The organism is Pseudomonas sp. B8(2017) (assembly GCF_002113575.1).
Lineage (GTDB): Bacteria > Pseudomonadota > Gammaproteobacteria > Pseudomonadales > Pseudomonadaceae > Aquipseudomonas > Aquipseudomonas putida_Z.
Genome location: NZ_NEIO01000007.1, coordinates 1 through 57,225, shown reverse-complemented (window position 1 = coordinate 57,225; position 57,225 = coordinate 1). Strand labels below are relative to the sequence as shown.

General features: G+C 64.3%; 47 protein-coding genes (1 of these 47 only partly in view). 22 read left to right on the top strand and 25 right to left on the bottom strand.

Going from position 1 to position 57,225, the window contains the following annotated elements; all coding sequences use genetic code 11:
• A protein-coding gene (metE, locus tag CAG22_RS12910) for a 5-methyltetrahydropteroyltriglutamate--homocysteine S-methyltransferase (protein WP_085593018.1) crosses the window boundary here: on the bottom strand, positions 1 to 2,054 show its 5' portion. The gene continues 238 nt to the left of window position 1, outside the view; the window shows 2,054 of its 2,292 coding nt (coding positions 1-2,054); it begins with the start codon at positions 2,052 to 2,054; its stop codon lies beyond the left edge, outside the window.
• Between the two features lie 335 nt (positions 2,055 to 2,389).
• On the opposite strand from metE, the gene CAG22_RS12905 reads away from it, so the two are divergent.
• Entirely contained in the window at positions 2,390 to 3,877 is a 1,488-nt protein-coding gene (locus CAG22_RS12905; RefSeq protein WP_085705576.1) for a methylenetetrahydrofolate reductase C-terminal domain-containing protein, read from the top strand.
• Here CAG22_RS12905 and yjiA read toward each other — a convergent pair.
• The 3 genes from yjiA to CAG22_RS12890 all read right to left on the bottom strand — a co-directional run bounded on the left by yjiA (position 3,837) and on the right by CAG22_RS12890 (position 7,238).
• Entirely contained in the window at positions 3,837 to 4,814 is a 978-nt protein-coding gene (gene yjiA, locus CAG22_RS12900; RefSeq protein WP_015271793.1) for a GTPase, read from the bottom strand. The two genes, CAG22_RS12905 and yjiA, sit on opposite strands and share 41 nt — an antisense overlap.
• A 146-nt stretch (positions 4,815 to 4,960) precedes the next feature.
• Positions 4,961 to 5,158 carry a YbdD/YjiX family protein gene (locus CAG22_RS12895; RefSeq protein WP_013974210.1) on the bottom strand — a complete coding sequence of 66 codons (198 nt, stop codon included), beginning with the start codon at positions 5,156 to 5,158 and terminating at the stop codon, positions 4,961 to 4,963.
• Positions 5,159 to 5,171: 13 nt separating this feature from the next.
• A complete protein-coding gene (locus tag CAG22_RS12890; RefSeq protein ID WP_024087740.1) occupies positions 5,172 to 7,238 on the bottom strand; it encodes a carbon starvation CstA family protein in 2,067 nt (688 codons plus the stop codon).
• 178 nt (positions 7,239 to 7,416) lie between these two features.
• On the opposite strand from CAG22_RS12890, the gene CAG22_RS12885 reads away from it, so the two are divergent.
• Both CAG22_RS12885 and CAG22_RS12880 read left to right on the top strand, forming a co-directional pair.
• Positions 7,417 to 7,779 carry a PilZ domain-containing protein gene (locus CAG22_RS12885; RefSeq protein WP_085593014.1) on the top strand — a complete coding sequence of 121 codons (363 nt, stop codon included), beginning with the start codon at positions 7,417 to 7,419 and terminating at the stop codon, positions 7,777 to 7,779.
• Positions 7,780 to 8,042: 263 nt separating this feature from the next.
• Complete coding sequence (locus CAG22_RS12880) at positions 8,043 to 9,560, top strand: nucleobase:cation symporter-2 family protein (RefSeq protein WP_085593012.1); 1,518 nt, start codon at positions 8,043 to 8,045, stop codon at positions 9,558 to 9,560.
• A gap of 176 nt (positions 9,561 to 9,736) precedes the next feature.
• Here the strand turns inward: CAG22_RS12880 and radA are convergent, their stop codons facing one another.
• A complete protein-coding gene (gene radA, locus CAG22_RS12870; protein ID WP_003251626.1) occupies positions 9,737 to 11,107 on the bottom strand; it encodes a DNA repair protein RadA in 1,371 nt (456 codons plus the stop codon).
• A 177-nt stretch (positions 11,108 to 11,284) separates the two neighbouring features.
• Here radA and mscL point away from each other — a divergent pair, with 177 nt between their 5' ends.
• Positions 11,285 to 11,704 (top strand): large-conductance mechanosensitive channel protein MscL, encoded by a 420-nt coding sequence (gene mscL / locus CAG22_RS12865; RefSeq protein ID WP_013974214.1) that lies wholly within the window; start codon positions 11,285 to 11,287, stop codon positions 11,702 to 11,704.
• Positions 11,705 to 11,836: 132 nt separating this feature from the next.
• Here mscL and CAG22_RS12860 read toward each other — a convergent pair whose 3' ends face one another.
• Positions 11,837 to 12,613: a ferredoxin--NADP reductase gene (locus CAG22_RS12860; protein ID WP_085705575.1), complete on the bottom strand. Its 777-nt coding sequence runs from the start codon at positions 12,611 to 12,613 to the stop codon at positions 11,837 to 11,839.
• A gap of 212 nt (positions 12,614 to 12,825) precedes the next feature.
• Between CAG22_RS12860 and CAG22_RS12855 the strand changes: the two genes are divergently transcribed.
• Together CAG22_RS12855 and CAG22_RS12850 are read left to right on the top strand one after the other, a co-directional pair.
• Positions 12,826 to 13,533, top strand: a complete 708-nt coding sequence (locus CAG22_RS12855) for an autoinducer binding domain-containing protein (protein WP_085692223.1) — start codon at positions 12,826 to 12,828, stop codon at positions 13,531 to 13,533.
• 96 nt (positions 13,534 to 13,629) lie between these two features.
• Positions 13,630 to 14,754: a methyltransferase gene (locus CAG22_RS12850; protein ID WP_085593008.1), complete on the top strand. Its 1,125-nt coding sequence runs from the start codon at positions 13,630 to 13,632 to the stop codon at positions 14,752 to 14,754.
• 132 nt (positions 14,755 to 14,886) lie between these two features.
• Here CAG22_RS12850 and CAG22_RS12845 read toward each other — a convergent pair whose 3' ends face one another.
• Genes CAG22_RS12845 through CAG22_RS12835 form a run of 3 tightly spaced genes read right to left on the bottom strand, consistent with a single transcriptional unit; the run spans position 14,887 to position 17,499 of the window.
• Positions 14,887 to 15,042, bottom strand: a complete 156-nt coding sequence (locus CAG22_RS12845; protein ID WP_008094148.1) for a DUF2474 domain-containing protein — start codon at positions 15,040 to 15,042, stop codon at positions 14,887 to 14,889.
• Between the two features lie 9 nt (positions 15,043 to 15,051).
• Positions 15,052 to 16,059, bottom strand: coding sequence for a cytochrome d ubiquinol oxidase subunit II (gene cydB / locus CAG22_RS12840; RefSeq protein WP_085692224.1), 1,008 nt, complete (start codon positions 16,057 to 16,059; stop codon positions 15,052 to 15,054).
• 3 nt (positions 16,060 to 16,062) lie between these two features.
• Positions 16,063 to 17,499, bottom strand: coding sequence for a cytochrome ubiquinol oxidase subunit I (locus CAG22_RS12835; protein ID WP_075046379.1), 1,437 nt, complete (start codon positions 17,497 to 17,499; stop codon positions 16,063 to 16,065).
• A 344-nt stretch (positions 17,500 to 17,843) separates the two neighbouring features.
• Between CAG22_RS12835 and CAG22_RS12830 the strand changes: the two genes are divergently transcribed.
• The 3 genes from CAG22_RS12830 (at position 17,844) to trmA (ending at position 21,723) form a co-directional block, all read left to right on the top strand.
• Positions 17,844 to 19,064, top strand: a complete 1,221-nt coding sequence (locus CAG22_RS12830) for an MFS transporter (protein WP_025340646.1) — start codon at positions 17,844 to 17,846, stop codon at positions 19,062 to 19,064.
• A 281-nt stretch (positions 19,065 to 19,345) separates the two neighbouring features.
• Positions 19,346 to 20,641 carry an NCS2 family permease gene (locus CAG22_RS12825; RefSeq protein ID WP_015271803.1) on the top strand — a complete coding sequence of 432 codons (1,296 nt, stop codon included), beginning with the start codon at positions 19,346 to 19,348 and terminating at the stop codon, positions 20,639 to 20,641.
• Positions 20,638 to 21,723 (top strand): tRNA (uridine(54)-C5)-methyltransferase TrmA, encoded by a 1,086-nt coding sequence (gene trmA / locus CAG22_RS12820; protein ID WP_085593003.1) that lies wholly within the window; start codon positions 20,638 to 20,640, stop codon positions 21,721 to 21,723. The genes CAG22_RS12825 and trmA overlap by 4 nt, the downstream gene beginning before the upstream one ends.
• Positions 21,724 to 21,863: 140 nt before the next feature.
• Here the strand turns inward: trmA and pcaG are convergent, their stop codons facing one another.
• A complete protein-coding gene (gene pcaG, locus CAG22_RS12815) occupies positions 21,864 to 22,469 on the bottom strand; it encodes a protocatechuate 3,4-dioxygenase subunit alpha (protein ID WP_015271805.1) in 606 nt (201 codons plus the stop codon).
• A 10-nt stretch (positions 22,470 to 22,479) separates the two neighbouring features.
• Positions 22,480 to 23,199, bottom strand: coding sequence for a protocatechuate 3,4-dioxygenase subunit beta (gene pcaH / locus CAG22_RS12810; RefSeq protein ID WP_003251597.1), 720 nt, complete (start codon positions 23,197 to 23,199; stop codon positions 22,480 to 22,482).
• A 226-nt stretch (positions 23,200 to 23,425) separates the two neighbouring features.
• On the opposite strand from pcaH, the gene CAG22_RS12805 reads away from it, so the two are divergent.
• Positions 23,426 to 24,310, top strand: a complete 885-nt coding sequence (locus CAG22_RS12805) for a neutral zinc metallopeptidase (RefSeq protein ID WP_075046381.1) — start codon at positions 23,426 to 23,428, stop codon at positions 24,308 to 24,310.
• A 303-nt stretch (positions 24,311 to 24,613) separates the two neighbouring features.
• On the top strand, positions 24,614 to 26,533 hold the full coding sequence (locus CAG22_RS12800) for a methyl-accepting chemotaxis protein (RefSeq protein ID WP_085593001.1): 1,920 nt from the start codon (positions 24,614 to 24,616) through the stop codon (positions 26,531 to 26,533).
• A 133-nt stretch (positions 26,534 to 26,666) separates the two neighbouring features.
• Here CAG22_RS12800 and ggt read toward each other — a convergent pair whose 3' ends face one another.
• The 3 genes from ggt to CAG22_RS12785 form a co-directional block, all read right to left on the bottom strand.
• Positions 26,667 to 28,334 carry a gamma-glutamyltransferase gene (ggt, locus tag CAG22_RS12795; RefSeq protein ID WP_085705574.1) on the bottom strand — a complete coding sequence of 556 codons (1,668 nt, stop codon included), beginning with the start codon at positions 28,332 to 28,334 and terminating at the stop codon, positions 26,667 to 26,669.
• 117 nt (positions 28,335 to 28,451) lie between these two features.
• A complete protein-coding gene (locus CAG22_RS12790; protein ID WP_085705573.1) occupies positions 28,452 to 29,348 on the bottom strand; it encodes a LysR family transcriptional regulator in 897 nt (298 codons plus the stop codon).
• A 121-nt stretch (positions 29,349 to 29,469) separates the two neighbouring features.
• Positions 29,470 to 30,060: an NAD(P)H-dependent oxidoreductase gene (locus CAG22_RS12785; RefSeq protein WP_085592995.1), complete on the bottom strand. Its 591-nt coding sequence runs from the start codon at positions 30,058 to 30,060 to the stop codon at positions 29,470 to 29,472.
• Between the two features lie 154 nt (positions 30,061 to 30,214).
• On the opposite strand from CAG22_RS12785, the gene CAG22_RS12780 reads away from it, so the two are divergent.
• Positions 30,215 to 30,529 (top strand): putative quinol monooxygenase, encoded by a 315-nt coding sequence (locus CAG22_RS12780; protein ID WP_003258316.1) that lies wholly within the window; start codon positions 30,215 to 30,217, stop codon positions 30,527 to 30,529.
• Here CAG22_RS12780 and CAG22_RS12775 read toward each other — a convergent pair.
• Positions 30,519 to 31,283, bottom strand: a complete 765-nt coding sequence (locus CAG22_RS12775) for a sulfite exporter TauE/SafE family protein (RefSeq protein ID WP_085692231.1) — start codon at positions 31,281 to 31,283, stop codon at positions 30,519 to 30,521. The genes CAG22_RS12780 and CAG22_RS12775 overlap by 11 nt on opposite strands.
• 77 nt (positions 31,284 to 31,360) lie before the next feature.
• Between CAG22_RS12775 and CAG22_RS12770 the strand changes: the two genes are divergently transcribed.
• The 7 genes from CAG22_RS12770 (at position 31,361) to CAG22_RS12735 (ending at position 38,359) form a co-directional block, all read left to right on the top strand.
• Entirely contained in the window at positions 31,361 to 32,242 is an 882-nt protein-coding gene (locus CAG22_RS12770; protein WP_085692232.1) for a LysR substrate-binding domain-containing protein, read from the top strand.
• A gap of 281 nt (positions 32,243 to 32,523) precedes the next feature.
• Positions 32,524 to 33,129 carry a CDP-alcohol phosphatidyltransferase family protein gene (locus CAG22_RS12760; protein ID WP_085592989.1) on the top strand — a complete coding sequence of 202 codons (606 nt, stop codon included), beginning with the start codon at positions 32,524 to 32,526 and terminating at the stop codon, positions 33,127 to 33,129.
• A gap of 30 nt (positions 33,130 to 33,159) precedes the next feature.
• Entirely contained in the window at positions 33,160 to 34,914 is a 1,755-nt protein-coding gene (locus CAG22_RS12755) for a bifunctional alpha/beta hydrolase/class I SAM-dependent methyltransferase (RefSeq protein WP_085705572.1), read from the top strand.
• The gene (locus CAG22_RS12750; RefSeq protein WP_085705571.1) at positions 34,915 to 36,363 is read left to right on the top strand and encodes a phosphatase PAP2/dual specificity phosphatase family protein; all 1,449 of its coding nucleotides are present in this window, start codon (positions 34,915 to 34,917) and stop codon (positions 36,361 to 36,363) included.
• On the top strand, positions 36,360 to 36,791 hold the full coding sequence (locus CAG22_RS12745; RefSeq protein ID WP_085705570.1) for a hypothetical protein: 432 nt from the start codon (positions 36,360 to 36,362) through the stop codon (positions 36,789 to 36,791). The genes CAG22_RS12750 and CAG22_RS12745 overlap by 4 nt, the downstream gene beginning before the upstream one ends.
• A 10-nt stretch (positions 36,792 to 36,801) precedes the next feature.
• On the top strand, positions 36,802 to 37,425 hold the full coding sequence (locus tag CAG22_RS12740; protein ID WP_085705569.1) for a lysophospholipid acyltransferase family protein: 624 nt from the start codon (positions 36,802 to 36,804) through the stop codon (positions 37,423 to 37,425).
• 1 nt (position 37,426) lies between these two features.
• Positions 37,427 to 38,359, top strand: coding sequence for a phosphatidate cytidylyltransferase (locus tag CAG22_RS12735; RefSeq protein WP_015271818.1), 933 nt, complete (start codon positions 37,427 to 37,429; stop codon positions 38,357 to 38,359).
• Positions 38,360 to 38,482: 123 nt separating this feature from the next.
• On the opposite strand, the gene CAG22_RS12730 is transcribed toward CAG22_RS12735, so the two are convergent.
• Positions 38,483 to 38,758 (bottom strand): metal/formaldehyde-sensitive transcriptional repressor, encoded by a 276-nt coding sequence (locus CAG22_RS12730; protein ID WP_003258414.1) that lies wholly within the window; start codon positions 38,756 to 38,758, stop codon positions 38,483 to 38,485.
• A gap of 70 nt (positions 38,759 to 38,828) precedes the next feature.
• Here CAG22_RS12730 and dmeF point away from each other — a divergent pair, with 70 nt between their 5' ends.
• Together dmeF and CAG22_RS12720 are read left to right on the top strand one after the other, a co-directional pair.
• Entirely contained in the window at positions 38,829 to 39,770 is a 942-nt protein-coding gene (dmeF, locus tag CAG22_RS12725) for a CDF family Co(II)/Ni(II) efflux transporter DmeF (protein WP_085592979.1), read from the top strand.
• Positions 39,771 to 39,866: 96 nt separating this feature from the next.
• Positions 39,867 to 40,211, top strand: a complete 345-nt coding sequence (locus CAG22_RS12720) for a cupin domain-containing protein (RefSeq protein ID WP_003258412.1) — start codon at positions 39,867 to 39,869, stop codon at positions 40,209 to 40,211.
• Between the two features lie 150 nt (positions 40,212 to 40,361).
• Here the strand turns inward: CAG22_RS12720 and CAG22_RS12715 are convergent, their stop codons facing one another.
• The 3 genes from CAG22_RS12715 to CAG22_RS12705 form a co-directional block, all read right to left on the bottom strand.
• The gene (locus CAG22_RS12715; protein ID WP_085592977.1) at positions 40,362 to 41,084 is read right to left on the bottom strand and encodes a CatB-related O-acetyltransferase; all 723 of its coding nucleotides are present in this window, start codon (positions 41,082 to 41,084) and stop codon (positions 40,362 to 40,364) included.
• A gap of 215 nt (positions 41,085 to 41,299) precedes the next feature.
• Positions 41,300 to 42,187 carry a 3-hydroxyisobutyrate dehydrogenase gene (mmsB, locus tag CAG22_RS12710; protein WP_025340663.1) on the bottom strand — a complete coding sequence of 296 codons (888 nt, stop codon included), beginning with the start codon at positions 42,185 to 42,187 and terminating at the stop codon, positions 41,300 to 41,302.
• Positions 42,188 to 42,197: 10 nt separating this feature from the next.
• Positions 42,198 to 43,724, bottom strand: coding sequence for a CoA-acylating methylmalonate-semialdehyde dehydrogenase (locus tag CAG22_RS12705; RefSeq protein WP_085592975.1), 1,527 nt, complete (start codon positions 43,722 to 43,724; stop codon positions 42,198 to 42,200).
• 132 nt (positions 43,725 to 43,856) lie between these two features.
• Between CAG22_RS12705 and CAG22_RS12700 the strand changes: the two genes are divergently transcribed.
• A complete protein-coding gene (locus CAG22_RS12700; protein ID WP_025340665.1) occupies positions 43,857 to 44,807 on the top strand; it encodes a LysR family transcriptional regulator in 951 nt (316 codons plus the stop codon).
• Between the two features lie 280 nt (positions 44,808 to 45,087).
• Here the strand turns inward: CAG22_RS12700 and CAG22_RS12690 are convergent, their stop codons facing one another.
• From CAG22_RS12690 to recC, 6 genes are all read right to left on the bottom strand, one after another.
• Positions 45,088 to 45,579: an OmpA family protein gene (locus CAG22_RS12690; protein WP_075046399.1), complete on the bottom strand. Its 492-nt coding sequence runs from the start codon at positions 45,577 to 45,579 to the stop codon at positions 45,088 to 45,090.
• Positions 45,580 to 45,583: 4 nt separating this feature from the next.
• Positions 45,584 to 46,855, bottom strand: a complete 1,272-nt coding sequence (locus tag CAG22_RS12685; RefSeq protein ID WP_085692237.1) for a diguanylate cyclase domain-containing protein — start codon at positions 46,853 to 46,855, stop codon at positions 45,584 to 45,586.
• A complete protein-coding gene (locus tag CAG22_RS12680) occupies positions 46,852 to 47,418 on the bottom strand; it encodes a YfiR family protein (RefSeq protein WP_085705568.1) in 567 nt (188 codons plus the stop codon). The genes CAG22_RS12685 and CAG22_RS12680 overlap by 4 nt, the downstream gene beginning before the upstream one ends.
• 199 nt (positions 47,419 to 47,617) lie before the next feature.
• Entirely contained in the window at positions 47,618 to 49,693 is a 2,076-nt protein-coding gene (recD, locus tag CAG22_RS12675) for an exodeoxyribonuclease V subunit alpha (protein ID WP_085692239.1), read from the bottom strand.
• Positions 49,690 to 53,367, bottom strand: coding sequence for an exodeoxyribonuclease V subunit beta (recB, locus tag CAG22_RS12670; RefSeq protein ID WP_085705567.1), 3,678 nt, complete (start codon positions 53,365 to 53,367; stop codon positions 49,690 to 49,692). Before recB ends, recD begins: the two co-directional genes overlap by 4 nt.
• On the bottom strand, positions 53,364 to 56,846 hold the full coding sequence (gene recC / locus CAG22_RS12665) for an exodeoxyribonuclease V subunit gamma (protein ID WP_085692241.1): 3,483 nt from the start codon (positions 56,844 to 56,846) through the stop codon (positions 53,364 to 53,366). The genes recB and recC overlap by 4 nt, the downstream gene beginning before the upstream one ends.
• Between the last annotated feature and the right edge of the window lie 379 nt (positions 56,847 to 57,225).

The window sequence follows — 57,225 nt, the reverse complement described above, 5'->3', positions numbered from 1 at the left end:
GCCGCCAGCAGCTCCATGTCGGACCGCGAGGTCTCGATGGTGATCACGTCGGCATCCATCGCCGCGATCGACTCGATCACGTCGTTGAACTCGCTGTAGCACATGTGGGTGTGGATCTGGGTTTCGTCACGCACCCCCGAGGCACACAGCCGGAAGGCCTCGGTGGCCCACTCCAGGTAATGGGCCCAGGCGCCGTGGCGCAGCGGCAGGCCTTCACGGAAGGCCGCTTCGTCGATCTGCACGATCCTGATACCCGCCGCTTCCAGGTCGACCACTTCGTCGCGGATCGCCAGCGCCAGTTGGCGCGCCTGCACTTCGCGGCTCACGTCTTCACGCGGGAACGACCACATCAGCATGGTCACCGGGCCGGTCAGCATGCCCTTCATCACCTTGCTGGTCAGGCCCTGAGCGTACTTTATCCATTCCACGGTCATGGCCTTCGGCCGGCTCAGGTCGCCAACGATCACCGCAGGCTTCACGCAGCGCGAACCATAGCTCTGCACCCAGCCGAAGCGGGTGAACACATAGCCATCGATCTGCTCGGCGAAGTACTCGACCATGTCGTTGCGCTCGGCCTCGCCGTGCACCAGCACATCCAGGCCCAGGTCCTCCTGGATTTTCACCGCATGGCGGATCTCGCTGTGCATGGCCTCGACGTAATCGGCCTCGGTCAGCTTGCCCTGCCTGTAGGCCTGGCGTGCCAGGCGAATCGCCGAGGTCTGCGGGAACGAACCGATGGTGGTGGTCGGGAACGCCGGCAGGTCGAGCCCCGCACGCTGCTTGGCGATACGTTGGGCAAACGCCGACTGACGCTGGCTGTCAGCGGGCTCGATGGCCGCCAGGCGGGCCTGCACGGCCGGCTTGTGAATACGCGGCGAAGCGGCGCGGCTGGCCTGCACGGCCTGGCTCTGGGCCAATGCGGCGGCCACGTCGTCGGCTTGTGGGGCATTGATGGCCTTGGCCAGCAGCGCCACTTCCTGGCACTTCTGCACGGCGAAGGCCAGCCAGCTGTGCAGTTCGGCATCGAGCTGGTCTTCACGGTCCAGGTCCACCGGGCTGTGCAGCAGCGAGCAGGACGGCGCCACCCACAGCCGCTCACCCAGGCGCTCATGGGCATGGCGCAGTACCTCCAGCGCCTTTTCCAGGTCGCAGCGCCAGACGTTGCGGCCGTTGACCAGGCCCAGCGACAGCACCTTGTAGGCCGGCAGGCGGTCGAGGATGGTCGGGTACTGCTCGGGCGCACGTACCAGGTCGATGTGCAGGCCATCGACCGGCAGGTTGGCGGCCAGGCCCAGGTTGTCTTCCAGGCCGCCGAAGTAGGTGGCGATCAGCTTCTTCAGTGGCGCCCGCTGAAGGATGTTGTAGACCCGCTCGTAGGCATTCTTCCAGTCCTGAGGCAGGTCCAGGGCCAGGATCGGCTCGTCGATCTGCACCCATTCCACGCCTTGGGCAGCCAGGCGGTTGAGGATCTGGTCATACAGCGGCAGCAGGCGGTCGAGCAGCTCCAGCTTGTCGAAATCGCCACCCTTGGCCTTGCCCAGCCACAGGTAGGTCAGCGGGCCGATGACCACCGGCTTGACCGCGTGGCCCAGGGCCTGGGCTTCTGCCACTTCTTCGAACAGCTGCTCCCAGCTGAGGGCGAACTGCTGGTCGGCGGTGAATTCGGGGACCAGGTAGTGGTAGTTGGTGTCGAACCACTTGGTCATTTCCTGAGCGTGCGCGCCGCCGCAGCAGCTGTCACCCACAGCGCCACGGGCCATGGCGAACAGGGTCTGCAGGGTGGGCCTGGCAGTGTCGTGGCTGCGAAAGCGCTGCGGGATCACGCCGAAGGTCAGCGAGTGGGTCAGCACCTGGTCGTACCAGGCGAAGTCGCCGACCGGCAGCAGTTCGATGCCGGCGTCTTTCTGCACCTGCCAGTGGCGGGCACGCAGCTCGCGGCCGACGGCGCGCAGGCCGGCTTCGTCGAGTTCACCCTTCCAGAAGGCTTCCTGGGCCTTTTTCAGCTCGCGGTCGCGGCCGATACGTGGAAAGCCCAGGTTGTGTGCCAGTGCCATGTCTTGTCCCTCAGCATGCATAAATGAATGAGGGGGATTTTCCGGGCGCTGGCATCTTGAGACAAACTCATTAAATTTAAGATGAACTCAAGGTTTTCTCATGTTCGTGAATTTGTTCTGTCTGTATTGGCCCCTTCGCGGGCATGCCCGCTCCCACAGGATTCCCACATGCTTCAAGGTTCATGCATTACCTGTGGGAGCGGGCGCGCCCGCGAAGAGGCCGGCACAGGCAAACCCGGATGTCTCATTCAGAGCACCACCCTGCGCATCCGGACATGACCCCACCCGCCTTCTGCCGCACAATGCCACCCTGACCAAACCAGGTACCCGGCCCCATGAGCCTGCTGAAAACCGCGCTGCGCGAAAACACCTTCGTCTGCGTCATGGAGTTCGTTCCCAAGCCCTCCGCCGAACGCTTCGCCGCCATGGACGCGATCCTGGCCCGTGCGCACCTGTGCGGCTGGCCGATGACCGTGGCCATCGGCGACCGCGTCGGCAGCCCGCTGGACATGTCGCCACTGGACGCCCTCGCCTCGTTCAGCAACCGGGTACCCGCCCTGCCGCACTTCTCCGGCAAGGACCGCGAACGCCACCACCTGCTCGCCCAACTGCAACGCATGGATGCCGCCGGCCTCGACCAGCTGTTGCTGCTCACCGGCGACCGCCTGGCGGGCCACCAGCCCGGCCAGCGCCCGGTACGCTACCTGGAATCGGTCGCAGCCCTGCAGATCGCCCGCCATGCCTGCCCGCACTGGCTGCTTGGCGCGGCGCTCAACCCGTTCAAGTACTGCGAGGAAGAAGGCGGCGCCCAATACTTCAAGGCCGAGAAAAAACTGGCGGCGGGCGCCGACTTCCTCACCCTGCAACTGGGTTTCGATGCCGGCAAACACCAGGAAGCCATGCACTGGATGAGCCGCCAGGTCGCGCCCAGGCCGATGCTGGCCTGCCTGATGAGCCTCACCCACGGGCGTGCGACGATGCTCGAGCACGTGGCCGGCGTGACCGTCACGCCGTCCATGCGCGACATGCTGGAAGCGGAAGCGGCGCAGTCCAAGGCCTTTGCCCAGGCACGCAGCGTCGACCGCCTGGCCTTGCAGATCATCGGCGTGAAGCTGATGGGCTACGCCGGCGTGCATCTGTCGGGGGTTCACGAACTCAAGCAACTGCTGGCCCTGGAGGCACGCATCGAGCACTGGCAGGCGCAAATCCACACACTGGAACAATGGGCGCCGGCCTGGCAGGCCAGCTGGCAGATGCCCGGCCTGCCGGCAGTCAGCTTCCATCCGCCGCAGGCAAGCTGGCGCCAGGGCGAGTCACGGGTCGATGCCTCGTTCAAGGAGAAAGCACGCTATCACCTGATGCACGGCATGCATTCGCTGCTGTTCAGCCGCCGCAATAGCCTGAGCAAGGCATTTGGCTGGGCCGTGCGCCAACCGATGTGGGCTACCCGCCTTGGCGCGCAGGTGCTGCACAAGGTGGAGCACGCGGTGAAGCACCCGCTGGTAGGCTGCGACACCTGCGGCCGCTGCCGCCTGGAAGACACCCTGTACATCTGCCCGGAAACCTGCCCCAAGGGCCTGGCCAACGGCCCCTGCGGCGGCACCGCGCTGAACCGCTGCGAGTTCGGCGACCGTGAGTGCATCCACAGCGTCAAGTACCGCACCGCCAAGGCGGTGCGGCAGACGGCGCTGCTGACCGAGCGCCTGATCCCGTGCATCGAGCTCGAGACACGCCACCGCAGCTCATGGCCGCAGTGGTTCCAGGCCCAGACGCCGCGTCAGCTCAGCCCGCAGCCAGCGCCTCGAACCCAGCCCGAATCGTAGCTTCGGGCAGTTCGTCTGCAATGAACACCATCACGCTCTCGCGGGTTTCCCCCTCGGCCCATTCGGCGTCCCAGTCGAAGCCATAGAGCTTGAGCACACCCTGGAACACCAGCTTGCGCGCTTCACCGGCAATGTTCAGCACGCCCTTGTAGCGCAGCAGCTGCTTGCCGTGGGTTTCCAGCAGTTCGTTCATGAAATCGCTGAGGCGGTCGATATCCAGCGCGCTTTCCGTGCGCAGCACCAAGGTGGAGATCCGGTCCGGGGTAGCGGGCTTGAGCAGCGGGCGTAGCGCTGGCTTCAGGTTCGCGCCCAGATCGGGGTTGAGGTTGAAACCACGCACATCCAGCAGCTCGGCCAGGTCGATGCGACCATGCTCGACCACGCGGATCGCCGCCCGGCCATTGATGCGGGCCAGGCGCTCGCGCAGGGCCTCGACCGCAGCGGGCTCGACCAGGTCGGTCTTGCTCAGCAGCAGGCGATCGGCAAAGCCGACCTGGGCCTGTGCGATGGTCTGGGTCAGGTGCAGCTCGGCGTGGGCGGCATCGACCAGGGTGATGATGCCGTCAAGGATGTAGCGCTCACGCAGCTCTTCGTCGATGAAGAAGGTTTGGGCCACCGGCGCCGGGTCGGCCAGGCCGGTGCATTCGATTACCAGGCGGTCGAAGGCGATCTCGCCGGCATCCAGGCGTTCGAGCAGCAGGTACAAGGCGCGGGTCAGGTCGCCGTGGATGCTGCAGCACACGCAGCCATTGGCCAGGGTCATCACCTGCACCGGCTCGTCGCCCAGCAGCTGGCTGTCGATGCCGGCCTCGCTGAATTCGTTTTCGATCACGGCGATTTTCAGGCCGTGCTCGGCCTTGAGCATGTGCTTGAGCAAGGTGGTCTTGCCGGCACCGAGGAAGCCAGTGAGTACGGTTACGGGAATAGGCGTCTGCACGCAGAACATCTCCTGTGCGGAAAAAACACTGGCCTCATCGCCGGCAAGCCAGCTCCCACAGGTACCGCACAGACCTTGAGGCCTGTGGAGTACCTGTGGGAGCCGGCTTGCCGGCGATGAGGCCGGGACAGGTTAACGCTTGTGGCTCAACAGCACTTGGGCCCGGACTTGCCGCCATAACGCGCTTCCTGGCGTTCGCGGAAGAACTCCTCGTACGTCATGACCGGCTTGTCCGGGTGCTTGGTCTGCATGTGCTCGACGTAGTTGTCGTAGTCGGGCATGCCGACCATCAGGCGGGCTGCCTGCCCCAGGTACTTACCCAGTCGACCCAGGTCGTTGAACATCGCAGCAGTCCTCTCAAGCGTCAGGCAGGGCCTGGAACGGGGTTTCCTTGTCGGTACGCTCCTTGCGGCCGAGGGCGGCGAAACCGACCTTGACAGCGAAGAACAGCACGCTGAACACCACCACCAGGAACAGCACGGTCAGGCCGGCGTTGGTGTAGGCGTTGAAGATCACGTGCTGCATCTGCCCGATGTCCTTGGCCGGGGCCAGTACCTGGCCGGCGTCCAGCGCGGTGCTGTACTTCTTGGCCAGGGCAAGGAAGCCGACTGCCGGGTTCGGGTCGAACAGCTTGATCAGGCCTGCGGTGGTGGTGCAGATCAGCAGCCACACGGCCGGCAGCAGGGTGACCCAGACGTAGCGCTGGCGCTTCATCTTGATCAGTACCACGGTGCCGAGCATCAGGGCGATACCGGCCAGCATCTGGTTGGAGATACCGAACAGCGGCCACAGGGTGTTGATGCCACCCAGCGGGTCGATCACGCCCTGGTACAGCAGGTAGCCCCACAGGGCCACGCAGCCGGCAGTACCGATCAGGTTGGCAGTCCACGATTCGGTGCGCTTGAGCGCTGGCACGAAGCTGCCCAGCAGGTCCTGCAGCATGAAGCGCCCGGCACGGGTGCCGGCGTCTACCGCGGTGAGGATGAACAGCGCCTCGAACAGGATCGCGAAGTGGTACCAGAAGGCCATGGTGTTTTCACCCGGCAGCACCTGGTGCAGGATCTGCGCGATACCCACGGCCAGGGTCGGCGCACCACCGGCACGGGCCAGCACGGTGTGCTCGCCAATGTCGCGGGCGGTGGCCTCGAGCTGCTCAGGGGTGATCAGGAAGCCCCAGCTGCTCACCGTTTGCGCAACCGACGCCACGTCGGCACCGACCACTGCGGCCGGGCTGTTCATGGCGAAGTACACGCCTGGCTCGATCACCGAGGCGGCGACCATTGCCATGATGGCAACGAACGATTCCATCAGCATGCCGCCGTAGCCGATGTAGCGGGCGTTGGTTTCGTTGTCCAGCAGCTTCGGCGTGGTCCCCGAGGAGATCAACGCGTGGAAGCCGGACACCGCGCCACAGGCAATGGTGATGAACAGGAACGGGAACAGGGTGCCCTTCCACACCGGGCCGGTGCCGTCGGTGAACTGGGTCAGTGCCGGCATCTTCAGCTCGGGCGCGATGATCAGGATACCGATGGCCAGGCCGACGATGGTGCCGATCTTGAGGAAGGTCGACAGGTAGTCACGTGGCGCCAGTACCAGCCATACCGGCAGTACCGCAGCGACGAAGCCATAGCCCACCAGCATCCAGGTGATCTGCACGCCGGTGAAGGTGAACGCCGGACCCCAGGTCGGGTCTGCGGCAATCTGGCCCCCCAGCCAGATCGAAGCCAGCAGCAGCACCACGCCGATGACCGAGATCTCACCGATATGGCCCGGACGGATGTAGCGCATATAGATGCCCATGAACATCGCGATCGGGATGGTCGCCATCACCGTGAACATGCCCCACGGGCTTTCAGCCAGGGCCTTGACCACGATCAGCGCCAGCACCGCGAGGATGATGATCATGATCAGGAAGCAGCCGAACAGGGCGATGGTGCCCGGGATGCGGCCCATCTCCTCGCGCACCATGTCGCCCAGCGAACGGCCGTTGCGGCGGGTGGACAGGAACAGAACCATGAAGTCCTGCACCGCACCGGCCAGCACCACGCCGGCGATCAGCCACAGCGTACCGGGCAGGTAGCCCATCTGCGCGGCGAGTACCGGGCCGACCAAGGGCCCTGCACCAGCGATGGCGGCGAAGTGGTGACCGAAGAGGATGTGTTTGTTGGTCGGGACGTAGTCCAGGCCGTCGTTGTTGAGCACCGCCGGGGTGGCACGGCGTGGGTCGAGTTGCATCACCTTGGTGGCGATGAACAGGCTGTAGTAGCGATAGGCGACCAGGTAGATGGCCACTGCCGCGACCACGATCCACAAGGCATTGATCGCCTCGCCGCGACGCAGGGCAACCACACCCAGCGCACAGGCTCCTATGACTGCCAGCGCCAGCCACGGAATGTGGCGTAGCAGGCTATTATTGTTGTTCATGGTTTGCTTCCAGCTGGTGGATTGGAAAAGACCGCCCATCGAGTCTAGGGCGAGTCATCGCGCATTGCCACACTTGCTTTGGTCTAGAGCCTCTGCGGCCAGATTGCGGTACCTGATGTACATACCACTCTAACTATAGTCAGGATGTCACCTGAGGACCTATGCGAGGATCTACCCCATGAGCGATCACGACGAACGCCGCCGTTTCCAGCGCATCGACTTCGACGCCCCAACCGAACTGCGCCAGGGCGTGCAACGCTGGCCTGCCAAGCTGCTGGACCTTTCACTCAAAGGTTTGCTGATCGAACGCCCGGCAAACTGGGATGCCGACCTGACCCAGGATTTCGATGCCATCATTCACCTGGCCCCCGATGCACGGGTACAGATGCAGGTTGAACTGCGCCATGAGGAACCAGACCGCCTGGGTTTCATCTGCCTGTACATCGACGTCGAGTCGATGACTCATCTGCACCGTCTTGTGGAATTGAACGTGGCCGACAGCACCGAAATGATGCGTGAGCTGCGCGAACTCATCGAATAATGAAATCTCTTAGCTAGCTAATGGCTTCCCCACCTTGTGTTTCCTGTCTACCCAGACAGCTTTAAGCCTGGGTAGCAGCGTTTTGTACACACCCCTCTAGCACAGCCTCTGACGAGTTGGTACGCCTTCTGCATTGGGTTCTCGCACACCTTGCGGGCGCTCTTGTGCGCGCTCCGATCAAAATATTGTATACAATTCTTGTGGCAATCATTTGTAGGAAGTGTCTACAGTAGCACCACAACAATAAACAGAGAGCCTGCTCCATGACTACGTCCCCTAGCACGTCTCCCGCCAAGCGCCCCGAGGATGAAAACCTCGGCCTTGGTGCCAACCTGGCCTATGGTCTGCAGCATGTGCTGACCATGTACGGGGGGATCGTCGCGGTACCCCTGATCCTGGGGCAGGCCGCGGGCCTGAACGGTGCCGAAATCGGCATGCTGATCGCCGCTTCGTTGTTTGCCGGTGGCCTGGCCACCCTGCTGCAAACCCTCGGCCTGCCGTTCTTCGGCTGCCAATTGCCGCTGGTGCAGGGCGTGTCGTTCGCCGGTGTGGCAACCATGGGTGCAATCCTCAGCAGCGAGGGCGGCGGTGGCCTGCCAGGCGTGCTCGGCGCGGTCATGGCGGCGTCGCTGATCGGCTTTCTGATCACCCCGGTGTTCTCGCGCATCACCAAGTTCTTCCCGCCGCTGGTGACCGGCATCGTTATCACCACCATCGGCCTGACCCTGATGCCCGTGGCCGCTCGCTGGGTAATGGGTGGCAACAGCGCCTCGCCGGAATTCGGCAGCGTGGCCAACATCGGCCTGGCAGCCCTGACCTTCGCCATCGTGCTGCTGCTGAGCAAGCTGGGCAGCGCGGCGATCTCGCGCCTGTCGATCCTGCTGGCCATGGTGGTCGGTACCCTGATCGCCTGGGCGCTGGGCATGGCCGACTTCAGCAAGGTCACCGAAGGCCCGATGTTCGCCTTCCCCACACCGTTCCATTTCGGCATGCCGGAATTCCACATCGCCGCGATCCTGTCGATGTGCATCGTGATCATGGTGACCCTGGTGGAAACCTCGGCCGACATCCTCGCCGTGGGTGAGATCATCGACACCAAGGTCGACTCCAAGCGCCTGGGCAACGGCCTGCGCGCCGACATGGCCTCGAGCATCCTGGCGCCGATCTTCGGCTCGTTCACCCAGAGCGCGTTCGCCCAGAACGTGGGCCTGGTAGCCGTGACCGGGGTCAAGAGCCGCTACGTGGTGGCCACCGGTGGCGTGATCCTGGTGGTGCTCGGCCTGCTGCCGATCATGGGCCGGGTGATTGCCGCAGTCCCTACTCCGGTACTGGGTGGCGCGGGCATCGTGCTGTTCGGCACCGTGGCGGCCAGCGGTATCCGCACCCTGTCCAAGGTCAGCTACAAGAACAACGTCAACCTGATCATCGTCGCTGCCTCGCTGGGCTTCGGCATGATCCCGATTGCCGCACCGACCTTCTACCACCACTTCCCGAACTGGTTCGAGACCATCTTCCACTCGGGCATCAGCTCGGCGGCGATCATGGCCATCCTGCTGAACCTGATCTTCAACCACTTCACCGCCGGCAACTCGGACCAGCAGTCGGTGTTTGCCGCCGCGTACGAGCGCACCATCCAGTACTCGGACATTTCAGCGCTGCGTGATGGCGACTACTTCAAGGATGGCAAGCTGTTCGATGCCGAGGGTAATGAAGTGCCGATGCTGGAACTGGACGAGCATGGCAATGAAACGGTCAGGCGCAGTGCGGTTGCCGAGCATTGACTGCTGACTGAGCGGTGAGGTGGGGGGCCGACGCGCATCGTCGGCCCCTTTTTCGTTTTGCCTGTGCCGGCCCTTTCGCGGGTAAACCCGCTCCCACAGGGTTTGCGCAATCCTGAAGCTGATGCGGTACCTGTGGGAGCGGGTTTACCCGCGAAGAGGCCGGTACAGGCCACGAATTATTCGAACAGCGCATCCAGGGCCTGCTCCAGCCGGGTAACGGCAATCACCTGCAACCCTGCCGGAGCCTCTTTCGGCGCATTGCCCTTGGGCACGATGGCCCGCTTGAAACCATGCTTGGCGGCTTCCTTCAAACGCTCCTGGCCACTGGGCACCGGCCGCACCTCGCCCGACAGGCCGATCTCGCCAAACACCAGTAGGCCATGGGCCAGGGGCCGGTTGCGCAGGCTGGACATCACCGCGGCCAGCAGCGCCAGGTCCGAGGCGGTTTCCAGCACCTTCACCCCGCCCACCACGTTGAGGAACACATCCTGGTCATGGGTGGGAATACCGCCGTGGCGGTGCAGCACTGCCAGCAACATGGCCAGGCGGTTCTGGTCCAGGCCCAGGGTCACCCGACGCGGGTTGGCCAGGTGGCTGTCGTCGACCAGCGCCTGCACCTCCACCAGCATCGGCCGGGTGCCCTCCCAGGTCGCCATCACCACGCTGCCCGGTACTTCCTCCTGGGTGCGGTTGAGGAAGATCGCCGAGGGGTTGGATACCTCCTTCAGGCCACGGTCGGTCATGCCGAACACACCCAACTCGTTGACCGCGCCAAAGCGGTTCTTCACCGCCCGCAGCAGGCGCAGGCGGCCATCGGACTCGCCCTCGAAATACAGCACGGTGTCGACCATGTGCTCGAGTACCCGCGGACCGGCCAGCGAGCCTTCCTTGGTCACGTGGCCGACCAGGAAGATCGCCGTGCCGCTCTGCTTGGCGTAGCGCACCAGCAACGCCGTGCTTTCGCGCACCTGGGCCACGCCGCCGGGTGCCGATTGCAGCTGCTCGGTGAAAATGGTCTGGATCGAGTCGATCACCATGACCCGCGGTTTCTCGACGCGGGCCGTGGCGATGATGGTCTCGATGCAGGTTTCGGTCATCACCTTGAGCTGGTCCTGGGGCAGGCCCAGGCGCCGGGAGCGCATGGCCACCTGCTGCTGCGACTCCTCGCCGGTGACATACAGCGCCGGCATGCCCACGGCAATGTTGCACAAGGTCTGCAGCAGGATGGTCGACTTGCCGATGCCGGGGTCACCACCGATCAACACCACCGAGCCATCCACCAGGCCACCGCCCAGCACGCGGTCCAGCTCGGTGCTGCTGGTGGTGAAGCGCGGGATTTCCTCGACGCTGACTTCGGCCAGGGTCTTGATCTGCGCCTGCTGCCCGGTCCAGCCGGCACGGCCGCTACTGGGTGCAGCTGCGCCGCCGCTTTCGATCATGGTCTCGACCAGCGTGTTCCAGGCCCCGCATTCGCCACACTGGCCGGCCCATTTGGGGAAGGTCGCACCGCACTCGGTGCAGCCATACAAGCGCTTGGCCTTGGCCATGGCTGGGGTCTCCTGGAAAAAAACCGCCATGATAGCCGAGCCGGACGTGCCTCGAACGCCTCGGGATGCGACAAAACTATTCGTTCTAACAGCAGTCTGTGGCCCTGAGCACAACGCATGAAGCGTTTGAGTGGCTTACACTGCGTAAACCTTACCTTTTGTTACAAGGAACCAAACATGGGCATGATCAGTGAATTCAAGGCCTTCGCGGTCAAAGGCAATGTCGTCGACATGGCGGTTGGTATCATCATCGGCGCGGCCTTCGGCAAGATCGTCTCGTCTTTCGTCGGTGACGTGGTCATGCCGCCACTGGGCCTGTTGATCGGTGGCGTGGACTTCAGCGACCTGGCAATTACCCTGAAGGCTGCCGAAGGTGACGTTCCGGCGGTGGTGCTGGCGTATGGCAAGTTCATCCAGACCGTGATCGACTTCGTGATCGTGGCCTTTGCCATCTTCATGGGGGTGAAGGCGATCAACCAGCTCAAGCGTGAAGAGGCCGTGGCGCCGACTGCACCGCCTGTGCCGACTGCAGAAGAGACCTTGCTGACCGAGATCCGCGACTTGCTCAAGGCGCAGAATCAGAACCGCTTGCCCTGAGGTTGTATAGGGAACGCTGTGGGAGCGGGCATGCCCGCGAAGAATCCAACGCGGTGGGTGGCACCGGCTCCGCCGGTGTTCGCGGGCACGTCGGACCGCCGCACCGCCGCTCCCACAACGGCCCCAAAGGCCTTACCAGTAGTTCTCCACAGCCACCTGCCCCGGCCGCTTGCTCAGGCTCAATTGCAGGTCGCGCGCCTTCAGTACCTTGCGCGTTTCATCAATCATCTCCGGGTTGCCACACAGCATCACCCGCGAATGTTCCGGCGACAGTTCCAGCCCCGCCGCCTTCTCCAGCTCGCCATTCTCGATCAGCGTGGTAATCCGCTGGTTCAACGCCCCCGGGTGCTGTTCACGGGTCACCACCGGAATGAACTGCAACTTGCCGGCGAATTCGGCCAGGTAATCGCGCTGCTCCAGCCCGGCGACTTCATCCACATAAGCCAGCTCTTTCGCTTCGCGCACCGAGTAGACCAGCTTGATGTTGTCGAAACGCTCCCAAGCCTCGAAGTCCTGCAGGATCGACATGAACGGCGCAATGCCAGTACCGGTCGCCAGCAACCACAGGTCGCGGCCACCGACGAAGCGGTCGAGGGTGAGGAAGCCGAAGGCCTGGCGGTCGATCAACAGGGTATCGCCTGCCCCCAACCGGCTCAGCTCGCTGGTGAATTCCCCACCTGGCACCACGATGGAGAAGAAGTCGAGGTGCTCGTCATGGGGCGCGCTGACCATGGAATAGGCGCGCCACACCACGCTGCCATCGGCCTTGGTCACGCCAAGGCGGGCAAACTGGCCGGAACGGAAGCGGAACCCCGCATCGCGCGTAACCCGCAGGCTGAAGAGGTTCGGCGTAAGTGGCTGAACATCGAGCAGGGTCTGGCGGGTGAACTTTTCGGCGCTAGCGGTCATATCGGGCTCCAGGTTTGGCGTGCGCACAGTGTCGCGCAAAGTGGCGCGGATAAAAACCACTGCTTTGTAGGGCCTCATCTGCGGCGATCCTGCCGAAGTCGCATCGGATCCTGACCGCTATAACAAAAAAATCTCAGCACATTGGTAGGTCTTTTCCTACAATCATCCGGGCATCCAAACGGACTGGACCTGAGGCACAAGGAGTATTTCAGATGCGCCACTGGAAACCCGAGTATCTTCGTGCGTTCGCCGACGAACGCTGCCCACAGAAGTTGTTCGGCATGGCCGTGCATATGGCGCAGGATCTGGGCATGGAGTACCTGGGGCTGAACATTCGCATCCAGATCGCTACGCAAACACCCCACCTGTTCATGTACAGCAATTACCCCCATGAATGGATCGAGCGCTACCAGCGCGATGACCTCTACAAGCAGGATTCAGCCGCCAATGCGAGCCACGGCTCGACCATGCCGGTGCTGTGGACCGATGATCTGTATCGCGAGGCTCCGCAATTTCGTAAAGCTGCCTGCCAGAGCGGTTTGCGCCATGGCTGGACGCAGTCATTGCACGACCAGCAGCACAACGAAAGCCAGATAAGCGTGGCCAGGTCCACCAAGCCCATCAGTATTGTCGAACTCTACAGAAAGGCCGGCAGTGTGCAGTGGCTGAGTCACACACTGCATGAGGTGATCAGCGCACATCACCTCACTGCACTATGCCCGCCGCAGCCGAAAATGAGCGAGCGGGAGCTGGAAGTGCTGAAATGGTCGGCCGCCGGCAAGACCGCCGCCGACGTTGCCTGCATCCTGTCACTGTCCCAAAGCACGGTAAACTTCCATATCCGCAGTGCCATCACCAAGACCAACGCCGCCAACAAGGCCGCCGCCATCGCCATCGCCGTCATGCGTGGCTGGATCTGACCTTCAAACCTGCGACCTTGGGCAAAGCCCTGTAGAATCGCCCGGCAAAGCCCGGGGCGAACCGCAACGGGCAGTTTCGTACCCGAGCCAGACGCCATGCCCCTGTTGACCACCCCCTACGCCGAACTCGACCTGATCCGCCAGCCGGAACAGGCCAACGACCCGCTGCAGGCTTTCGATGCCGCCGACGAGTACCTGCTTGCGCAACTGCACGAACAGGCCCCCGAGGCCAACTGCCGGGTTCTGGTGCTCAATGACAGCTTCGGCGCCCTGGCCGCCAGCCTGGCGGGCAAGCTGCAGGTGGTCAGCAGTGGCGATTCACACCTGGCGCACCTGGCCCTGGAAAAGAACCTGGCACGCAATGGCCTGCCGTTCGACAGCGTGCCATTCGTGCCGGCCAGCGAACGCTGGCAAGGCCCGTTCGACCGGGTACTGGTGCGCGTGCCCAAGACCCTGGCCCTGCTCGAAGAACAACTGATCCGCCTGCAAGGTCACCTGGCGCCCGGTGCGCAGGTGATTGCAGGGGCGATGATCAAGCACCTGCCACGGGCGGCCGGTGACCTGATGGAGAAGTACATCGGCCCGGTGCAGGCCTCGCTGGCGCAGAAAAAGGCCCGCTTGCTGACCGCGACGGTGGCCGAACGGCCGGTCGCCCGCTCGCCCTACCCTAGCCGCTACCGCCTCGACGCGCCGGCGCTGGAGCTGCTCAACCACGCCAACGTATTCTGCCGAGAGGGGCTGGATATCGGCACGCGGGCGTTCCTGCCGCACCTGCCCCGCGAACTGGGCCGCGCGCGGGTGGCGGACCTGGGCTGCGGCAACGGCGTGCTGGCGATCGCCAGCGCCCTGGCCAACCCGGATGCCCAGTACACCCTGGTCGACGAGTCGTACATGGCGGTGCAATCGGCGCGGGAGAACTGGCAGGCCGCGCTGGGCGAGCGCCCGGCGGTGTTCGAGGCAGCCGATGGGTTGGCGGGGGTAGAGAAGCAGTCGCTGGACGTGGTGCTGTGCAATCCGCCGTTCCACCAGCAGCAGGTGGTGGGCGATTTCCTCGCCTGGCGCATGTTCCAGCAGGCGCGTGAGGCGTTGGTGGTGGGTGGAGCGCTGTATATCGTGGGTAACCGGCACCTGGGCTATCACAGCAAGCTGGCGCGGTTGTTCCGGGGGGTGGAGCAGGTGGCGGCAACGCCCAAGTTCGTCATCCTTAAAGCTCGTAAATAGGCTTTGGGGGCTGCTTTGCAGCCCATCGCGACACAAGGCCGCTCCTACAGGGAGACGCGACAATCTGAATGATCGCGGTCCCTGTAGGAGCGGCCTTGTGTCGCGAAAGGGGCGCAAAGCGCCCCCATTGGTTCAATGGGTGGTCAGCCCCGCAGCCCCCATGAACAGGCGCATCACGTAGGCCGCCACACCCAGGGCCGCCACGCTCATCGCCCAGATCAGCAGCAGCCAGCCCAGCCGCTGCCACAGGGGTTTCTTCTCGTCCAAGCCATGCTTGCCGGTCATCATGCAGCCCTCCTAGTGATAGCCGTCTTCATGGGTCACCTTGCCGCGGAACACGTAGTAGCTCCAGAAGGTATACATGAGGATGAACGGCAGGATGAACAATGTGCCCACCAGCATGAAGCCCTGGCTCTGCGGTGGTGCCGCGGCATCCCAGATCGAGATCGACGGCGGGATGATGTTCGGCCACAGGCTGATGCCCAGGCCGCTGTAACCGAGGAAGATCAGCACCAACGTCAGCAGGAACGGCGTGTAGTGCGCATTGCGCGCCACCGCCTTGAGCAACCCGTAGAAGGTTACCAGCACCAGGATCGGCACCGGCATGAACCAGACCAGGTTAGGCATGCTGAACCAGCGCGCGGCGATCTGCGGGTAGGCGATCGGTGTCCACAGGCTGACGATGCCGATCACTACCAGCAGCACCAGCGCCAGCGGCCGGGCGATGTCGTGCATCTTCTGCTGCAGCGACCCTTCGGTCTTCATGATCAGCCAGGTGCAGCCCAGCAGGGTGTAGGCAACGATCAGCCCCAGGCCGCAGAACAGGCTGAACGGGGTCAGCCAGTCAAGGGTGCCACCGGCGAAATGCCGGTCGACCACCTTGAAGCCTTCGAGGAAGGCACCCAGCGCCACGCCCTGGAAGAAAGTGGCGATCAACGAGCCCCAGATGAACGCCTTGTCCCAGATGTGGCGCTTGTCGGCCTTGGCCTTGAAGCGGAACTCGAAGGCCACGCCGCGGAAGATCAGGCCGATCAGCATCAGGATCAATGGCAGGTACAGGGCCTCCAGCACTACCGCGTAAGCCATCGGGAACGCCCCGAACAGCCCGGCACCGCCCAGCACCAGCCAGGTCTCGTTACCGTCCCACACGGGGGCGACGGTGTTCATCATCACATCGCGGTCATGCTCGCCCTTGACGAACGGGAAGAGCATGCCGATCCCCAGGTCGAAACCATCCATCACCACGTACATCATGACGCCGAAGATGATGATCACGGCCCAGATCAGCGGAAGGTCGATACCCATGGCTCAGTTCCCCTTGCTCAGGCTGGCGGAGTTGGCCTCTCGGCCATCATCGGCGGCGGACAGCGGCCGCGCCGGCGTGCGTTTGGTGCCAGGGCCACCTGGGTTGTGCTCGTCACCCTCACCGGTCTGCGGCCCTTTGCGCACCAGGCGCATCATGTAGCCAAGGCCAGTGCCGAACAGGGCGAAGTACACCACCACGAAGGCCACCAGGGTGAAGCCGAGCTGGGCGTAACTGTGGTTGGACACACCGTCTGCCGTGCGCATCAGGCCATACACCACCCAGGGCTGGCGGCCGATTTCGGTGGTGAACCAGCCGGCCAGCAGCGCGATCAGCCCGGAAGGGCCCATCCACAGGGCCAGGTACAGGAACGGCCGCGAGGTGTAGAGCGTGCCGCGCTTGCGCAGCCAGAGGCTCCACAGGCCGACGAAGATCATCAGGAACCCCAGCCCGACCATGATCCGGAACGACCAGAAGACGATGGTCGAGTTGGGCCGGTCTTCGGGCGGGAACTCCTTCATCGCCGGCACCTGCTTGTCCAGGCTGTGGGTCAGGATCAGGCTGCCGAGCGCCGGGATCTCGAGCTTGAAGCGGGTGGTTTCGGCCTGCATGTCGGGAATGCCGAACAAGATCAGCGGGGTCGGCTCGCCGGGCACGTTCTCCCAGTGGCCTTCGATCGCGGCGATTTTCACCGGCTGGTGCTTGAGCGTGTTGAGGCCATGGAAGTCACCGATCACCGCCTGGATCGGGGCGACGATCAGCGCCATCCACATGGCCATCGACAGCATCTTGCGCACCGCCGGGTTGTCACGCCCGCGCAGCAGGTGCCAGGCCGCCGAGGCACCGACGAAGAACGCGGTGGCAACGAACGCGGCCGTGGCCATGTGCATCAGGCGGTAGGGGAACGAGGGGTTGAATACCACCGCCAGCCAGTCCACCGGCACCACCCGGCCATCGATGATCTCGTGGCCTTGCGGGGTCTGCATCCAACTGTTGGAGGCAAGGATCCAGAAGGTCGAGACCAGGGTGCCGAGCGCAACCATCACCGTGGAGAAGAAGTGCAGGCCACGGCCGACGCGGTTCCAGCCAAACAGCATGACCCCCAGGAAGCCAGCCTCGAGGAAGAACGCGGTCAGCACCTCGTAGGTGAGCAGCGGGCCGGTAATGGCGCCGGCGAAGTCGGAGAAGCGGCTCCAGTTGGTACCGAACTGGTAGGCCATGACCAGGCCGGAAACCACCCCCATGCCGAAGTTGACGGCGAAGATTTTCGACCAGAAGTGATAAAGGTCACGGTAGACCTGGTTGTTGGTCCGCAGCCAGAGGCCTTCGAGGACTGCCAGGTAGCTCGCCAGGCCAATGGTGATGGCCGGGAACAGGATATGGAACGACACGGTAAAGGCAAACTGCATTCGGGCGAGCTCTAAGGCCTCTATTCCGAACATGGTGCTTCCTCTTCAGATAATCCGGCGTCCGGGCCGCTGGCCCCGTCGCCCACTGCCCCCACGGTAGTCGAGTGCGGCGCGTTGGAATTGTTCTGTTCGATCGCAGGGATTTCGGCCCGAGGGCCCGATCGTTACATCTGGAACGATTGACCCAGATCAACGATTGCTAGGAAGCATAGTCCTGAATGGCCCGCCGGGCCGTGTGGTTGATTGCCGCGTGACCGGTTGCCCCACCCCCTTTCATGACGCGTGAAAAAGTGCCGACTCCGGCAAACAGTAACCGTTTGTTACAAACAGATGATACGCTGCGAACCCCTCTACTGCGCCGAGGCCCCTGGTTTCCGATGTCCGATTCCGCACCGCAGTTGTTGCGTCACCACCGCCCGTTCCTGGCCTTCTGGCTGGCCCGCGTGTTCACCGCCAGCGGCTTCCAGATGCTCACCGTGGCCATTGGCTGGCACCTCTACCAATTGACCGGCAATGTGCTGGACCTGGGCCTGGTCGGCCTGGTCGAGTTCGCCCCACGGGTGCTGTTCATGCTGCACACCGGGCATGTCGCCGACCGCTATGACCGGCGCAAGGTCGCTGCGCTGTGCCAGAGCCTGCAGGGGCTGATAGCCCTGGCACTGGCGCTGGGCAGTGCCACCGACAACGTCACCCGCGAGCTGATCTTCGCCCTCGCCTTCCTGCTCGGTGCCACGCGTTCGTTCGAAATGCCGGCGACCCAGGCGCTGCTGCCCAACGTGGTACCGGCCGGGCTGTTCCCACGTGCGGTGGCGGCTTCGGCCTCGGCCACCCAGTCGGCAACCATTGTGGCGCCGGCGGTGGGCGGCTTCCTGTATGCCTTCGGCAGCATCTGGGTATACGGCCCCACCGTGGCCCTGTACGCCATCGCCTGCGTGCTGACCCTGAGCCTGCAGGCACGCGGCCAGGTGGCCCAGCGCGGGCGCGCCAGCATCGAATCGCTGCTGGCCGGCATCCGCTTCATTCGCAGCCGGCCGGACATCCTCGGCGCCATCTCGCTGGACCTGTTCGCCGTACTGCTGGGCGGGGCCACCGCGCTGCTGCCGGTGTTCGCCAAGGACATCCTGCTGACCGGCCCGCTGGGCCTCGGCCTGCTGCGCTCGGCGCCAGCGGTGGGGGCATTGCTGATGTCGCTGTGGCTGGCGCGCTTCCCGTTCGAGCGCAACGTGGGGCGGACCATGTTCACGGCAGTGGGCGTGTTCGGCGTGGCGACCATCGCCTTCGGCCTGTCGACCTCGTTCTGGTTCTCGCTGGCAGTGCTGGTGGTGCTGGGTGCGGCAGACATGATCAGCATGGTTATCCGCGGTGCCTTCGTGCAGCTGGAGACGCCGGATGAAATGCGCGGACGGGTGAGTGCGGTGAACGGCTTGTTCATTGGTGCTTCGAACCAGCTCGGCGAGTTCGAATCGGGGGTGACCGCGCACTGGTTTGGCACAGTGCCGGCGGTGGTGCTGGGTGGGGTGGGCACTTTGGTGGTGACTGGGGTGTGGATAAAACTGTTCCCGACACTGGCCAAGCGAGATCGATTGCATAACGGTTGATCGTAGGCCTGTTCTGGCCCTATCGCCGGCAAGCCAGCTCCCACAGGTACACCACAGTTTCCGAACCCTGTGCAGTACTTGTGGGAGCTGGCTTGCCGGCGATAGGGCCAGAACAGGCCATGCAGAACCCATTCCCCAACGGCCATAGGCCCCCGCCAAGCATGCTGGTATGATGCGCGGCTTTTTTCCGCCCCACACAAAACCACGGCAACCGGTACGGTCTGTGCTTTGCTGATGGGGTCGATACATTCATGGCGCCGGGGGCGCCTTGGGGAGCGGGCATGCTGGAAAGGCTGTTTCAACTAAAAGCACACAACACCAATGTGCGCACCGAGATTCTCGCGGGCGTCACCACCTTCCTGGCCATGGCCTACATCCTGTTCGTCAACCCGAGCATCCTCGGCGAGACCGGCATGGACAAGGGCGCGATCTTCGTCGCCACCTGCCTGGCCGCGGCCATCGGCTCGGTGACCATGGGCCTGATCGCCAACTACCCGATCGCCCTGGCGCCGGGCATGGGCCTGAACGCGTTCTTCACCTACACCGTGGTCCTGCACATGGGCCACACCTGGCAGGTGGCACTGGGTGCGGTGTTCCTGTCGGCGGTGATGTTCTTCCTGCTGTCGATCTTCCGCATCCGCGAATGGATCGTGAACAGCATCCCGCTGCCGCTGCGTTCGGCCATTGCCGCGGGTATCGGCCTGTTCCTGGCATTGATCGCCCTGCATAACGCAGGCATCGTCGTCGATAACCCAGCCACCCTGGTGGGCCTGGGCGACCTCAAGCAGCCGGCACCGATCCTCGCCACCCTGGGCTTCTTCCTGATCGTCGGCCTCGAGTCGCTGAAAGTGCGCGGCGCCGTGCTGATCGGCATTCTCGCCGTCACCATCGCCTCGATCCTGATGGGCGTGACGCCCTTCGGCGGCGTGGTCTCGATGCCGCCATCGCTGGCCCCGACCTTCCTGCAGCTGGACATCGCCGGCGCGCTGGACGTGGGCCTGGTCAGCGTGATCTTCGCCTTCCTGTTCGTCGACCTGTTCGACAACTCCGGCACCCTGATCGGCGTGGCCAAGCGCGCCGGGCTGATGGGCAAGGACGGCCACATGCCGAAGATGGGCCGTGCCCTGATCGCCGACAGTACCGCAGCCATGGCCGGCTCCCTGCTGGGCACCTCGACCACCACCAGCTACATCGAATCCGCTGCGGGCGTGAGCGCCGGTGGCCGCACCGGCCTGACCGCCATCGTGGTCGCCGTGCTGTTCCTGCTGGCGCTATTCTTCGCCCCGCTGGCCGGTAGCGTGCCGGCCTTCGCCACCGCCCCGGCGCTGCTGTTCGTCGCAGTGCTGATGGCCTCGGGCCTGGCAGAAATAAACTGGGACGACGTCACCGAAGCCGCACCGGTGGTAGTGACCGCCCTGGCCATGCCGCTGACCTACTCGATCGCCAACGGCATCGCCTTCGGCTTCATTTCCTGGACCGCCGTCAAGCTGATCTCCGGCCGCCACCGCGACCTGAACCCGGCCCTGGTGATCCTTTCCATCCTGTTCGTCATCAAGCTGGGCTGGTTCAACGCATGAGTGCTGCTTTCGACCCCTCCTCCTACACCACCCAGCTGGACGCCAAGGTGGCCCGGCTGCGCGAGCTGCTGGCGCCGTTCGGCGCGCCGGAGCCGGCTGTTTTCGACTCGCCGCGCGAGCATTACCGCCTGCGCGCCGAATTCCGCCTGTGGCGCGAGGATGGCCAGCGCCACTACGCCATGTTCGCCCCGGGCGAGAAGCACAAGGCGATCCTGATCGACGACTTCCCCATAGCCAGCCAGCGCATCAATGCACTGATGCCGCGCCTGAAAGCGGCCTGGCAGGCCAGCGAGGAACTGGGCAACCGCCTGTTCCAGGTGGAGTTCCTCACCACCCTGGCTGGCGATGCCATGGTCACCCTGTGCTACCACCGCCCACTGGACGAGGCGTGGGAAACGGCCGCACGGCAGCTGGCCGAAGAGCTGGGCGTGAGCATCATCGGCCGCTCCAAGGGCAAACGCCTGGTCATCGGCCGTGACTACGCGGTGGAAAAACTCGACGTCGCTGGCCGTGTGTTCAGCTACCGCCAGCCGGAAGGCGCGTTCACCCAGCCCAACGGCGCGGTGAACCAGAAGATGCTGAGCTGGGCCTTCGAGGCCATCGGCGAGCGCGATGACGACCTGCTGGAGCTGTACTGCGGCAACGGCAACTTCACCCTGCCGCTGGCCACCCGCGTGCGCCAGGTGCTGGCCACGGAAATCAGCAAGACCTCGGTCAATGCCGCGCTGAGCAACCTCGACGAGAACGCTGTGGATAACGTGCGGCTGGTGCGCCTGTCGGCAGAAGAGCTGACCCAGGCGCTGAATGAGGTGCGGCCGTTCCGCCGGCTGGAAGGCATCGACCTGAAGAGCTACGAGTTCGGTACGGTGTTCGTCGACCCGCCGCGGGCGGGGATGGACCCGGATACCTGCGAGCTGACCCGGCGTTTCGAGCGGATCCTGTACATCTCGTGCAACCCGGAGACGCTGGCGGCGAACATTGCCCAGTTGCAGGACACCCACCGCATCGAGCGGTGTGCGTTATTTGACCAGTTCCCGTATACCCACCATATGGAGAGTGGGGTTTTGCTGGTTCGGCGCTGACCTTCAGATCGCCGGGGCTGCTTTGCAGCCCATCGCCGGCAAGCCAGCTCCCACAGGTGCTGCACAGGCCTTGAGGGCCGCGCGGTCGGTGTGGGAGCTGGCTTGCCGGCGATGGGCCGCAAAGCGGCCCCAGGCTTCACTCAGAAGTCGAAGAACACCGTCTCCCCTTCCCCCTGAATACGGATATCGAAGCGATACGCCGTCTTCCCGTCCACCTCGCAACGCTTGGCCACCAGGGTCTCGCGCCGCTGCGGCTGCTCGATCAGGTTGAGCACCGGGCACTTGGCATTGGCCTCGGCCTCGTCATCGAAATACAGCCGCGTGTGCAGGTGGATGTTGATCCCCCGGGCAAACAGGCTGATGTTGATGTGCGGCGCCATCGGCACGCCCGCAGCGTTGTTCACCACACCCGGCTTGACCGTGTGCAGGGTCCACTCACCGGCATCGAAGGTGGTGGCGGTGCGGCCAAAGCTGTTGAAGGCGTTTTCCAGGTTGTAGGCATCCTGGTACTCGCCGTTGGCATCGGCTTGCCACACTTCCAGGAACGAATCGCGCACCAGGTGGCCGTTACCGTCATACACCTGGCCGATCAGCAGGATGTGCTCGCCCGGCGCGTCCGGCTTGGCCAGGCGGTTCCAGATTTCCTGGTCGCGGGTCGGGTTGCCGGCCGCTTCCAGGGCCAGGCCGATGTGCACGTAGGGGCCGGCGGTCTGCGAAGGGGTTTCCGGCAGCAGTTCGATTGGCATGGCGGGGTCCTCAGCAGTTTTCGAAGTGGGTCTTGCGCTGGCCGCGCAGCACGATGTCGAAGCGGTAGGCCAGGCAGTCCATCGGGTTGGCGTTGCTCATGTCGAGCTTGGCGATCAACTGCTGCACGGCTTGCGGGTTGGCGATCGACTTGACGATCGGGCACATCGGGATCAGCGGGTCACCCTCGAAGTACAGCTGGGTGATCAGCTTGGTGGCGATCGACGGGCCGCTGATGGCGAAGTGGATGTGCGCCGGGCGCCAGTCGTTCGGGCCGTTGCGCCACGGGTACGGGCCCGGCTTGATGGTGCGGAAGCTGTAGTAGCCATCACGGTCGGTCAGGCAACGGCCGACGCCACCGAAGTTCGGGTCCAGCGGCGCCAGGTAGCGGTCGTTCTTGTGACGGTAGCGGCCGCCGGCATTGGCCTGCCACATTTCCACCAGGGTATTCGGCACAGGCTTGCCGTACTGGTCGACGACACGGCCGGCGACGATGATGCGCTCGCCGATCGGCAAGCCGCCGTTGTTGAAGTTCAGCAGCAGGTCATGGTCATGGGCGCCGAAGCCTAGGTGGGAAAAGTCCGGGCCGGTGGTTTCGCTGATCGACTGCGGGATGCTGACCAGTGCCTGGCGTGGCGAGCGGGCAATGGACGTCTTGTAGTCAGGCGTAAGGGCTTTCGGGTGCCAGTTGCGATCACGGATCACGAAGCGGCTGTTGTCCTGGGCGGGCATGCCGGTTTCCTCTCTTGGAATTATGGAAATGCGCGGGGGGTTATTTGAAACCCTGTCGCGGGCAAGCCCGCTCCCACATGCAGTTTCAGGCAGGTAGCGCGCAATGAATATTGAAATCAGCCACATCAAACATAACCATTTGGTTATGCATAAGCACCTTGGCCTGACACTCGCCGCTGTCGTGGACTAATCTTTGTCTTCTTGTTTCACGCTCCGGAGAGCATTCATGGATTGGCGAAAAGGCCGACGCAGCGACAATGTGGTCGATGCCCGAGGCGAAGGTGGTGGCGGCGGCATGCGTTTCGGCGGCGGCAAGGGGCTGGGGCTTGGTGCGGTGCTGCTGATTGTCGGCATCGGCTGGCTCACCGGCCAGGACCCGTTGCAGATTCTTGGCCAGCTCGCCGGTCAGATGGAGCAACAACAGCAGGCCCCCAGCAGCGCGGGCGGCAAGGCCCCGCCGGCCAACGACCAGCAGGCCGAGTTCGTCGCCTCGATCCTGGGCGATACCGAAGACACCTGGAAAGCCCTGTTCGCCGAGGGCGGCAAGCAGTACCGCGACCCCAAGCTGGTGCTGTTCAGCGGCCAGGTCAATTCGGCCTGTGGCTTTGCCTCGGCGGCGGTGGGGCCGTTCTACTGCCCGGCAGACCAGCGGGTCTACCTGGACATGTCGTTCTTCCGCGAAATGGAAACCCGCTTCGCCGCAGCCGGCGACTTTGCCCAGGCCTACGTGATCGCCCACGAAATCGGCCATCACGTACAGACCCTGCTGGGCGTGTCGGCCAAGGTCGATGCCGCGCGCCGCAGTGGCCAGCGCATGGAAGGCGACAATGGCCTGCTGGTGCGCCAGGAACTGCAGGCCGACTGCCTGGCTGGTGTATGGGCCTACCAGGCGCAGAAGCGCCTGAACTGGCTGGAACCGGGCGACGTCGAAGAGGCGCTGAACGCGGCCAATGCCATTGGCGATGACCGCCTGCAGCAGCAAGGCCGCGGGCGCGTGGTACCAGACTCGTTCACCCACGGCACCTCGGCGCAGCGGGTGCGCTGGTTCAAGGCCGGGTTTGCCGAGGGCGAAGTGAACCGCTGCGATACCTTCAGCGCGCGCAACCTCTGAGGCTTCATGGGGCCGCTTTGCGGCCCTTCGCGGCGGTTCGGCGCCCCGACACGCCCGCTCCCACAGGTAAATCGCTGCCCTTGAAGTTGGCGCTATCCCTGTGGGAGCGGGCATGTCGGGGCGCCGAACCGCCGCGAAGGGCTGCAAGGCAGCCCCAATCAAGCCAGTTACAAATCTGCTGAAAAAGCGTTTCAGCTTCCTCCATCACTGCCGATAACCCCTGCACGAATCAGCGGGCATCCAGAACAACAACGCCTGGCGATCGAAGATCAAGCGAGCGAAAACAACTTCTGGAGAGCGTGCATGAACAGCTGGTTCGCCAACATCAGCGTCAACCTCAAACTCGGCCTGGGCTTCGGCCTGGTACTGATCCTCACCGGCCTGCTGGCCCTGACCGGCTGGACCAGCCTGGGCAGCCTGATCGACCGCAGCAACTGGATGGGCGATATCGGCCAGCTCAACAAGGACCTGACCGACCTGCGCATTGCCCGCCTGCAGTACATGATCGCCAACGGCGACGATGCCGCCGCCGCCAACACCCAGACCAAGCTGGACGCCTTCAGCAAGCAGCAGGCCTACCTGGCCAGCACCTTCAAGAGCCCGGAAAACATCAAGCTGCTGGGTGAACTGGGCGAGACCATCAGCGCCTACAAGGTGTCGCTGAACAAGATGCGCCAGGGCTACGACGCCACCCGCACCGCGCGCACGGCCATGGACGGCTCGGCCAGCCGTGCCGACCAGGCCATGGACGCCCTCAGCCAGGAAGTCATGGCGCGCCCCGAAGCCGACAGCGTGCGCCTGGCCCAGTACCAGTTGATCAGCAAGGCCCGCCAGCAACTGTTGCAGGTGCGCATCGACGTACGCGGCTACATTGCCGAAAACAGCGCCGCCAACGAGCAGGCCGCCCTGCGCCAGCTGGACGCCGCCCTGGCCGAAATCGACAACCTCAAGCGCCAGCTGCCGGCCGAAGACACACGCCTGCAACAGTTCGAAGGCTCGGTGCTGGCCTACCGTGACGCCGTGCGCCAGTTCCGCGATGCGGTCGCCAACATCACCACTGCGCGCGCCGAAATGACCGTGCAGGGTGCCGACATCGTCAAGCGCAGCGACGCGCTGTACCAGATCCAGCTGCAGCGCCGCGACATCGAGAGCAGCCAGGCTCGCAGCTTGCAGGCCATCGCCACGCTGCTGGCGCTGCTGGTCGGCGTGCTGGCGGCAGTGCTGATCACCCGGCAGATCACCCGCCCGCTGCGCGACACCATGGTGGCAGTGGAAAAGATCGCCAGCGGCGACCTCACCCAGCATCTGCGCGTCACCCGCCGCGACGAACTGGGCGTGCTGCAACAAGGCATCGCCCGCATGGGCACCACCTTGCGCGAGCTGATCAGCGGCATCCGCGACGGCGTCACTCAGATCGCCAGCGCTGCCGAGGAACTGTCGGCGGTGACCGAGCAGACCAGCGCCGGCGCCAACAGCCAGAAGGTCGAGACCGACCAGGTGGCCACCGCCATGCACGAAATGGCCGCTACCGTTCAGGAAGTGGCGCGCAATGCCGAACAGGCCTCGCATGCCGCCACCGGTGCCGATGACGAAGCCCGTGCCGGCGACCGCGTGGTGGGCGAAGCAATTGGCCAGATCGAACGCCTGGCCGAAGACATGCACCGCTCCACCGAAGCCATGAACTTGCTGCAGCAGGAAAGCCAGAAGATCGGCAGCGTGATGGACGTGATCAAGTCGGTGGCCGAACAGACCAACCTGCTGGCGCTGAACGCAGCGATCGAGGCGGCGCGTGCCGGCGAGGCCGGGCGTGGTTTTGCCGTGGTCGCCGATGAAGTGCGCGGCCTGGCCCAGCGCACACAGAAATCCACCGAAGAGATCGAAGAACTGATCGCCAGCCTGCAGCATGGGACCCAGCAAGTGGCTACGGCCATGCACGGCAGCCGCACCCTGACCGACAGCAGCGTCGAGCTGGCGCGCAAGGCCGGGGCTTCGCTGGAGAGCATCACCAGCACCGTGTCGAGCATCCAGTCGATGAACCAGCAGATTGCCGCGGCGGCGGAGCAGCAGAGTGCGGTGGCGGAGGAGATCAGCCGCAGCATCCTGAATGTGCGCGATGTGTCGGAGCAGACGGCGGCTGCCAGTGACGAGACGGCGGCGTCCAGCGTGGAGTTGGCGCGGTTGGGTGGGCAGTTGCAGACGTTGGTCAGCCAGTTCCGCGTCTGACCTGAAGACCCTGGGGCCGCTTTGCGGCCCATCGCCGGCAAGCCAGGCTCCCACAGGGATAGCACAGGCCTCGGGGCTGCGCCGTACCTGTGGGAGCTGGCTTGCCGGCGATAGGGCCGGCACTGACGACCGCTTACTTGATGACCATCCCTACCCCACGCCCACGCGGATCCGAAGCGGTCTCCAGCTTCGTCCCATCAACCCGGATCGCCTGGATATCCCCCATCTCCCAGCCCTGGTCCTCCAGCACATAGCCCATCTTCTTCAGTTCATCAGCCACCGGCCCGGTAAGCGGTGCATAGCTGTCGAAGTAGATGGTGTCCTTGGGCAGCAACTGATGGTGCACGCGCTGCGCCGCCACCGCCTTGTCCAGCGGCATGTCGTAGTCGTACAGGTTGTTCATCACCTGGAAGATCGAGGTGAAGATCCGCGACCCACCCGGGGTACCGATGACCAGCTCGACCTTGCCATCACGGGTCATCAGGCTGGGGCTCATGGACGACAGCATGCGCTTGCCCGGGGCGATGGCATTGGCATCGCCACCAACCACACCAAAGGCGTTCGCCGCCCCCGGCTTGGCGCTGAAATCGTCCATCTCGTCGTTGAGCAGGAAGCCGGCGCCTTTCACCACCACACCACTGCCGTAATCGAGGTTGAGGGTGTAGGTGTTGCTGACCGCATTGCCCTGCTTGTCGACGATCGAGAAGTGCGTGGTCTGGTGCGGTTCCAGGCCCGGCTTGACCTTGTCGGTGTCGGAAATGGCCTTCGGGTTGACCTGCGCGGCGCGCTTGGCCAGGTAGTCCTTGGCCACCAGCTGATCCACCGGCACTTTGGTGAAGGCCGGGTCGCCAAGGTAGTCGGCGCGGTCGGCGAACACGCGCTTCTCGATCTCGGCCAACAGGTGTATGTACTGCGCCGAGTTGTGCGCCACACCCTTGAAGTCCGCCGCGCGGTTTTCCTTGATGCCCAGCAGCTGGGCCAGGGCGACGCCACCGGAGCTTGGCGGTGGCGCGGTATACACCACGTTGCCACGCCAGCTCACGGCCATCGGCTCACGCCATACGGCCTTGTAGTCCTTGAGGTCCTGTTTGGTGATCAGGCCCTTGTCGGCCTGCATCTGCGCCACCAGCAGGTCGGCGGTCTTGCCCTGGTAGAACTCGCTCACACCCTTGTCGGCGATGCGTTCCAAGGTCTGGGCCATTTCCGGTTGCTTGAACAGCTCGCCGACCTTCATGTTGCCGAAGTAGTCGTTGAAATTGGTCGCGGTCTTGAACATGCCCTGGGCATCGTTACGGTACTGGTACTGCTTTGCGGCCACCTTAAAGCCGTTTTTCGCATAGCCGATGGCCGGGGTCAGCAGCTCGCTCCAGGGCAGCTTGCCGAACTTCTGGTGCGCCTCCCACAACCCCATCACCGTGCCCGGTACGCCAGCAGCGCGTGCCCCGACCAGGCTCAGGTTCTCGATGACCTCACCCTTTTCGTCCAGGTACATGTTGCGCGTGGCGGCCTGGGGCGCGACTTCGCGGTAGTCGAGGAAGTAGGGTTTGCCGTCGACGAACAGGGTCATGAACCCGCCACCGCCGATGTTGCCGGCCTCGGGATAAGTCACCGCCAGGGTGAAAGCCGTGGCCACTGCCGCATCCACCGCGTTGCCGCCTTTCTTGAGGATGTCGGCGGCCACCTGTGCACCATATTGATCGGGCGCGGCCACCGCGCCGCCCTCAAGATTGGCGGCATGGACCGTGGAACAGCTCAGGATCGCGGCTGCGAGAGCCAGGTACTGGAACGGAGCAATACGCATGACACTTCCTTGATGTTGTTTTTGTTGAGCAGTCAGTAAGGCCGAAGCGCTTCGACTGTGCAATCAACCGCAGGAAGTTTCGCCGCCTGTGGGCAGGATCTGTCGCGTTCAGGCAACTCAGCTGGCGTACATTGCCAACTTGCGCTGGATGAAATCGAGGAAGCACTGGATACGCAGCGCCAGCTGGGTGTTGCGGTAGTACACCGCATGGATCGGCTGGCGGTAGCCGTTGCTGGCTTCGCTCAGCAGCACTTGCAGGCGCCCGGTGCGGATGTCCTCGTGGGTCATGAAGTGCGACAGGCTGACGATGCCCTCGCCGGCCAGCGCCAGTTGGCGCAGGGTCTCGCCGCTGGAAGCGATCAGCGCCGGGCGGATGCTCCAGCGGTCACCCTGGGCATGGCGCAGTGGCCAGTGGTTGAGCGATTCGGGCTGGCTGAAGCCAAGCAGGCAGTGGTTGGCCAGGTCCTCGACCCGCTGCGGCGTGCCGTGCTGCTCGAGGTAGGCCGGGCTGGCCAGCACCTGTACCGGGCTGCAACCCAGGCTGCGAGCGTGCAGGCTGGAGTCGGCCAGTTCGCCGATGCGGATCGCCACATCGGTGCTTTGTTCCAGCAGGTCGATGATCAGGTCGTCGGTATTGAGTTCCAGTTCGATGCCGGGGTATTGGCGGCGGAACTCGCCGATCCACGGCAGGATGGCATGCAGCATGAACGGCGCGGCGGCGTTGATGCGCAGGCGCCCGGTGGGGGTCTGGCGGTTCATCGACAGGCGCTCTTCCATCTCGTCCATCTGCTCCAGGATCAGCCGCGCGCGTTCGAGGAAGAAGCGGCCCTCCTCGGTCAGATCCATGCGCCGAGTGGTGCGGTTGACCAGCGTGGTACCCAGCTTGCCCTCAAGGCGCGACAGGGTACGGCTGACGGCGGACGGGGTCTGGCCCATCTGCTCGGCAGCAGCGGAAATCGAGCCGCAGTCGATGACGGCGACGAATACCTGGAGTTCTTCGGATCGGGTTTTCACATCTGCGCCTGTGGTTGGTCTCTGCAGGGATTAGATAGCCGCTTGTCGAGGCCAAGTCCAGCGGTGCCTGTACGGGCCTCTTCGCGGGCTTGCCCGCGAAGAGGCCGGCACAGAGAAAACCTTACTGTGCCTTGCCGAACACCTTGTCCAGATGCGCCTCATAGGCCGCCAAAGCAGCCGGCACATCCGGCCGCTTCATCACATCCACTGCCAGGAAAGTCGGCAGCCCGGTCATGCCGAGGAACTGGTTGGCCTTGTGGAACGGGAAGTACACCGCGTCCACCCCCTTGCCCTCGAAGAAGTCGCTCGGGTCGTCGAATGCCTGCTGTGGTGCATTCCAGGTCAGCGAAAGCATGTACTGCTTGCCGTGCACCAGGCCACCACTGCCGTACTTCTGCGAGTGGTCCGCACGGGTACGGCCGTCGTTGGCATACAAGCTACCGTGGCCGGCGGTGAACACCTCGTCGATGTACTTTTTAACGGTCCATGGCGCGCCCATCCACCAACCGGGCATCTGGTAGATCACCACATCGGCCCAGAGGAACTTCTCCACCTCTTCCTGGGCGTCGTAGCCACCGTCGATGAAGGTCTGGCGCACATCGAAACCGGCCCGGTCCAGATGAGCGATGGCCGCTTCGTGCAAGGTCGCGTTGAGGCGACCGTCGGAGTGAGCGAATTGTTTACCACCGTTGAGCAAAAGGATCTTCTTCATGGGGGCCTCGCGGAAAAGTCAGGCCGGCAGGTTAGGGGCTCGCAGGCGCGGGATACAGTAATGCATAGGCAAAATACAATTGATCTGAAGTCACGAATGAACAATACATTATTGCCTTAGAATCGCATCACCTCCCATCAACGAGTAGCGACCCATGAGTGAGCAGTACGCCTTCATCCTCAAAGCCAAGACCCGCCCGGAAATGGCTGAAGCGTTCGAAACCCTGTTCCGCGCCTACGTCGAGCCAAGCCGCCAGGAGCCGGGCTGCATCGAGTACCACATGCTGCGCGACAAGCAGGACCCGAGCCTGTTCGTGTTCTTCGAGGTCTGGGCCGACAAGGCCGCGCTGGATGTGCATTCGGCCCTGCCGCACATGACCGCGTTCTTCGAAAAGCGCATGGACTACCTGGAACGCGATTTCGACATCCAGATGATCGACATGCTCAGCGCATCAAGCGCTAACCGCTGATCAGCAAATGGCCGCCGAGTGCGGCCAGGCCGATGAAGAAGCAGCGTTTGAACAACTGCGCGCTGATGCGCTGACGCAGCCACTGGCCGGCCAGCATGCCGAGCAAGGCCGGCGCCAGCATCAGCAGCGAAGCACCCAGTGCCTGGCCACCCAGGGCATCCTGCCCGGCCAGGCCAACGGCCAAGGCCAGGGTCGAAACCGTGAATGACAGGCCCAGGGCCTGGATCATCTGTTCCCGGCTCAAACCCAAGCTCTGCAGGTAGGGCACCGCCGGTATCACGAATACCCCGGTCGCCGCCGTGACCACGCCCGTAACCAGCCCGCAAAGCGGCCCCGACCAACGCTCCCGCCCGGGCGCCAGGCGCAGGCCCGGGCCGACCAGCCCGTACAGCGCATACACCATCAAGGCCGCGCCCAGTGCATGTGCGGCCCAAGGGCCGCTGTTGATCCCCAGCCAGGCACTGCCCAGCAAGGTACCGACGAAGATCATCGCCAGCATTGGCCACAGGCGCGCCAACAAGCCCCGCAGGTGCCCACCGCTGGCCAGCTGCCACAGGTTGGTGAGGGTCGACGGCACGATCAGCAATGCCGCAGCCTGCGCCGGTGACATAGCCAGGCCCAGCAGGCCCATGGCGATCGTTGGCAGGCCGAGGCCGATCACGCCCTTCACCGCGCCGGCCAGCAGGAAGGTCAGTACCACCAGCAGCGACAGCGCTGGGCCAATGTTCTGGTAGAAAGCGAGCAAGGTATTCATGGGCCGATGATGGTGTGCGCCGGCCGGGGTGAAAATCTGCCATATACTCAGCCAGACTCTTGCCAGGACAGAGCCACATGCATTTCGACCTGATCGACCTCAGGCTGTTCCAGCACACCCTGGAGTGCGGCAACATCACCGCCGGTGCCAGCCGCAGCCATCTGTCGCTGGCAGCAGCCAGTGCGCGGATCCGCGCCATGGAGGCATCGCTGGGCATCCCTTTGCTGGAACGCAACCGCCGTGGTGTACAAGCAACTCCGGCCGGCCAGGCACTGCTGCAGCATGCCCGGCTGATATCGCAGCAGGTCGAGCGCCTGCAGTTCGACCTGGGCCAGTACGCGCAAGGGCAGCAGGGCCAGGTGCGCCTGCTGTGCAACACGGCGGCACTCACGGAGTACCTGCCGGAGCTGCTGGCCGGCTACCTGGCTGAAAACCCTGGAGTCAGCGTGGATGTGCAGGAGTTGCCGAGCCTGCGCATCGTGCAATCGATTACCCAAGGCATGGCAGACCTGGGCATCGTTTCGACCGCCGCACCCAGCGCGCACCTGCAGACCCGGCCGTTTCGCGAAGATCCGCTGGTGCTGGTAACGCCGCAGCGCCATCCGCTGGCCAACGAGGTCGCGCCGAGCTTCATCGATAGCCTGGCCCATGGCTATGTCGGCCTGGGGGCTGGCAGTGCACTGGCGTTGTACCTGGAAGAGCAGGCACTGCGCGAGGGGCGGCGCATGCAGGTTCGAGTGCGTGCCGAGGGGTTCGATGGCGTGATCCGCATGGTTGCGGGCGGGGCCGGGGTGGGGGTGGTGCCGCTGGCTGCGGTGAAACGTTGGCAAGGGGTGTTGCCGTTGCACTGGGTGGCGCTGACGGAACCATGGGCCAATCGCCGGTTGCTGGTGTGTGCACGCGATTTTGCGGCATTGCCGGGGTATGCCGCAGGGTTGGTAACCACCCTCACCCGCTGACGGAGTGGATGGCACGGGCTTCGCCCGTGTTCGCGGGTGAACCCGCTCCCACAGGATATGTGGTATCTCTCGGATGGACACTATACCTGTGGGAGCGGGCGAGCCCGCGAAGCAGGCACCGCGATTGATGGCACGGGCTTCGCCCGTGTTCGCGGGCGGGCCCGCTCCCACAGGATATGTGGTATCTCTCGGATGGACGCTATACCTGTGGGAGCGGGTTTACCCGCGAAGAAGGCTCACACACAATGGCGCCGTAACGACCCACCGAAAAGGACTTTCCAGTGGCATCGATCTACCAGCTCAAACCGCGCTTCCAGGCCATGCTCCGCCCTGCTGTCCAGCGCCTCTACGACCGCGGTGTCACCGCCAACCAGGTCACTGTCGCCGCCGCCCTGCTGTCAATCCTGCTGGGCCTGCTGCTGGCTGCCCTGCCCCATCTCACCTGGCTGTTCATCCTGATTCCAGTCTGGATGCTGCTGCGCATGGCACTGAACGCCGTCGACGGCATGCTCGCCCGGGAGTTCGGCCAGCAATCCACCCTCGGCGCCTACCTCAACGAACTGTGCGACGTGATCGCCGATGCCGCGCTGTACCTGCCCTTCGCCCTGCTGGCGGGTGTATCGCCAACCTTGGTCGTACTCGTGGTGCTCAGCGCCACCTTCAGCGAATACGCCGGTGTCATGGGCCCGCTGGCCGGCGCCTCACGGCGCTACGACGGCCCCATGGGCAAGAGCGACCGGGCGTTCGCCTTCGGCGTGCTAGGTACCGGCGTCGCCTTCGGCGTGCTGAACGGCGCCTGGATCAACGGCTTGTTGCTGGTCATCCTCGCACTCTCGCTCTATACCCTCTACAACCGGGTTCGCCAGGGGCTGGCCGAAACCCGCTGAGCCCACTGCCGTCGTAAAAGGATGTCGACCATGCGCCAAGCGCAAGCGCTGCACTTCTCCACCCATGACGGCGTCGAGCTGCACTACCGTCACTGGCCTGCCACCCGTAACCAACACCAACCACGCCGGGCCGTGGTGATGTTCCACCGCGGCCACGAACACGGCGGGCGCATGGCCCACCTGGCCGATGAGCTGGACATGCCGGGCTACGATTTCTTCGCCTGGGATGCCCGTGGCCACGGCCAGTCGCCGGGCGCGCGCGGCGACAGCCCGGGGTTCGCCACCAGCGTGCGCGACGTGCAGACCTTCATCGAGCACATCCAGGCCCGCCATGGCATTGCCGAACAGGACCTGGTGGTGCTGGCGCAGAGCGTCGGGGCCGTGCTGGTCGCCACCTGGGCCCACGACTACGCGCCGAAGGTGCGCTGCCTGGTGCTGGCCTCGCCAGCGTTCAAGGTAAAGCTGTACGTGCCGTTCGCCCGCCCCGGCCTGAAACTGCTGAAGGCCCTGCGCGGCAACTTCTTCGTCAACAGCTACGTCAAGCCTCGCCTGCTCACCCACGACCCCGAACGGGTCATGTCGTATGTGGCCGACCCGCTGATCAGCCGGCCGATTTCGGTAACCATGTTGCTGGGCCTGTACGAAGCCGCCGACCGGGTGGTGGCGGATGCCCAGGCCATCCAGCTACCGACCCAGCTGCTGGTGTCCGGTGCCGACTTCGTGGTCGAACGCCAGCCGCAGGAACGCTTCTTCGAACGCCTGGGCAGTGCGCGCAAGGAAATGCACATCCTGCCAGGCTTCTTCCACGACACCCTTGGCGAGCGTGATCGTGCCCATGCCCTGCGCCGTATCGAGCGGTTCGTCGAACATTGCTTCGCCAGCCCCGCCGCCCTGCCGTCACTGCTCGATGCCGACAAGACCGGCGCCAGCTGCGCCGAGGCTGAAAGCCTGGCCGCACCGCTGCCGCGCAACTCGCCCCGCGACCTTTACTGGCGTGCCACCCGTGCCGGGCTGCGCCTGGGCAAGGGGCTGTCCGAAGGTGTGAAGCTGGGTTTCGATACCGGTTTCGATTCGGGCAGTACCCTGGACTACGTGTACCGCAACCAGCCGACCGGCAAAGGCAAACTTGGCCGCCTGGTCGACCAGAACTACCTCGACGCCATCGGCTGGCGCGGCATCCGCCAGCGCAAGCTGCACGTAGAGGAACTGCTGCGCCTGGCCATCGCCCGCCTGCGCGAACAGCAGCGGCCGGTGCACATCGTCGATATCGCCGCCGGCCATGGTCGCTACATCCTCGAGGCCCTGCAGGAGCACGAACAACTGCCGGACTCGATCCTGCTGCGCGACTACAGCGAACTGAACGTGCAGCAAGGCAACGCACTGATTGCCGAAAAGGGCCTGGCCGACATCGCCCGCTTCGTCCAGGGCGATGCCTTCGACCGCCAGAGCCTGGCCACCCTGGAACAACCACCGACCCTGGCCGTGGTCTCCGGCCTGTACGAACTGTTCGCCAGCAACCAGTTGGTAGGCAACTCGCTGGCCGGCCTGGCCGATGCGCTGGAAGATGGCGGTTACCTGGTCTACACCGGCCAGCCGTGGCACCCGCAACTGGAAATGATCGCCCGCGCCCTCACCAGCCACCGCGGCGGCGAGGCCTGGGTGATGCGCCGCCGCAGCCAGGCCGAAATGGACCAGCTGGTAGAGGCGGCGGGGTTCCGCAAGCTGGCCCAGCGCATCGATGAATGGGGCATTTTCAGCGTCAGCCTGGCACAACGGGTGCGCTGAATGAGCCCATCACGCGAGCCCGGGCTGATCCGCCGGGGCGTATTCTGGCTTCTGCTGCTGGGGCCGCTGTTTTTCCTCAGCTACGGGCTGGCGAACAACCACACGGCCGGGCGCAGTGATGTCGGCAGCCTGGTGTTCGGCTGGGAAAGCCGCATGCCGTTGTGGCCGTGGACGATCATCCCGTACTGGTCGATCGACCTGCTCTACGGCTTGTCCTTCCTGCTGCCGCGCACGCGCCAGGAAATGGACCGGCACGCGCTGGCGCTGCTAACCGCGCAGCTGATCAGCGTCAGCTGCTTCCTGCTCTGGCCGCTGCGCTTCACCTTCGAGCGGCCGGAACTGGGCGGGGTGTTCGGCTGGATGTTCGATGTGCTGATGGGCTTCGACAAGCCGTTCAACCAGGCGCCTTCACTGCATATTGCCCTGCTGGTGATCATCTGGACGATGTTTGCCCGGCACGTGCAGCGCCAGCCCTGGCGTTGGCTGATGCATGGCTGGATGGCACTGATCGGGGTGTCGGTGCTGACCACCTGGCAGCACCATTTCATCGACGTGCCGACCGGGGCATTGGCGGGGTTCGTCTGCGTCTGGTTGTGGCCATATCGGGGGCAGCTGCCCTGGCAGCGGGTGCGCCTTGCGCGGGATGCCAAGCGTTGGCGGTTGGCGTTGTTCTATACAGTGGGTGGGCTGCTGTGCGCAGTGCCGGCCGTTGCGTTGGGCGGCGCCTGGCTGTGGTTGAGCTGGCCGGCCGTGTCGCTGGCTTTGGTGGCGCTGAACTATGGCGTGCTCGGTGCAGGCGGGTTTCAGAAAGGCGCCGATGGGCGCTTGTCGAATGCGGCCAGCTGGCTGCTGGCGCCGTACCTGATTGGGGCGTGGGTCAACTCGAGGTTGTGGACCTGGCGGCACCCGCAGGCGGATGAAGTGTGTGATGGCGTCTACCTTGGGCGGATTCCTGGGTGTGGCGCGCAGTTCGCTGCGGTAGTCGATTTGTGCGCGGAGCTACCCTGCCATGTTCAGGACAGCGCGGACAATTGTAGGAGCGGCCTTGTGTCGCGAAAGGGCTGCGAAGCGGCCCCAGATTTTCAGCTTCGCAGCAGATATTGCTGGGGCCGCTTCGCAGCCCTTTCGCGACACAAGGCCGCTCCTACACAGGTCGCGTCCGCCGTTGGCTACGCATGTTTTCCTACCCTGGACCTGATCGCCCCGGAAAGCCCATTGCTGCACCAGGCCGCCATCGCCATCGAACGCCTGCGCTCCCAAGGCCCGGTGCTGGTCTGTTGCGCCCTGGGCTATTCGCGCAGTGCCAGCGCCGTGGCCGCCTGGCTGGTGCTCACGGGCCGCTGCACTGATGCTCGCCAGGCCGAGGCGCTGATCCGCAAGGCCCGCCCCGGCGTGGTCCTGCACAGCGCACATCGCCAAGCCTTGCAACAGCTAGGGACACAACCATGACGCTGTACGTGGTGGCCAGCCTGCTGGGCCGTGGCAAACAACTGGAACGCCTGTCGGACGGCCTCACCCTGCTGGCCCTGGCCTACGGCCTGGCGCCCTTGCTGGGTGCACAGTTGCAACCACTGGCCAGCCTGCTGTGCATTGCGCTGCTGGTACTAGGCGTGCTGCACAAGTACTGGGCCATCCGTGTGGCCATCGATGCCCAACTGTTCGCCCACCTCGCCGCTAGCCGCGACCTGCCGGCGGACACCTTGGCCCTGGACCGCGCCTTGTTCGAGCTGAATCTCAAACCGCAGGCCGCCGACTCCCGCGCCTGGCCTGCACGCAGCCAGGCCGCGCTGGCCCTGTTACGCCGCCAGGTAGTGTGCCTGGGCCTGCAGCTGTCGCTGGCCTTGGCTACCCTGCTGACACTGCCTTTGAAGGGATGACTACCGATCCATGCTCGCCAACCTGACCGCCTACCTCATCACTTCCGCCGCCCGCCTGATCACCGGCGCCCGCGCCCTGTGGCTGGGCTGCACGCCGCTGCCGGTGCAGCGCCTGTATTTCGCCAACCACAGCAGCCATGGCGACTTCGTACTGCTGTGGGCCTCGCTGCCGCAACCGCTGCGCAAGAGTACCCGTCCGGTAGCCGGCGCCGACTACTGGGCCAAACCAGGCATTCGCGACTTTCTCATCCGCAAGGTCTTCAATGGTGTGCTGATCAACCGGCAACACAGCGCCGGCCAGGGCAGCCCGTTGCAACCGATCCTCGAAGCCGTGGCCCAGGGCGACTCGCTGATCTTCTTCCCGGAGGGCACTCGCAATCTCGGCGACGAGCCGCTGATGCCGTTCAGGAGCGGGCTGTATCACCTGGCAGCAGCCAACCCCGAAGTCGAACTGGTGCCGGTATGGATAGCCAACCTCAACCGGGTGATGCCCAAGGGTCGTGCCTTGCCATTGCCGTTGTTGTGCACATTGAGCTTTGGCGAGCCGCTGCACCTGCAGGCGGATGAAAGCAAGCAAGCCTTTCTCGAGCGGGCCAGCCAGGCCCTGCTGAACCTGGCCCCCAAGGATGCCTGAGATGGACGACAACACCCTTTCCCTGTTCGCCGGCATCGGCGCCCTGCTGCTGCTCGCCAGCGTGATCGGCCGCCTGCTCAAATGGCGCGCCGGCCCGGCACCGCACGCGGTGATCGACAACCTCAACGCCCGCATCAACGCCTGGTGGGTGATGGTACTGGTGATCGGCATCGCCTTCCTGTTCGGCAAGTACGGCGTGATCGTGCTGTTCTACGGCGTATCGTTCTATGCCTTGCGCGAGTTCATGACGCTCACCCCGACCCGGCGCAGCGACTACCCGGCACTGGTGGCGGCGTTCTATGTGGCGCTGCCGGTGCAGTACGTGCTGATCGCCATGGATTGGTACGGGTTGTTCAGCATCTTCATCCCGGTGTACCTGTTCCTGTTGCTGCCGATCCTGGCCAGCTTCGGCGGCGACACCACGCGCTTTCTCGAGCGCGCCTCGAAGGTGCAGTGGGGGCTGATGATCGCGGTGTACTGCGTGTCGTCGGTGCCGGCATTGATGACCCTGGACATCCCGGGTTACGAGGGCCGCAACCTGCTGCTGATTGCCTGGCTGATCCTGGTGGTGCAGATCAGCGACGTGCTGCAGTACGTGTGCGGCAAGCTGTTCGGCAAGCACAAGGTAGCGCCCAACCTGTCGCCATCCAAGACCGTCGAAGGCCTGGCCGGTGGCGTGGCACTGGCCACCTTGATCGGCGCCCTGCTGTGCTGGATCACCCCGTTCACCTTCTGGCAGGCCGCACTAATGGCGTTGGCGGTGAACGCCATGGGCTTCTTCGGCGGGCTGGTGATGTCGGCGATCAAACGCGACCGTGGGGTAAAGGACTGGGGGCACATGATCGAAGGCCACGGCGGCATGCTCGACCGCATGGATTCGGTGTGCTTTGCCGCGCCGGTGTTCTTCCACTTTGTGCGGTATTGGTGGGCGTAATCATACCCCCTGGGGGTATAGGGCCCCCTGTAGGAGCGGCCTTGTGTCGCGAAAGGGCCGCAGAGCGGCCCCAGGACTCCAGCAGTGGTGCACAAATTGCTGGGGCGTGCCTACCCACCTAATTCACTTGAGGTACGACCGCAGCAACGTCGCCACCTTGTCCGCCTCGTCCTGCCGCTCCTCGGCACTCAGCCCGTCCGCCACCAGGTGTTCGCGGATATGCCCTTCCATCACTTCGGCCATCAGCCCGTTCACCGCACCGCGGACGGCGGCGATCTGCTGCAGTATCGCCAGGCAGTCCTTGTCCTGCTCCAGCGCGGTCTCCAGGGCGGCGGCCTGGCCTTTGATCTTGCGCACCCGGGTCAGCAGCTGCTTCTTGCTCTTCAGGGTATGTGCCATTGGGTTTCACACCATGCTAGGTATACTGGGGTATAGTATAGTTCTCGACGTTCCGGGAGCATGATAAACCATGGCGACACAAACCTCAGACCGCTGGCAGCACAGCCACCAGTTCCATACCAGCAATCTGGGCGCCGAGCGCAAGACGCGCCTGGCCGTTTGGCTGACCGCGGTGATGATGGTGGCGGAAATTACCGGTGGCTGGTTCTTCAATTCCATGGCGTTGCTGGCCGACGGCTGGCACATGAGCTCCCACGCCCTGGCCCTGGGCCTGTCGCTGCTGGCCTATGCCGCCGCGCGGCGTTATGCCGGCGACCGGCGCTTTGCCTTCGGCACCTGGAAGATCGAGATTCTCGGTGGCTACTCCAGCGCCCTGCTGTTGCTGGGCGTGGCCGGGCTGATGGCATTCCAGTCGGTGGAGCGCCTGCTGGCACCGGGGCCGATCCATTATGACGAGGCGATCTTCATCGCCGCCGTGGGCCTGGCCGTCAACCTGATCTGCGCCTGGCTGCTGCGTGACGACCATCACCATCACGATCATCACCACCATGGCCACGACCATCATCATGACCATGGCCACCATCACCACGACCTGAACCTGCGCTCGGCCTACCTGCATGTGATGGCCGACGCCGCGACTTCGGTGCTGGCTATCGTCGCCCTGCTGGCCGGCAAGTACTGGGGCGCCGGCTGGCTCGACCCGGTCATGGGCCTGGTCGGTGCGCTGCTGGTGGCGATGTGGGCCCGCGGGCTGCTGCGCGATACCGGGCGAGTGCTGCTGGATGCGGAGATGGACGCGCCGGTAGTGGAGGAAATCCGCGAGGTGGTCGCGCAGCTGCCGGTGCCGGCCAGTATCACCGACCTGCACGTGTGGCGCGTGGGCAAGGACCAGTACGCCTGCATTCTCGGCCTGGCCGCCCGGGCCGAACTCAGCGCCGACAGCGTGCGCAAGGCCCTGGGCGTACACGAAGAACTGGCGCACATTACCGTCGAGGTCAACCGCCTGGCATAGCGCGACCAGACAGCTGGACGTCGAGCCCAGGCAACTGCGGCTCGGCCGATGGCCCTATGGTGACGAGTCATTCAGCCAGTCACCAGGAGTTGTGCCATGTCCGATTTCATCACCGTCCTGCGCGAAACCTGCCCGACGCCGGTCGTGGACGCCACCAAGTGGAAGCGCATCGGCGGCGATCCGCACACCGTCAACCTCAACGCCTATCTGTCGGCCGACGGCAGCAAGATCATGGGCACCTGGATCTGCACCCCGGGCAAGTTCGAGGTCAACTACGAGAAGTGGGAGTTCTGTCACTTCCTCGATGGCTACTGCATCATCACCCCGGAAGGCGAAGAGCCGAAGCACCTGAAAGCGGGTGATGTGTTCGTGATCGAACCGGGGATGAAAGGCACCTGGGAAGTGGTCGAGACCGTGCGCAAGTACTTTGTCTTTGCTTGATTCATAAGCGGACTTTGCCTGGTCATGTGGGATGCGCAAAAAGTCCCACATGACGCCGCTCAGGTTCAAGCATGATGATCAAAGGGGCCGCGGGTCGAATAAAATATCCTGCTGCAAGTATAACAGTGGCTTTCGGCGCATCGCCCTCGACTAGGAGTGGTCACTCTTCAAAGGTTTCACACCCTTCTGAGAAAGACAAACGACTCTGTAATTTACTTTGTCTCGTGAGGTACGACTTTCGATAGACCTCAGGAACTTTTCCGGTTCTGCCAGATTCAGCTCTCTCAAGGTAGCAGTATCCAAATCCCACCACTCGCTGTCCATGAGCCTGGCAATGATGTCTTCAGCATGTCGATACTTGATGACTTTTGCCGGATTCCCGCCCACGATCGCATACGGCGGCACATCACGCGACACCAAAGCCTGGGTCGCGATGATGGCTCCGGTCCCGACCTTCACGCCTGCAAGGACAGTGGCTCCGGCGCCAATCCATACGTCGTGACCTATCTGGGCAAGCGCTTCATCAGCTCGGTACTCCAGATTTCCTCCATCTTCATACTGAAATGGATGGGTACTTACCCAGGAGGATGGGTGTGTGTGTTTCTCTTGACCAATGACACAATCGGAGCCAATGGAGCAGAATCGACCTATGGAAGATACAAATGAAAGATGGGTACCACTTCTAATATAGGTGTAAGCACCAATCCCAACTTGGGAAGATCGGATTTTTATATGGCCCAGCTGAACATATTCCTCTAGATCAGCACGGGCATATTTACTGAATGTTGATGGCCCGGCAGCAATCTTACCCCCGTGAGACCTGACTATTCGCTTGTAACGAGCGGTTTTTATTGACTCTATTATCTTGAACATGAAGATGGCTCGGGTTTCCCTATCTGGAAACTATAGCAAATTGACATCTTAGGTTGAAGATGCTTGTTGCCTGGGCAAATGTCAGTAAACCCATCACAATACGTGGAATAAATCTGGCCGCCCGCCGGCAAAAAAAATCGCGGATCAGACGCCCTTCCCTCTGGTGCGCAGTTACAGAGGGAAGGCCGCCTGGCCCGCGATGAAGTCCTCGCTCGTCAATCTTTCTTGCGGTAACCCTCGACGATCGCCGAGAAGTCCTTGCCACCCTCGCCGCGCAGGCTCATGGCCTGGTACAGCTGCTGGGCCACAGCCCCCAGGATCACCGGTTGATGCGCCTGGCGTGCAGCCTCGGTGGCCAGCCCCAGGTCCTTGAGCATCAGCTCGGCGCCAAAGCCTCCGGTATAGCCACGCGATGCCGGCGCGGTTTCGATGATGCCCGGCCATGGGTTGTAGGTGTCCGAGCTCCAGCAACGCCCGGTCGAACTGTTGATGATGCCGGCCAGCACTTTGGTGTCGATGCCCAGCGCATTGCCCAGGGCCATGGCCTCGGACACGCCGATCATCGAGATGCCCAGCAGCAGGTTGTTGCAGATCTTGGCGATCTGCCCTGTGCCGACTTCACCGCAGTGCACGATGTTGCGGCCCATCTGCTCCAGTACCGGCTTGAGGGTGGCAAACAGCTCGGTGCTGGCGCCGACCATGAAGGTCAGGGTGCCTGCCGCCGCGCCGCCGGTGCCACCGGACACCGGCGCATCGCCCATGTCCACGCCCTTGGCCGCTGCGGCCTTGGACACATCACGCGCAGTCTGCGGGTCGATGGTGCTGCAATCCACGGTCGGCGTGCCGGGGCGAATGCCGGCCAGCACGCCGTCTTCGTTCAGGTACACGCTGCGCACATGGGCAGCAGCCGGCAGCATGGTGATCACCAGCTCGCTGTTGGCCGCCGCGTCCTTTGGCGAAGGGCTGATCTGCCCGCCCAGTTCTGCCAGCTCGGCCAGCACGGCCTTGTTCAGGTCGAACAGGTTCAGTTGGTGCCCGGCCTTGATCAGGTTGCGGGCCATGGGTGCGCCCATGTTGCCGAGCCCGATGAATGCGATACGCATGACTCTCTCCTTAGCGCAGGCTGATGGTGGTGTTCACACCGTCGTTGACGCTGTCATCATCGAACCAGCGGGCGGTGACGGTCTTGGTCTGAGTGTAGAACTGCACCACTTGCTTGCCGTACGGGCCGAGGTCGCCGAGCTTGGAGCCACGCGAACCGGTGAAGCTGAAGAACGGTACCGGGACCGGGATCGGGATGTTGATGCCGACCTGGCCGATGTCGATTTCGCTCTGGAACTTGCGCGCTGCCGCGCCGCTCTGGGTGAACAGGCCGGTGCCGTTGCCGAACGGGTTGGCGTTGACCAGGGCGATGGCCTCGTCGAGGGTATCGACTTCCAGGGTCACCAGCACGGGGCCGAAGATTTCCTGGGTGTAAACCTGCATGTCGGTCTTCACGCCCGAAAACAGGGTCGGGCCGATGAAGTTGCCTTGCTCGTAGCCCGGCACCGTGACGTCACGGCCGTCGAGTTCCAGCTTGGCGCCTTCCTTGATGCCACTTTCGATCAGGCCCAGCACACGCTCCTTGGCGCGCTTGGAAACCACCGGGCCGACATCGGTGCCTGGCTCGCAACCGGCATTGACCTTGAGCTTGCTGGCCGCGTCCTTGATATCCGGCAGCCATTCGCGAGCCTTGCCCACCAACACCGCCACCGAGGTGGCCATGCAGCGCTGGCCTGCTGCACCGAAGGCGGCACCGACCAGGGCGTTGACGGTTTGCGTGCGGTTGGCATCGGGCAGCACCACGGCGTGGTTCTTGGCGCCCATCATCGACTGAACGCGCTTGCCGTGCTGGCTGCCCAGGTTGTACACGTGAGTGCCCACTTCGGTGGAGCCGACGAAGGAAATCGCCTTGATGTCCTGGTGGGTGCAAATGGCATCCACCACTTGCTTGCCGCCGTGCACCACGTTGAGCACGCCAGCCGGTATGCCGGCTTCCAGCGCCAGTTCGACCAGCAGCATGGTCGACAGCGGGTCTTGCTCGGACGGCTTGAGCACGAAGGTGTTGCCGCAGACGATGGCCATGGGGAACATCCACAGCGGGATCATCGCCGGGAAGTTGAACGGTGTGATGCCGGCGCATACTCCGATCGGCTGGCGCAGGGTATAGGTATCGACGCCGCCGGCAACGTTCTCGGCGAATTCGCCCATCTGCAGGGTGCCGATAGAGGCGGCGTGCTCGACCACTTCCAGACCGCGGAAGATATCGCCTTCGGCGTCGGCCAGGGTCTTGCCCTGCTCGGCACTGAGGACCTGGGCGATGCGTTTGGTGTTTTCGCGGATCAGCGCCTGCAGCTTGAGCATGATGCGCATGCGCGCGCCGATCGGCGTGTTACGCCAGGTCTGGAAAGCGCGGTGGGCAGCGGCGACGGCTGCGTCGACTTCTTCGACGGTGGCGAACGGTACGCGCGCCAGCACCTCTTGGGTGGCCGGGTTGACGATGTCGCGCCATTCGGTGGTCGTGGACTCGACCCATTGGCCGTCGATCAGCAGCTTGACCTGCTCGATTTTGGTCTGGGTAGGGGATTGCGGTGCGTTCATCTGCGTTCTCCTTGGAATTATTGTCGGGACGAGATCGCCAGCGCCGTGCAAACGCGAGGTGGCGTCCTGAGGCTTGTTTCGAGTATAGATGTGCAAACATCCAACAAGAACGCACAAAAAAACCGGATCATCATGCAAAAAGACCTCACATCCCTGAGCGCGCTCAACTGGGACGACCTGAAGTTTTTCCTTGAAGTGGCGCGTACGCGCAAGGCCAGCAGCGCCGCCAAGCGCCTGAGCGTGGACTACACCACGGTGTCGCGGCGCATCAGCTCGCTGGAGGGGGCGCTGGGCACCTTGCTGTTCGAGAAGTCCCGGACCAACGGCTTTGTCCTCACCGCCGAGGGCCAGCGCCTGCTGGGTTATGCCGAGTCGATCGAGAGCACGCTGCACATGGCTTGCGAGCAGGTGTCCGGCTCGGGTGTGGCGTTGTCGGGGCATGTGCGCATGGGCTGCACCGAAGGCTTCGGCAGCTTCTTCGTCACCCCGCAGCTAAGCCACTTCGTCGATGCCTACCCGGCGATTTCGGTGGATATCCTGCCGCTGCCGCACTTCATCAGCCTGTCCAAGCGCGAGGCAGACATCGTCATCGCCCTGGAGCGGCCGGAGCATGGGCCTTATGTGTGCTGCAAGCTGTGCGACTACCGCTTGCGGCTTTACGCGACCCAGGGCTACCTGGACAGCCATGCACCGATCAACCAGATCGCGGACCTGGCCAGGCACCCGTTCATCAGCTACGTGGACGACCTGGCGTTCAGTTCGGAGCTGCTGTACTTGGCCAACCTGATCCCCAGCGCCAGCGCGCATTTGCGCAGTACCAGCGTGATTGCGCAGTACACGGCAGCGTTACAGGGGCGTGGGCTGGCGATCTTGCCGTGCTTCCTGGCGGCGCAGGACCCGCGGCTGGTGACGGTGTTGCCGGAGGAGATCGAGGTGACACGACAGTTCTGGATGTATTGCCGGGAGGATTTGCGCAAGTTGAAGCGGATAACCCTGTTGTGGGATTACATTCGCGGGGTGACGGAGGCGAATGCGCCGTTGTTGATGGGCGAGACCCGAGAGATGCGGTTTGCTCAGGAATAAGGGGGCTGCGTTGCAGCCCATCGCCGGCAAGCCAGCTCCCACGGGTGCAGCGTTGATCTCGAGGTTGTCGCTGTACCTGTAGGAGCGGCCTTGTGTCGCGAAAGGGCTGCAGAGCAGCCCCGGCAATTTGTGCATCTGCGCTGAAACCCCGGGGGTAACACAGATAATGTGGGAGCGGGTTTACCCGCGAAGCAGACAACTCGGTGCATGGCACCGGCTTCGCCGGTGTTCGCGGGTGAACCCGCTCCCACAGGGATATCTGATAGCCCGTAGGCTGTGGTCAGTAGGAAGCCACCACAATGGACACCCGACGGTTCTCGGTACGCCCGGCGCTGGTGCGGTTGTTCGCCACCGGCTGACTACTACCCAGCCCGCGGGACTGGATGTTCTGCGCCGGCATGCCTACCCCGACCAGCGCCCTGGCCACGCTCTGCGCGCGGCGCTCGGACAGCTGCTGGTTATACGCCGCCTTGCCGGATGAGTCGGCATGCCCATCCACCCGCACGCCCTGGATGCCAACGCCGAGCAGCGCCTTGCCAATGCGTTCGACAATCGCCTGGCTCTGGCTGTTGAGGCTGTCCAGGTCGCTGCCGAACAGCACCTTGCCGGACAAATCGTAGGCCCAGCCTTCGTCGGTCGGGGTAAAGCCTTCACGCTTGAGCACGGCAATCTGCTCGGCGGTCAGGCCTTTGGGCGGAGCGCTCTGGCAGCCGGTCAGCGCCAACACGGCGAGCAACAAGGCCCAAAGGGGGAAACGCAAAGCCTGTATCACGGGTTCAACTCCTGTTCTTGATTTCGCTGGCGGACCGTTCCGTCTGCGCCATTTGCCAGTGACCACGGCGTTTGCGCTTGGCCTGGTACATCGCTGCATCGGCGGCATTCAGAAGACTGGCAGGGTCAGCGCCGTCATCCGGGTAATAGGCAATACCGACACTCAACGAGGTGGCGATACTGCGACCGCTGTCCAGCTGCACCGGCAACTTCATGCTGGCAACGATCTTCTCGGCAATGTGCTCGGCGTCCTGGCGCGAATGCAAAGGCGTCAGCAGCACGGCGAACTCGTCGCCACCCAAACGCGCCACCAGGTCGTGCTCGCGCAGTTGGGCACGCACGCGGTCGGCCACGCTGATCAGCACTTCATCGCCCACCGCATGGCCGAGGGTGTCGTTGATCTGCTTGAAGTGGTCGCTGTCGAGAAACAGCAACGCCAGGTGATCTTGCTGCCGTTCTGCATTGCGCACACTGCGGCTCAGGCGCCCCTCGAAGAATGCGCGGTTGGGCAGGCCGGTCAGGCTGTCGTGGCTGGCCTGGTGGGCCAGGGTCTGGTTTTCGCTCTGCAGGTGGCTGTGCCATACCTCCAGCTCATCCAGCAGGGCGTTGAAGTCATTGCCCAGTTCGTTGAGCTCGGCAATCGGCGCTTCCGGTACGCGCCGGTCGAAACTGCGCTCGCGGCGGGCGGCGTGGGCGACACTGGCCAGGCCACGCAGCGGGCGGACGATATCGCTGAGCAGACGCCGCGACAGGTATTGGGCAGCCAGGGCGCTGAGCACCGTGCAGAACAGGATGCCGGTAAGCCCGCTGAACAGGAACAGCAACAGGCTTCGCCCCTGGCCAACCAGCTCGATGCGCCCGACCTGCTGTTGCTGGTGCGTGATCGGCAGGTTGATCGGCTCATCCAGCAAGGCGGTGGCCACCTGCGCCTCCAGCCGCGCGAGCACGCCGGTATCGCTGCGCTGCCAATGCGCCAGTTGTTCGCCTTCGTTGTTGAAGACCCTGGCTTCGGCCACTTCCTCGGTACTGGCAATCAGCGCCAGCGACTCATTGGCCGCAGCGCTGTCGTCAAACACCACCGCCGCTTCCACGGTGTAGCTGATCGAGCGGGCGATCAGGTGCAGGTTGTCGTTGGCGTAGACACGCAGGGCGAGCACGCCCAGCAGGGTCAGGGATATGCCGGCCAGGCCCACGGCGAGCAAGGCGACGCTGAGATGGCCACGGCCCAGCACCGAGCGCAGGGTCGGGCGCACGCCGCGCTTGCGGGTTGGTTTCATGGTTGCACCGCCCGGCGCCGCGACAATTGCAGCACGCTGGGGTGAATGCGCACGCCGGAGCGTGCCACCGAGTCCAGGTTGACTTCAAAGGCTACCTGCTGGTCGCTGACCCGCAAGCAGAACAGGCTGCCGACCGTGCACGGGTCGTCCGCCTCGCTGATGCTCAGCACCGGGTGGCCACTGACGCGCTCGAACAGCCGGTCGCGCTGGCCCTGGTCGAGTTTGCCGATGTAGATGGCGTCGCAGGCCTGGGCGACCTGGCTATCGTCTGCCAGCAGCCGCCGCACCTGCAGCGGTCGGCCAGACTCCTGCACATGGCCTTTGATCAGGTCATCGGCGTATTCGGTCGGGCCGACCAGGCACAGGCGCAAGGGCGAGGGTACGACGGGCCAGCGGGCGTAACTGAAGATGCCCAGCACCACCTGGGTGACGGCCTTGGCACGTTGCTCCGCCTGGGCGGCAGTTATGGCGGGGTCTGCCTGGGCCGGGCCTGCGGAAAGGAACAGGGCGGCCAGCAATAGCGAAAGCGCACATCTCGTCACTCGCCTTGCGGCCACTTTCATGTGGGAAATCTCTTAAGGTCCTTTCCGATATCGGCGCAACGATAGCACATGGCCGCATCAATGTAGGTACGAGCAGCTTTGTGCATGGGGATTGATGGCCCCATCGCCGGCAAGCCAGCTCCCACAAGGACTCCACAGCCCTTGCAAGCTGCGCTGCACCTGTGGGAGCTGGCTTGCCGGCGATAGGGCCTTATCGGTCCTACACCTGCTCGAGCATCAACCCGGAAATTCGCCGTACCTTGCGCGCCACCGCCTCTTCGAAAATACCCTGGCGGGGCTCGACCAGGCTGAAGCAGTGCTTGGCGCGGGTGATGCCGGTGTATACCAGCTCCTTGGTCAGCACCGGGTTGAGCGCATCCGGTAGCACCAGCGCGGTGTGGCTGAACTCCGAGCCCTGGGACTTGTGCACGGTCATGGCGAATACCGTTTCCACTTCGTTCAGCCGGCTGGGCAGGACGAAGCGTACGCCGCCGCTGCCGTCGTTACGCGGGAAGGCCACGCGCAGCAGGGGTTCGCCGCGCTCGTCCGGCAGGCGCAGGGCAATGCCGATATCACCGTTCATCAGGCCCAGGCCGTAATCGTTGCGGGTCACCAGCACCGGGCGCCCTTCGTACCAAGGCTGCTGGCTGTCGATCAGCCCGGCATTGTGCAGTACCCGCGCCACCCGCTCGTTGAGGCCTTCGACACCCCAGGCGCCGCGGCGTACCGCACACAGCAGCTGGAAGTCCTCGAAGCTGTGCAGCACCTTGCCCGCCCATTGCTCCCACGCGGGGTCGTCAACGGCGGTATCGAGTGCCGGGCGGAAGCGGCCAAGGGTGCGCAGGTAGCTGCGATAACCCTGCGGGCCGTCGCTGCCGCGGTTCAGGCCGTCGAGCAGCAGGCGGTCGAAGGCGCGGTCCTGTTCCTGCTTCAGGGCCAGGCTGTGCACATCGGGCGGCGGCGCGGCCAGCAGGTTGCGCGCCGCATGGGCGTCCTGGCGGTTGACCAGCCGGGCCAACTGGCCAATGCCGCTGCCTTCGCCGAAACGCCGCGAGAAGCGCAGCATCACCACCTGCTGGGCCAACGGGTTGCGTTGCTCATCGCCGGCCTTGAGGCCGCTGCCCGCCAGCGACTCGCCACCGGTCTGCTCCAGCCATGCCTCGGTCGCCGGCGAGTAACAGCCCTCCTCGGCATCTCGGCACAGGTCACCCAGTACCGCACCGGCTTCGACCGAGGCCAGCTGGTCCTTGTCGCCCAGCAGTACCAGACGTGCCCGTGGCGGCAGGGCATCGAGCAGGTTGGCCATCATTTCCAGGTCGATCATCGACGCTTCGTCGACCACCAGCACATCCAACGGCAGCGGGTTGCCGGCATGGTGGCGGAAGTGCCGCGAACCGGGGCGGCTGCCGAGCAGGCGGTGCACGGTGCTGACCTCGGTGGGGATCTGCCCGCGCACCTCGGTGCTGACCTGCAGGCGCTCGACCTGTTGGCCAATGGATTCGGTCAGGCGCGCGGCCGCCTTGCCTGTCGGCGCGGCCAGGCGAATGCGCAATGGCCTGCCCTGCTCTACCGCCGGCGCCTGCAGCAAGGCCAACAGGCGCACCACGGTAGTCGTCTTACCCGTGCCAGGGCCGCCGGTGATGATGCTGAAGCCTGCGCGGGTGGCCAGGGCGCAGGCGAGCTTCTGCCAGTCCACCTGGCCTGCCGGCGCACCACCGTCGAACAGTTGCTCCAGACGGCCAGGCAGGTCGGCCGGAGGCGCTTCGGCCTGGGTCAGGCGCTGGCGAAGGGTATGGTCGATGCGCCGCTCGTAACTCCAGTAACGGCGCAAGTACAAACGCTCGCCGCTGAGCACCAGAGGCCGCGCTTGCTGGCCCGGGGTATCCCCGGCGGCCACCAGCGGGCTGGCGGTAATGCGCTGGCGCCAGGCGTGCAGGTCGAGGTTGGCCAGCAACTGCGAGGGCAGCAGCAAGGGGCCGGTCAAAGCGTCGCCTTCAGGCGGCAACGACAGGGCAAAATCGGGCTCGGCCAGGGTTTGCTGCAGGTCGAGGCAGACATGGCCGTGGCCCAGTTGGTGGCTGGCCAGGGCGGCGGCCAGCAACAGCAGGGGGTCGCTACCGGGGGCTCGCTCCTCCAGGAACGACACGAACGCACGGTCCAGGGCACGCAGCCAGCCCCGCTCTACCCAGCGGTCGAGCAGTTGCAGCAGGTCACCGCTGTCATGCTGTGGCGCCAGTGCGAGCAGGTGCTCGGCGTGCAGCGGGGTGGGCAACAGGTCGACTAGGCTTCGGCTCATATCACGGCTCCGGCAAACAGGTCCTGCTGTACGGGCGGATGCTCACCACGGAACAGCGCATCGAGGCTTTCGATCAGCTCACGCGGTGGCTTGGCGTGGTAAACGCCGTGGCCGCTGCTGCTGGCACCTCGCAGGAAGATGAACAGGGCGCCGCCGACATGGCGGTCGTAATCGTAGTCAGGCAGGCGGGCGCGCAACTGGCGATGCAGGGCCAGCAGGTACAGCACGTACTGCAGGTCGTAGCGATGCTCGAGGATGGCCTTTTCCATGGCCTGGGCATCGTAGGCCTGGATATCCGGGCCCAGCCAGTTGGACTTGTAGTCGGTCACGTAGTAACGCCCGTCCAGCTCGAAGGCCAGGTCGATGAAACCTTTGAACATGCCATTGAGCACGGTCGGCTGCGCCGCCGGGCGTGCCAGGCCGGGGTGGGTGTGGCGTGCCACCAGGCGGTCGAGTTGTTCGGCATCGACCTGGTGGCTGGCGAACCAGAACTCCATTTCGATCTGGTAGTGGCGCAGCTGCCCGAGCGTCACACCAAGGTCGTTGCCCGGCAACGGCAGCGCTTCGCCCAGGAGGCGCTGCAGCCAATGCGTCAGGGTGGGGATCCAGCCGGTCCAGTCACGACGGTTGCAGCGCTGGCCAACGGTTCGCTCGATCAGCCGTGCATTGCCGCTGACCTGGCTGAAGCCCTCGCGGCCAACCCATTCCAGCAAGCCATGCAGGAAGGTGCCGGGGTTGGGCCCGCGCGGGAAGCGGTGAATATCACCACTGTCGGCCGGGACCTCGCGCAGCACCTGAGTATCGACCACTTCATCATCCAGTAACTGCTGGGCCTGGGAGCTGTCGGCACCGAGGGTCTGGTCGCCGACGCGCAGGGCACTGTACGAGGCAATCCACCAATGCTCGGCGCCCGCCGCGCGGCGCGGCTTGCGGGCAGGTAGCAGCTCATGCTCGGCGTGCGGCATGCGATACACCTGCTCGTCTGCCGGCGGCAGGCTCGGGCAAGAGATGTGCGGGCAGGTCTTGGCCAAGGCCTGCAACCAGTCCGTCAGTTGCTGCGAGCCCGGCAGGGCGAGGCCGCCACCCAGCAGGTAGCCGAACGCCGAGCGGTGCAGTTGTGAGCTCTTCTGGTTGCCCCGCTTGAGGTCGGCGACACCCAGCCAGCAGGCATGCTGGGCGCGGGTCAGGGCCACGTAGAGCAGGCGCAGGTCTTCGGCCAGGCGCTCGTCGTCGGCGCGGTCGATCTGTTCCTGGTCTGGTGTGAGGGTGAGATGGGCGTTGCCCTGGCTATCATGCCAGGCCAGCGGCAGGCGGCTGCCGTCCACTGGTTTGCTGGTGCAGATGAACGGCAGGTAGACCAAGGGGTATTCCAGGCCCTTGGATTTGTGGATGGTCACCACTTTCACCAGCTGCTCGTCACTCTCCAGGCGCAGGATCTGCTCTTCACCAGCCTGGCCGGAACTGGCCAGGTGCTCGGCCAGGTGGCGGATCAGCGCCTGCTCGCCGTCCAGTTCGCCGGCGGCCTGTTGCAGCAGCTCGGTCAGGTGCAGCAGGTTGGTCAGCACCCGCTCGCCATCGCTGCGGCGGATCAGCGTGCGCGGCAGCTGGAAGTCATGCAGCAGGTGCCGCAGCATCGGCAACACGCCCTGGCGCTGCCAGGTGTCGCGGTAACGGCGAAAACGCATGACCCAGTCTTCCCAGACCCGCTCGTCCTGGTTCAGGCGGTCCAGCGCAGCCAGAGACAGATCGAGGGTAAGGCTGGCAAGGGCAGCCTTGAGCAGGCGCTCCGAGTCGGGTTCGGCGCAGGCCTTTAGCCAGGCCAAAAGGTCGTGGGCTTCCTGGGCGGCGAATACCGAGTCCTTGTCGGACAGGTACACACTACGCACCTCGCGCGCGGCAAGCTCGGCGCGGACCATCTGCGCTTCATGGCCATCGCGCACTAGGATGGCGATGTCCGATGGCAGGCACGGGCGCAGTTCGCCCTCGGCATTCTGGAAACCAGCCGTGCCTTGCTGGCCGCCATTGAGCAAGGCGACGATATGGCTGGCGCAACTGGCGGCCAGCTGCTGCCGGTAAACGCTGCCGGAGACCGGCTCTTCGCTTTCCAGATGCCAGCATTGAAGGGCTGCGCAGGCTTCACCGTCGATCAACAGCTGCTCGCCACGGCCTTTGGCGCGGACCTCGATGAACGGCAGCGGGTTGTCATCGGCCTCGCGGAACAGGAATGCGCCACGCCCTGCCTCACGCGCCTCGGCCTGCAGGAACACCTGGTTGACCGCCGCGACCATGGCCTTGCTGGAGCGGTAGTTGGTGTCCAGGCTGTGCAGGCGACCAATCGTGGCACGGCGGGCGGCAAGGTAGGTGTAGATATCGGCGCCACGGAAGGCATAAATCGCCTGCTTGGGGTCGCCGATCATGAACAGGCCGGTTTCGGCGCGGTTTTCGCTGATCTGGTAGATGCGCTCGAAGATGCCGTACTGCACCGGGTCGGTGTCCTGGAACTCGTCGATCAACGCCACCGGGAACTGTTCGCGGATCAGGCTGGCCAAGCGCTCGCCGGCCTCGCTGGCAAGGGCGTGCTGCAGGCGCAGGAGCATGTCGTCGAAGCCCATTTCCGCACGCCGACGCTTCTCCACTTCGAAGCGTGCCGATACCCAGTTGGCGGCATGCTCGAGCAATGGGGCATCCGGGCTGTCCAGGGCTTGGAGCTGTTGCTGCAAGCTCTGCATGGCATTGAGGGCCGGGTGCTCGGGTGGCTCGCCCTTCCAGGCTTCGGCCATGCCCGCCGGGGTCAGGCGGGTAAAGCCGGTGCCCAGGTCGAGCTCCACCAGTTGTTCGTCTGCGGCCCAGGCGCAGAGCTTGTCGAACCAGGGCTCGAAGTAACGGGCCTGCATCTTGCGACCATCGACCTGTTTGGCGGCCAGTGCATCACGGCAGATCTGGCGCAACTCCTCGGCCCATTGCGTCCAAGGCGCCTTGAGCCGGGCCAACTGCTCGCCACGCTGCTGCAGCGATGCCTGGATCAATGCCGCCGGCTCGGGCCCGTCGTGCTGGGCGCGCACGCGACCGAACAGCGGACGGATCCGCGGCAGCAGGGCGTCGGGGCTGCCCCAGTGGCCACGCACCCAGGCCAGCGCGTCGCCTTGCATGCCGTAGCAGAAGCGCCGCCAGTAGTCGCGCATGACCTGGCCCAGCAGTTCGCTGTGGTCGGTTTCCAGGGTCTGGGTGAACAGGCTGCCGCTATCGAAGGCATGTTCGCGCAGCATGCGCTGGCACCAGCCGTGGATGGTCGATACCGCTGCCTCGTCCATCCACTGCACGGCGATTTCCAGGCGCCCGGCACAGCGTGGCCAGGTTTCTTCCGGGTAATCGTCACGCAGCTGATGCAGCAGCGGGTCGGCCGCCTCCAGCTCGCCACGGAAGAACCGCGCAGCTTCGGCCAGGCGGGCGCGGATACGTTCGCGCAGCTCTTTGGTGGCGGCGTCGGTGAAGGTCACCACGAGGATCTGCGGTGGTAGCAGCTCGCGGTCGAAGCCCTGCTCGCCACCGTGACCGAGGATCAGGCGCAGGTACAGCGCCGAAATGGTGAAGGTCTTGCCCGTGCCGGCGCTGGCCTCGATCAGCTGGCTGCCGTGCAGGGGGAAACTCAGTGCCAGGGGACGGTCCTGGGTCATGCGCCTTTCTCCGGGTTGCCCAGGGTCTGCCACGGGGCGTTGAACAATGGGCGGTACAAGGCTTCGCACCAGCCTTCGAAGGTTTCATCAGCGGTGAGCGCGGCAAAGTCGCGGAACTGCCGGGCCAGGGCGATGCTTTCACTGCGCTCGCCGAAGCTGGTGCGCTCGTCGCCTTCGTAGGCGCGGGCAGCAGCAGCCAGGGCTTTGTCGCTATCGTCCTGGGCCAGCCAGGCGAACGCGGTCTTGGCAGCGACCGGCAACGGCGCATTCATCGCCGCCTGACGGGCTACCAGCAGGTCGCCCAACAATTGCGCCGCCTGCGCTTGCGGCAGTGGCGCAAGCAGCAGGGTCAGGTCGCTGGCCACCAGCGCGCTGTTATAGGGGTAGCCCGCCGCGCAGGCCGCCAGGTGCGTAACCCAGGGCGCGATCAGGCGGTGCCACTTGAGGGCGTTACGCCCGGCACTGATGGTGTTGGGTACGGTGGTGATGCTGAGCAGGCTCTGGTCATCCGCCTGGAACACCCGCCCCAGCCAGCCTTCGAGACGATGCTGGCCGTGCTCGAAATGCACTGGCAATGCCCCCTCGACCAGCTGCGGCCAGCGTTGCAATAGCTGGCGGTGGCGTTGCAGCAGGTCTGGCAGGGGTTCGATCAGCTCGCGCTGCAGCAGTTCGCCGAAGCCGGCCAGTGGCAGCACGCCACAGGCCTGCAAACGCCGGGCCTGGGCCTGCAGGGCCTTTTCGGCATTGTCCGGCTCGGCCAGCGCTGCACCCAGCAGGCTTTCACTGGCGCCGTACCGTTGCAGGGTATCGAGGACGAAGGGTTCCTCGTCCGGGGTCGGTGCTTCCAGCGCTTCGAAGTAGACTTTCAGACGCTGGCTGAAGAAGTGCCGCACCGGGTGGCGCAGGAAGTCATTCAGCTGGGTCAGGCTCAAGGCCTCATCGTCATGGTATGGCGGCAGGCCGGGGTCAGCCTGCTGGTCCTCCTGGCCCTGCTGGTGCAACACCTGCCATTCGTGGGCAAAGCTGAACAGCGGGCTGCCCTTCTGGAAGTAGCGTGGGCTGAACGGTTGCAGCGGGTGCTCCTGGGTCAGTGCGTGCAGCAGTTGCTCGCCCGGTTCTGCTGGCTGCCCCTGCTCCGCGCCTGCCAGCTGCCAGCCAGCTGCAAGGTGATCGCGCAACTGGCCGATCAGTACCGAGGCCGGGCGTTCGCTGTTGTCGCGGATGCTTCGCCCGACCCAGCTGACATACAGTTGGTCGCGGGCCGACAACAATGCTTCGAGCAGCAGGTAGCGGTCATCCTCACGGCGCGAGCGGTCACCGGGGCGGTAGTCGCTGGCCATCAGGTCGAAGTCCAGCGGCTGCTGAGCGCGGGGGTAATCGCCATCGTTCATGCCCAGCAGGCAGACCACCCGGAACGGGATGGCGCGCATCGGCATGAGGGTACAGAAGTTCACCGAGCCGGCGAGGAAGCGCTGGGACAACTTGCCCTGGTCGAGGCCCGACAGCCAGGCTTCGCGCACTACGGTCAGCGGCAATGGATCTTGCAGGCCGACGGCCTCGCACACTTCAAGCCAGCTATCACGCAGATCCTGCAACTGCATCAGCAGGAACTCGTCGTGCTCGCCCTCAGCCAGGAAAAACACTTGCAGCAAGGCATGCAGGCGCTCGCCCCACTGGCTGACAGTGGCAGGCTCGGACAGGGCCTGGCCGGCCACTTCGAGGGCGTCCAGCAAGGCGACCAGCGGGCCGATCAGTGCCGCATCCAGGCCACCGATTTCATCGTAGGGTTCGATGCCGTCACAGGCCTCACCCACGCCGACGGCATAACCCAGCAGCATGCGCCGCAGGCCGAACCGCCAGCTGTTCTGTTCCAGCCCGGCGGGCAAGCCCAGGCTGGCCCGCTGCTCGGCATTGAGGCCCCAGCGGATGCCAGCCCCCTCGATCCAGCGGTGCAGCGTGGGCAGGTCGTTTTCGCGTATGCCGAAACGGGCGCGGACTGCCGGCACATCCAGCAGGTCGAGCACTTCGCTGACCGCGAAGCGGCTGTCCGGTAGCTTGAGCAGGTGTTCGAGGGCAATCAGCAAGGGTTCGCGGCCACGCTGGCCCTGGTCGGTCAGGGTGAACGGGATGTAGCGCGGATCGTTGCGCTGCAACTGGCCGAATACGGCGCGAATATGCGGCGCGTAGGTATCGATGGCCGGCAGCATGACGATCACGTCACGTGGGCGCAGGGTTGGGTCGGCGCTGAACCGGGCCAGTAACTGATCGTGGAGGATCTCCACTTCACGTTGCGGGCTGTGGGCGATGTGGAAGCGAATCGAGCGGTCCTTCGCCGGGTCGACTGGATGCCACTGCTCGCGAGTTTCGGCGAGCGGGCGCAGTTCGAGGATATCGTCCTGCAACTGGTTGAGCAGCGTGGTGGGCGAGCCGTCACTGAACAGGTCGATGCGACCGTCGCTGAACACGCCCTGGTAACTGCCGGGGTCATCGTAGCTGTCGAGCAGGTTGATGTAGTCGCGGCCTTGTTTGCCCCAGGCGGCCAGCAAAGGGTGGGCATGCTGGTGCAGCGACTGGTCGTCCAGTTGCAAGGGCATGCCCTGCTTGCGTTGCTGGCGCTTGTACTGGTGGCGCAGCAGGTCCTTGTCGGCAACGATATCGGCCCAGTGGTGGCGGCAGGGGTTGTGCACGCACAGCAACACCTGGCTGAAGCATGCCAGGCCGGCCAGTGCCTCGAGAGCCTGGGCTGGGAGCGAGGAGATACCGAATACGATCACCCGGGCCGGCAGACCGGCAGGTGCCTGCTCCAGGCTGTTGATCCGTTCGATGAAGCGTTGATGTACGCCGGCACGGCTCTGCGCCATGCCCTGCTCGCCAACATCCTCCAGCAATGCACGCCACAACTCGGCCTGCCAGCGGTTGCCCGGGGGCAGCGCCTTGCGCTCACCGCGAGCGGTGTTGAGGATGTGCTCGCCAGCGGCCCAGTCCTTGAGCCAGTCGGCGCGGTAGACCTGATACTGGTCGAACAGGTCGGCCAGGCGCTCGGCGAGCTGATAGCGCTTGCGCAGGTCGCTGTCGTCGGTGAGGAAGCGTCGCAACGGCTCGAAATGCGGGCGTTCGATCAAGGCCGGGAGCAGACGCATCAGACGCCAGGTCAGCGGTGCCTTGTCGAGCAGGGAGACTTCGGGAATTTCGTCACGGCCCAGCACGCTGCGGTACAGCTGCCACATGAAGCTGCCTGGCAGTTGCACATCGATGGCGGCGGCGATGCCACAACCACCCTGGTCATCGTCCTGAGGGTCCTCGGCGAGGGCCAGTTTGAGCCATTGGGCGATGCCATTGCTCTGCACCAGGGCGATTTCGTTTTCCAGAGGTGCCAAGGGATAGCGACGCATCCAGCTCACCACTAGGCTGCGCAGGTCGTCGAGGCGGTTGCCGTGGACGATCATGAAGCCGGGTTGGAGGTGAGTGGTATTGGGCATCGGGAGGTCTCTGGCTGGCGCTGGGGATGAGGGGAAACGATATCACGTAGGTACCATACGGAGAGTATGGCGCAGTGCCATTAGCCGATTGACAAGGGATCGGTGGAACCCTGTTAGCGGCCTTGCGCCGTTCCTGTGGGAGCGGCTTTAGCCGCGAAGCAAGCGACGCGGTGGATGGCACCGGCTATGCCGGTGTTCGCGGGTGAACCCGCTCCCACAGAGGAGGGTTGTGCAGGCCTGGGATTTTTTTGCCAGAAAGACAAAACCCCTACCTGCATGTGCAGATAGGGGTTTTGCGAAATGAATCTTGACGATGACCTACTCTCACATGGGGAAACCCCACACTACCATCGGCGATGCATCGTTTCACTGCTGAGTT

Excerpts from the sequence above, each read along its gene's own strand:
- CAG22_RS12715 (WP_085592977.1), bottom strand. The coding sequence starts at position 41,084 with ATGTTCAAGATAATAGAGTCAATAAAAACCGCTCGTTACAAGCGAATA.
- pcaG (WP_015271805.1), bottom strand. The coding sequence starts at position 22,469 with ATGCCAATCGAACTGCTGCCGGAAACCCCTTCGCAGACCGCCGGCCCC.
- CAG22_RS12745 (WP_085705570.1), top strand. The coding sequence starts at position 36,360 with ATGACGCTGTACGTGGTGGCCAGCCTGCTGGGCCGTGGCAAACAACTG.
- CAG22_RS12750 (WP_085705571.1), top strand. The coding sequence starts at position 34,915 with ATGAGCCCATCACGCGAGCCCGGGCTGATCCGCCGGGGCGTATTCTGG.
- CAG22_RS12800 (WP_085593001.1), top strand. The coding sequence starts at position 24,614 with ATGAACAGCTGGTTCGCCAACATCAGCGTCAACCTCAAACTCGGCCTG.
- CAG22_RS12720 (WP_003258412.1), top strand. The coding sequence starts at position 39,867 with ATGTCCGATTTCATCACCGTCCTGCGCGAAACCTGCCCGACGCCGGTC.
- pcaH (WP_003251597.1), bottom strand. The coding sequence starts at position 23,199 with ATGCCCGCCCAGGACAACAGCCGCTTCGTGATCCGTGATCGCAACTGG.
- CAG22_RS12830 (WP_025340646.1), top strand. The coding sequence starts at position 17,844 with ATGTCCGATTCCGCACCGCAGTTGTTGCGTCACCACCGCCCGTTCCTG.
- mmsB (WP_025340663.1), bottom strand. The coding sequence starts at position 42,187 with ATGCGTATCGCATTCATCGGGCTCGGCAACATGGGCGCACCCATGGCC.
- dmeF (WP_085592979.1), top strand. The coding sequence starts at position 38,829 with ATGGCGACACAAACCTCAGACCGCTGGCAGCACAGCCACCAGTTCCAT.
- CAG22_RS12885 (WP_085593014.1), top strand. The coding sequence starts at position 7,417 with ATGAGCGATCACGACGAACGCCGCCGTTTCCAGCGCATCGACTTCGAC.
- CAG22_RS12835 (WP_075046379.1), bottom strand. The coding sequence starts at position 17,499 with ATGTTCGGAATAGAGGCCTTAGAGCTCGCCCGAATGCAGTTTGCCTTT.
- trmA (WP_085593003.1), top strand. The coding sequence starts at position 20,638 with ATGAGTGCTGCTTTCGACCCCTCCTCCTACACCACCCAGCTGGACGCC.
- CAG22_RS12740 (WP_085705569.1), top strand. The coding sequence starts at position 36,802 with ATGCTCGCCAACCTGACCGCCTACCTCATCACTTCCGCCGCCCGCCTG.
- radA (WP_003251626.1), bottom strand. The coding sequence starts at position 11,107 with ATGGCCAAGGCCAAGCGCTTGTATGGCTGCACCGAGTGCGGTGCGACC.
- CAG22_RS12680 (WP_085705568.1), bottom strand. The coding sequence starts at position 47,418 with ATGAAAGTGGCCGCAAGGCGAGTGACGAGATGTGCGCTTTCGCTATTG.
- recD (WP_085692239.1), bottom strand. The coding sequence starts at position 49,693 with ATGAGCCGAAGCCTAGTCGACCTGTTGCCCACCCCGCTGCACGCCGAG.
- ggt (WP_085705574.1), bottom strand. The coding sequence starts at position 28,334 with ATGCGTATTGCTCCGTTCCAGTACCTGGCTCTCGCAGCCGCGATCCTG.
- mscL (WP_013974214.1), top strand. The coding sequence starts at position 11,285 with ATGGGCATGATCAGTGAATTCAAGGCCTTCGCGGTCAAAGGCAATGTC.
- CAG22_RS12780 (WP_003258316.1), top strand. The coding sequence starts at position 30,215 with ATGAGTGAGCAGTACGCCTTCATCCTCAAAGCCAAGACCCGCCCGGAA.
- CAG22_RS12730 (WP_003258414.1), bottom strand. The coding sequence starts at position 38,758 with ATGGCACATACCCTGAAGAGCAAGAAGCAGCTGCTGACCCGGGTGCGC.
- CAG22_RS12685 (WP_085692237.1), bottom strand. The coding sequence starts at position 46,855 with ATGAAACCAACCCGCAAGCGCGGCGTGCGCCCGACCCTGCGCTCGGTG.
- CAG22_RS12890 (WP_024087740.1), bottom strand. The coding sequence starts at position 7,238 with ATGAACAACAATAATAGCCTGCTACGCCACATTCCGTGGCTGGCGCTG.
- CAG22_RS12805 (WP_075046381.1), top strand. The coding sequence starts at position 23,426 with ATGGATTGGCGAAAAGGCCGACGCAGCGACAATGTGGTCGATGCCCGA.
- CAG22_RS12770 (WP_085692232.1), top strand. The coding sequence starts at position 31,361 with ATGCATTTCGACCTGATCGACCTCAGGCTGTTCCAGCACACCCTGGAG.
- recB (WP_085705567.1), bottom strand. The coding sequence starts at position 53,367 with ATGACCCAGGACCGTCCCCTGGCACTGAGTTTCCCCCTGCACGGCAGC.
- CAG22_RS12735 (WP_015271818.1), top strand. The coding sequence starts at position 37,427 with ATGGACGACAACACCCTTTCCCTGTTCGCCGGCATCGGCGCCCTGCTG.
- CAG22_RS12845 (WP_008094148.1), bottom strand. The coding sequence starts at position 15,042 with ATGATGACCGGCAAGCATGGCTTGGACGAGAAGAAACCCCTGTGGCAG.
- CAG22_RS12705 (WP_085592975.1), bottom strand. The coding sequence starts at position 43,724 with ATGAACGCACCGCAATCCCCTACCCAGACCAAAATCGAGCAGGTCAAG.
- CAG22_RS12860 (WP_085705575.1), bottom strand. The coding sequence starts at position 12,613 with ATGACCGCTAGCGCCGAAAAGTTCACCCGCCAGACCCTGCTCGATGTT.
- cydB (WP_085692224.1), bottom strand. The coding sequence starts at position 16,059 with ATGGGTATCGACCTTCCGCTGATCTGGGCCGTGATCATCATCTTCGGC.
- CAG22_RS12895 (WP_013974210.1), bottom strand. The coding sequence starts at position 5,158 with ATGTTCAACGACCTGGGTCGACTGGGTAAGTACCTGGGGCAGGCAGCC.
- recC (WP_085692241.1), bottom strand. The coding sequence starts at position 56,846 with ATGCCCAATACCACTCACCTCCAACCCGGCTTCATGATCGTCCACGGC.
- CAG22_RS12785 (WP_085592995.1), bottom strand. The coding sequence starts at position 30,060 with ATGAAGAAGATCCTTTTGCTCAACGGTGGTAAACAATTCGCTCACTCC.
- CAG22_RS12855 (WP_085692223.1), top strand. The coding sequence starts at position 12,826 with ATGCGCCACTGGAAACCCGAGTATCTTCGTGCGTTCGCCGACGAACGC.
- CAG22_RS12880 (WP_085593012.1), top strand. The coding sequence starts at position 8,043 with ATGACTACGTCCCCTAGCACGTCTCCCGCCAAGCGCCCCGAGGATGAA.
- CAG22_RS12825 (WP_015271803.1), top strand. The coding sequence starts at position 19,346 with ATGCTGGAAAGGCTGTTTCAACTAAAAGCACACAACACCAATGTGCGC.
- CAG22_RS12905 (WP_085705576.1), top strand. The coding sequence starts at position 2,390 with ATGAGCCTGCTGAAAACCGCGCTGCGCGAAAACACCTTCGTCTGCGTC.
- CAG22_RS12700 (WP_025340665.1), top strand. The coding sequence starts at position 43,857 with ATGCAAAAAGACCTCACATCCCTGAGCGCGCTCAACTGGGACGACCTG.
- CAG22_RS12755 (WP_085705572.1), top strand. The coding sequence starts at position 33,160 with ATGCGCCAAGCGCAAGCGCTGCACTTCTCCACCCATGACGGCGTCGAG.
- CAG22_RS12775 (WP_085692231.1), bottom strand. The coding sequence starts at position 31,283 with ATGAATACCTTGCTCGCTTTCTACCAGAACATTGGCCCAGCGCTGTCG.
- CAG22_RS12850 (WP_085593008.1), top strand. The coding sequence starts at position 13,630 with ATGCCCCTGTTGACCACCCCCTACGCCGAACTCGACCTGATCCGCCAG.